General features: G+C 67.8%; 49 protein-coding genes (2 of these 49 running past the window's edge). 23 read left to right on the plus strand and 26 right to left on the minus strand.

Features of this window, described 5'->3' with window-relative positions:
• Together ACPYN9_RS01945 and ACPYN9_RS01950 are read right to left on the minus strand one after the other, a co-directional pair.
• Nucleotides 1-116, minus strand: partial view of a class I SAM-dependent RNA methyltransferase gene (locus ACPYN9_RS01945; RefSeq protein WP_424463439.1) — the beginning only. Its footprint begins 1,162 nt before the window's first position; 116 of the gene's 1,278 nt are visible here — the first part of the coding sequence; the start codon lies at nt 114-116; its stop codon lies off the left edge, out of view.
• A 48-nt stretch (nt 117-164) separates the two neighbouring features.
• Nucleotides 165-818, minus strand: coding sequence for a putative glycolipid-binding domain-containing protein (locus ACPYN9_RS01950; RefSeq protein ID WP_424463441.1), 654 nt, complete (start codon nt 816-818; stop codon nt 165-167).
• A gap of 190 nt (nt 819-1,008) precedes the next feature.
• Between ACPYN9_RS01950 and ACPYN9_RS01955 the strand changes: the two genes are divergently transcribed.
• Nucleotides 1,009-1,659, plus strand: coding sequence for a Maf family protein (locus tag ACPYN9_RS01955; RefSeq protein WP_424463443.1), 651 nt, complete (start codon nt 1,009-1,011; stop codon nt 1,657-1,659).
• A gap of 192 nt (nt 1,660-1,851) precedes the next feature.
• Nucleotides 1,852-3,912 carry a glucose PTS transporter subunit IIA gene (locus tag ACPYN9_RS01960; RefSeq protein WP_424463445.1) on the plus strand — a complete coding sequence of 687 codons (2,061 nt, stop codon included), beginning with the start codon at nt 1,852-1,854 and terminating at the stop codon, nt 3,910-3,912.
• A gap of 37 nt (nt 3,913-3,949) precedes the next feature.
• Here ACPYN9_RS01960 and ACPYN9_RS01965 read toward each other — a convergent pair whose 3' ends face one another.
• Nucleotides 3,950-4,948: a glycosyltransferase family protein gene (locus ACPYN9_RS01965; RefSeq protein ID WP_424463446.1), complete on the minus strand. Its 999-nt coding sequence runs from the start codon at nt 4,946-4,948 to the stop codon at nt 3,950-3,952.
• Between the two features lie 43 nt (nt 4,949-4,991).
• Complete coding sequence (locus ACPYN9_RS01970) at nt 4,992-5,558, minus strand: hypothetical protein (protein WP_424463448.1); 567 nt, start codon at nt 5,556-5,558, stop codon at nt 4,992-4,994.
• A 108-nt stretch (nt 5,559-5,666) separates the two neighbouring features.
• Here ACPYN9_RS01970 and ACPYN9_RS01975 point away from each other — a divergent pair, with 108 nt between their 5' ends.
• Entirely contained in the window at nt 5,667-6,128 is a 462-nt protein-coding gene (locus ACPYN9_RS01975) for a MarR family winged helix-turn-helix transcriptional regulator (RefSeq protein WP_424463450.1), read from the plus strand.
• 19 nt (nt 6,129-6,147) lie between these two features.
• On the opposite strand, the gene ACPYN9_RS01980 is transcribed toward ACPYN9_RS01975, so the two are convergent.
• Nucleotides 6,148-6,702, minus strand: coding sequence for a TetR family transcriptional regulator (locus tag ACPYN9_RS01980; protein WP_424463451.1), 555 nt, complete (start codon nt 6,700-6,702; stop codon nt 6,148-6,150).
• Nucleotides 6,703-6,817: 115 nt separating this feature from the next.
• Between ACPYN9_RS01980 and ACPYN9_RS01985 the strand changes: the two genes are divergently transcribed.
• Complete coding sequence (locus tag ACPYN9_RS01985; RefSeq protein ID WP_424463453.1) at nt 6,818-7,879, plus strand: SDR family NAD(P)-dependent oxidoreductase; 1,062 nt, start codon at nt 6,818-6,820, stop codon at nt 7,877-7,879.
• A 320-nt stretch (nt 7,880-8,199) separates the two neighbouring features.
• Here ACPYN9_RS01985 and ACPYN9_RS01990 read toward each other — a convergent pair whose 3' ends face one another.
• The 3 genes from ACPYN9_RS01990 to ACPYN9_RS02000 form a co-directional block, all read right to left on the minus strand.
• A complete protein-coding gene (locus tag ACPYN9_RS01990; protein WP_424463455.1) occupies nt 8,200-9,945 on the minus strand; it encodes an oleate hydratase in 1,746 nt (581 codons plus the stop codon).
• Between the two features lie 182 nt (nt 9,946-10,127).
• Nucleotides 10,128-12,200 (minus strand): ABC transporter ATP-binding protein, encoded by a 2,073-nt coding sequence (locus tag ACPYN9_RS01995; RefSeq protein WP_424463457.1) that lies wholly within the window; start codon nt 12,198-12,200, stop codon nt 10,128-10,130.
• Nucleotides 12,197-13,930: an ABC transporter ATP-binding protein gene (locus ACPYN9_RS02000; protein ID WP_424463459.1), complete on the minus strand. Its 1,734-nt coding sequence runs from the start codon at nt 13,928-13,930 to the stop codon at nt 12,197-12,199. Before ACPYN9_RS02000 ends, ACPYN9_RS01995 begins: the two co-directional genes overlap by 4 nt.
• Before the next feature lie 363 nt (nt 13,931-14,293).
• Here ACPYN9_RS02000 and ACPYN9_RS02005 point away from each other — a divergent pair, with 363 nt between their 5' ends.
• Both ACPYN9_RS02005 and ACPYN9_RS02010 read left to right on the plus strand, forming a co-directional pair.
• Nucleotides 14,294-16,078, plus strand: a complete 1,785-nt coding sequence (locus ACPYN9_RS02005; RefSeq protein ID WP_424463461.1) for a biotin carboxylase N-terminal domain-containing protein — start codon at nt 14,294-14,296, stop codon at nt 16,076-16,078.
• 123 nt (nt 16,079-16,201) lie between these two features.
• The gene (locus ACPYN9_RS02010; RefSeq protein WP_424463733.1) at nt 16,202-16,966 is read left to right on the plus strand and encodes a sulfite exporter TauE/SafE family protein; all 765 of its coding nucleotides are present in this window, start codon (nt 16,202-16,204) and stop codon (nt 16,964-16,966) included.
• An 87-nt stretch (nt 16,967-17,053) separates the two neighbouring features.
• Here ACPYN9_RS02010 and ACPYN9_RS02015 read toward each other — a convergent pair whose 3' ends face one another.
• Nucleotides 17,054-18,502 carry an NAD(P)H-quinone dehydrogenase gene (locus ACPYN9_RS02015; protein WP_424463462.1) on the minus strand — a complete coding sequence of 483 codons (1,449 nt, stop codon included), beginning with the start codon at nt 18,500-18,502 and terminating at the stop codon, nt 17,054-17,056.
• Between the two features lie 128 nt (nt 18,503-18,630).
• Between ACPYN9_RS02015 and ACPYN9_RS02020 the strand changes: the two genes are divergently transcribed.
• Entirely contained in the window at nt 18,631-19,461 is an 831-nt protein-coding gene (locus ACPYN9_RS02020; RefSeq protein ID WP_424463464.1) for a purine-nucleoside phosphorylase, read from the plus strand.
• Nucleotides 19,461-21,182, plus strand: a complete 1,722-nt coding sequence (locus ACPYN9_RS02025; RefSeq protein WP_424463466.1) for a phospho-sugar mutase — start codon at nt 19,461-19,463, stop codon at nt 21,180-21,182. The genes ACPYN9_RS02020 and ACPYN9_RS02025 overlap by 1 nt, the downstream gene beginning before the upstream one ends.
• Before the next feature lie 228 nt (nt 21,183-21,410).
• Here the strand turns inward: ACPYN9_RS02025 and ACPYN9_RS02030 are convergent, their stop codons facing one another.
• The 12 genes from ACPYN9_RS02030 to ACPYN9_RS02085 all read right to left on the minus strand — a co-directional run bounded on the left by ACPYN9_RS02030 (nt 21,411) and on the right by ACPYN9_RS02085 (nt 35,173).
• A complete protein-coding gene (locus ACPYN9_RS02030; protein ID WP_424463468.1) occupies nt 21,411-21,956 on the minus strand; it encodes a methylated-DNA--[protein]-cysteine S-methyltransferase in 546 nt (181 codons plus the stop codon).
• On the minus strand, nt 21,953-23,599 hold the full coding sequence (locus tag ACPYN9_RS02035; protein ID WP_424463470.1) for a DNA-3-methyladenine glycosylase 2 family protein: 1,647 nt from the start codon (nt 23,597-23,599) through the stop codon (nt 21,953-21,955). Before ACPYN9_RS02035 ends, ACPYN9_RS02030 begins: the two co-directional genes overlap by 4 nt.
• 97 nt (nt 23,600-23,696) lie before the next feature.
• Nucleotides 23,697-24,182 carry a PTS sugar transporter subunit IIA gene (locus tag ACPYN9_RS02040; RefSeq protein ID WP_424463472.1) on the minus strand — a complete coding sequence of 162 codons (486 nt, stop codon included), beginning with the start codon at nt 24,180-24,182 and terminating at the stop codon, nt 23,697-23,699.
• The gene (locus ACPYN9_RS02045) at nt 24,179-25,321 is read right to left on the minus strand and encodes an adenosine deaminase (RefSeq protein ID WP_424463474.1); all 1,143 of its coding nucleotides are present in this window, start codon (nt 25,319-25,321) and stop codon (nt 24,179-24,181) included. The genes ACPYN9_RS02040 and ACPYN9_RS02045 overlap by 4 nt, the downstream gene beginning before the upstream one ends.
• A gap of 139 nt (nt 25,322-25,460) precedes the next feature.
• A complete protein-coding gene (locus ACPYN9_RS02050) occupies nt 25,461-26,783 on the minus strand; it encodes a thymidine phosphorylase (RefSeq protein ID WP_424463475.1) in 1,323 nt (440 codons plus the stop codon).
• Nucleotides 26,780-27,199 (minus strand): cytidine deaminase, encoded by a 420-nt coding sequence (locus tag ACPYN9_RS02055; RefSeq protein WP_424463477.1) that lies wholly within the window; start codon nt 27,197-27,199, stop codon nt 26,780-26,782. The genes ACPYN9_RS02050 and ACPYN9_RS02055 overlap by 4 nt, the downstream gene beginning before the upstream one ends.
• A 2-nt stretch (nt 27,200-27,201) precedes the next feature.
• Nucleotides 27,202-28,512, minus strand: coding sequence for an ABC transporter permease (locus ACPYN9_RS02060; RefSeq protein WP_424463478.1), 1,311 nt, complete (start codon nt 28,510-28,512; stop codon nt 27,202-27,204).
• Entirely contained in the window at nt 28,509-29,822 is a 1,314-nt protein-coding gene (locus tag ACPYN9_RS02065; RefSeq protein WP_424463480.1) for an ABC transporter permease, read from the minus strand. Before ACPYN9_RS02065 ends, ACPYN9_RS02060 begins: the two co-directional genes overlap by 4 nt.
• Nucleotides 29,819-31,318 carry an ABC transporter ATP-binding protein gene (locus tag ACPYN9_RS02070; protein WP_424463482.1) on the minus strand — a complete coding sequence of 500 codons (1,500 nt, stop codon included), beginning with the start codon at nt 31,316-31,318 and terminating at the stop codon, nt 29,819-29,821. Before ACPYN9_RS02070 ends, ACPYN9_RS02065 begins: the two co-directional genes overlap by 4 nt.
• Nucleotides 31,319-31,505: 187 nt before the next feature.
• Nucleotides 31,506-32,591 (minus strand): BMP family lipoprotein, encoded by a 1,086-nt coding sequence (locus tag ACPYN9_RS02075; protein ID WP_424463484.1) that lies wholly within the window; start codon nt 32,589-32,591, stop codon nt 31,506-31,508.
• 279 nt (nt 32,592-32,870) lie between these two features.
• Nucleotides 32,871-33,956, minus strand: coding sequence for a BMP family lipoprotein (locus ACPYN9_RS02080; protein WP_424463485.1), 1,086 nt, complete (start codon nt 33,954-33,956; stop codon nt 32,871-32,873).
• A 104-nt stretch (nt 33,957-34,060) separates the two neighbouring features.
• Nucleotides 34,061-35,173, minus strand: a complete 1,113-nt coding sequence (locus tag ACPYN9_RS02085) for a mannose-1-phosphate guanylyltransferase (protein ID WP_424463486.1) — start codon at nt 35,171-35,173, stop codon at nt 34,061-34,063.
• A gap of 124 nt (nt 35,174-35,297) precedes the next feature.
• Between ACPYN9_RS02085 and ACPYN9_RS02090 the strand changes: the two genes are divergently transcribed.
• From ACPYN9_RS02090 to ACPYN9_RS02125, 8 genes are all read left to right on the plus strand, one after another.
• Nucleotides 35,298-36,443 (plus strand): glycosyltransferase family 4 protein, encoded by a 1,146-nt coding sequence (locus tag ACPYN9_RS02090; protein ID WP_424463488.1) that lies wholly within the window; start codon nt 35,298-35,300, stop codon nt 36,441-36,443.
• Nucleotides 36,444-36,744: 301 nt separating this feature from the next.
• Entirely contained in the window at nt 36,745-37,077 is a 333-nt protein-coding gene (gene sdhC / locus ACPYN9_RS02095; RefSeq protein WP_104252310.1) for a succinate dehydrogenase, cytochrome b556 subunit, read from the plus strand.
• A 12-nt stretch (nt 37,078-37,089) separates the two neighbouring features.
• Nucleotides 37,090-37,533, plus strand: a complete 444-nt coding sequence (locus tag ACPYN9_RS02100; protein ID WP_424463490.1) for a succinate dehydrogenase hydrophobic membrane anchor subunit — start codon at nt 37,090-37,092, stop codon at nt 37,531-37,533.
• Nucleotides 37,534-37,588: 55 nt separating this feature from the next.
• The gene (gene sdhA / locus ACPYN9_RS02105; protein ID WP_424463492.1) at nt 37,589-39,391 is read left to right on the plus strand and encodes a succinate dehydrogenase flavoprotein subunit; all 1,803 of its coding nucleotides are present in this window, start codon (nt 37,589-37,591) and stop codon (nt 39,389-39,391) included.
• 15 nt (nt 39,392-39,406) lie between these two features.
• Entirely contained in the window at nt 39,407-40,168 is a 762-nt protein-coding gene (locus ACPYN9_RS02110) for a succinate dehydrogenase iron-sulfur subunit (RefSeq protein WP_424463493.1), read from the plus strand.
• Between the two features lie 140 nt (nt 40,169-40,308).
• The gene (locus ACPYN9_RS02115) at nt 40,309-41,394 is read left to right on the plus strand and encodes a YihY/virulence factor BrkB family protein (protein ID WP_424463495.1); all 1,086 of its coding nucleotides are present in this window, start codon (nt 40,309-40,311) and stop codon (nt 41,392-41,394) included.
• Between the two features lie 108 nt (nt 41,395-41,502).
• Nucleotides 41,503-43,041: a class I adenylate-forming enzyme family protein gene (locus ACPYN9_RS02120; protein ID WP_424463497.1), complete on the plus strand. Its 1,539-nt coding sequence runs from the start codon at nt 41,503-41,505 to the stop codon at nt 43,039-43,041.
• Nucleotides 43,038-44,282: a beta-ketoacyl-[acyl-carrier-protein] synthase family protein gene (locus ACPYN9_RS02125; protein ID WP_424463499.1), complete on the plus strand. Its 1,245-nt coding sequence runs from the start codon at nt 43,038-43,040 to the stop codon at nt 44,280-44,282. Before ACPYN9_RS02120 ends, ACPYN9_RS02125 begins: the two co-directional genes overlap by 4 nt.
• Nucleotides 44,283-44,426: 144 nt before the next feature.
• Here ACPYN9_RS02125 and ACPYN9_RS02130 read toward each other — a convergent pair whose 3' ends face one another.
• The 4 genes from ACPYN9_RS02130 to ptsP all read right to left on the minus strand — a co-directional run bounded on the left by ACPYN9_RS02130 (nt 44,427) and on the right by ptsP (nt 48,614).
• On the minus strand, nt 44,427-45,242 hold the full coding sequence (locus ACPYN9_RS02130) for a MetQ/NlpA family ABC transporter substrate-binding protein (protein ID WP_424463501.1): 816 nt from the start codon (nt 45,240-45,242) through the stop codon (nt 44,427-44,429).
• 59 nt (nt 45,243-45,301) lie between these two features.
• Nucleotides 45,302-45,982, minus strand: coding sequence for a methionine ABC transporter permease (locus ACPYN9_RS02135; RefSeq protein ID WP_424463735.1), 681 nt, complete (start codon nt 45,980-45,982; stop codon nt 45,302-45,304).
• On the minus strand, nt 45,982-46,722 hold the full coding sequence (locus ACPYN9_RS02140) for a methionine ABC transporter ATP-binding protein (protein ID WP_424463502.1): 741 nt from the start codon (nt 46,720-46,722) through the stop codon (nt 45,982-45,984). The genes ACPYN9_RS02135 and ACPYN9_RS02140 overlap by 1 nt, the downstream gene beginning before the upstream one ends.
• Before the next feature lie 200 nt (nt 46,723-46,922).
• Nucleotides 46,923-48,614 carry a phosphoenolpyruvate--protein phosphotransferase gene (gene ptsP / locus ACPYN9_RS02145; RefSeq protein ID WP_424463504.1) on the minus strand — a complete coding sequence of 564 codons (1,692 nt, stop codon included), beginning with the start codon at nt 48,612-48,614 and terminating at the stop codon, nt 46,923-46,925.
• 61 nt (nt 48,615-48,675) lie between these two features.
• Between ptsP and ACPYN9_RS02150 the strand changes: the two genes are divergently transcribed.
• From ACPYN9_RS02150 to ACPYN9_RS02180, 7 genes are all read left to right on the plus strand, one after another.
• Complete coding sequence (locus tag ACPYN9_RS02150) at nt 48,676-49,857, plus strand: YihY/virulence factor BrkB family protein (protein WP_424463505.1); 1,182 nt, start codon at nt 48,676-48,678, stop codon at nt 49,855-49,857.
• A 72-nt stretch (nt 49,858-49,929) separates the two neighbouring features.
• Nucleotides 49,930-50,778, plus strand: a complete 849-nt coding sequence (locus tag ACPYN9_RS02155; protein ID WP_424463507.1) for an exodeoxyribonuclease III — start codon at nt 49,930-49,932, stop codon at nt 50,776-50,778.
• 76 nt (nt 50,779-50,854) lie between these two features.
• Nucleotides 50,855-51,862 (plus strand): tryptophan--tRNA ligase, encoded by a 1,008-nt coding sequence (gene trpS, locus ACPYN9_RS02160; protein WP_424463509.1) that lies wholly within the window; start codon nt 50,855-50,857, stop codon nt 51,860-51,862.
• A 92-nt stretch (nt 51,863-51,954) separates the two neighbouring features.
• Nucleotides 51,955-52,692, plus strand: coding sequence for a polyprenol monophosphomannose synthase (locus ACPYN9_RS02165; protein WP_424463510.1), 738 nt, complete (start codon nt 51,955-51,957; stop codon nt 52,690-52,692).
• 17 nt (nt 52,693-52,709) lie between these two features.
• Complete coding sequence (ribA, locus tag ACPYN9_RS02170) at nt 52,710-53,342, plus strand: GTP cyclohydrolase II (RefSeq protein ID WP_424463512.1); 633 nt, start codon at nt 52,710-52,712, stop codon at nt 53,340-53,342.
• A 236-nt stretch (nt 53,343-53,578) separates the two neighbouring features.
• Nucleotides 53,579-54,988: an MFS transporter gene (locus ACPYN9_RS02175; RefSeq protein ID WP_424463514.1), complete on the plus strand. Its 1,410-nt coding sequence runs from the start codon at nt 53,579-53,581 to the stop codon at nt 54,986-54,988.
• 199 nt (nt 54,989-55,187) lie between these two features.
• Nucleotides 55,188-57,194: an ABC transporter ATP-binding protein gene (locus tag ACPYN9_RS02180; RefSeq protein ID WP_424463516.1), complete on the plus strand. Its 2,007-nt coding sequence runs from the start codon at nt 55,188-55,190 to the stop codon at nt 57,192-57,194.
• Between the two features lie 164 nt (nt 57,195-57,358).
• Here the strand turns inward: ACPYN9_RS02180 and ACPYN9_RS02185 are convergent, their stop codons facing one another.
• Nucleotides 57,359-57,671 carry the 3' portion of an isochorismatase family protein gene (locus ACPYN9_RS02185; RefSeq protein WP_424463518.1) on the minus strand. Its footprint extends 254 nt past the window's final position, so the window shows 313 of its 567 coding nt (coding positions 255-567); the start codon falls outside the window, past its right edge; it ends in the stop codon at nt 57,359-57,361.

Below are 57,671 nucleotides of genomic sequence, written 5' to 3' on the forward strand. Positions count from 1 at the left end.
CCGTCATGACGAGCCACGAAGATCCCGCCGTGCGCGACGTCGCCGACCTCGAGCTCGATCTCGTCGCCTGGGGTGATCTCGGCCGAGTGGTTCTGGGTCGTGCCGTCCTGGGTCATGCGCTCGAGCCTAGCCGTGCGCATCCGCCACACCCTGCACCGGCAGGGTCAGAGCCGGGCGAAGAGGCCGGGGTAGCTCACGACGAACCCCTGCTCGTCGGTGGTGATCTCGCGCTCGAACGAGCCGTCGACGGTCTGGAAGAGGTAGCGGGTGCGGCTGAGGCGCCGATAGCGCTGGCGGTGGAGGAAGACCGTGAACGTATCGGTGTCGATGTAGGCGACCTGGATCTCGCGGTCTTCGCCGACCTCAAGGCCAAGCCGTCGCATGGGGAGGGTGTTCGTCAGCGGCGTCGCGCGAATGTCGACGTCGAGCGCGCCGCTCAGCTCCGGAGCTGCGCGGTCGCCGACACGCCAGTCGCCTCGACCGTTCGAGGTGAGCGTGAGGCTCTCACCGCTCTCGGGGCGTCGCAGCGACACGAGGCGCGTGCGCAGCACCGGGTCTGTCTCGAGGAGGTACTCGAGGTGCGCCGGCGCGGGAGACGCTGCCGACGCAGCCGGCGACGAGATGCGAGAGTTCGCGGTGAGCGCACCGACGGCGTTCTCGACGACGCTGGCGGCCTCGACGTGACCGGTCGCCTCCGTGACCCAGCTCAACGCGACCGGAGCCGCCGCGGCCTCGACGCCGGGCGCATCCCAGACCACCGACGAGCGTGAGAATCTTGTCTGCTTCGGAGCGCGGTAGCGCGATTCGAGCCGGGTCACCGCGCGCCCTTCCCTTCGGAATCTGGGCGCTTGGCCGAACTGCGGAAGCTGTTGAGCATGCGTCAGATCGTATGCAAGGGTGCTTGGCGCACTCTGGCAGGAGCTGGCGCGTTGGCTGACCGCGAGGTGAGACGCGGTCCCACGCACGGGCCTCGGACACGGCCAGCGGCGGTCCCGGTACCCTCGCCTCATGCGCCTGTACCTCGCCTCGACGTCACCCGCCCGCCTGATGCTGCTCCGCCAGGCGGGTATAGAACCGGTCGTCATTCCGTCGAGCGTCGACGAGGACGCCGCCATCGAGGCGCGGCTCGCAGAGGGGCCGCTCGAGCCGAGCGAGTACGTGCAGCTGCTCGCGCGCGCCAAGGCGCTTGCGGTGGCGGATGCGCCGGACCCGGCGACCGGGGAGCCCCTGGATGGGCTCGTGCTCGGCGGGGACTCCATGTTCGAAATCGGTGGGCGGATGCTCGGGAAGCCGCACGAACCGCACGTCGCCCGCGATCGCTGGGTCGAGCAGCGCGGTGAGACTGGCACGCTGTGGTCGGGGCACTGGCTCGTGGACCGCCGGGGCGGATCGCGCGCTGCCGGTGACGGCACCGGCAGCACCGCGAGCGCGCGCGTCAGCTTCGCCGCGGACCTCGACGACGCGGAGATCGACGCCTACGTCGCTTCCGGCGAGCCCCTGCAGGTGGCCGGCGCCTTCACGATCGACTCGCTCGGAGCCCCCTTCATCGAGCGCATCGAGGGTGATCCGTCGACGGTGGTCGGGCTCTCGCTTCCCGCCCTGCGCCGGCTCGTGCGCGGCATCGGCATCAGCTGGCCGGACCTCTGGAACCGCGGCTGAGGCCGCTCGGAAGCGCGGCTTCCGCCTGTCTGGTCGCCGGAGATCTCGCCTCTTCCCGTGTGCTTGACCCGGCCTCGACGTACTTGGCTACGAATTGAGCACAGACGCCTCGCGCGTCTGGTGGATGGCGGTGGCCGGGCGTAAGGTCGCGCCCAGGCGTCAACGACGACGCCCCGTGAGGGAGGTTCAGCCATGCCCCAGGATCCGTCTGGCACATCGGGGCCAGCAGCAGCCATCGTCAACGAACTCGGCGGCGCCGAGAACATCGAGAACCTCACGCACTGCGCGACCCGGCTTCGGTTCCAGCTGCGCGACGCGTCAGGCATCGACCGCGCTGCCGTCGAAGCCATCCCTGGCGTGATGGGCGTGGTCCCCCAATCGGGCGAGCGCTACCAAGTGGTCATCGGCGGCGGCGTGCAGAACGTCTATAACGACATCCAGGCGCTGCCGTCCATGTCCGGCGGCGGAGCGCCGGCCGCCCCACAGGATGCCGCCGCTCTCAAGGCCGCGGCGCGGGCGAAGGGGCCGCGCGGCAAGTTCGCCTGGCTCGATAACGTCTTCGAGTTCCTCTCCGACTCGTTCCGACCAATCCTCGGCGCCCTGCTGGGCGCATCCTTGTTCATCACCTTCATGGCCCTCATGAGCACGCTCGGCGTCATCCCCAACTGGGCCGACCCGCGAACTGACCTCCCGCCCTCGTGGCGATTCCTGAACCTGTGCTGGCAGGCCGTGTTCGTCTTCCTCCCCCTCTACATCGCCTACAACGCGTCGAAGCGCGTCGGGGCCGACCCCTGGATCGGATTCGCGATCATGGGCGTGGTCATGCTCCCCGGCTTCACGGGGCTTGCCGACGGCATCGACCCGATCGAGGTCTTCGGCTCAGAGGTCTCGGTGGTGCCGATCTTCGGTCTGCCGCTGACCGTGTTCGACTACAGCTCTCAGGTGTTTCCACCGCTGCTCATGGCCGCATTGCTCGGGCCGCTTTACAAAGGGTTGAAGAAGCTCATCCCTGAGGACCTGCACCTCATTTTCGTGCCGTTCCTCAGCATGCTCATCATGATCCCCGCGACGGCGTTCCTCATCGGCCCGATCGGGGTCTACACGGGTGCGGGCCTCGCCAACCTCCTCCGAGCCATCAACGACTTCTCGCCGCTCATCTTCGCGATCGTCATCCCGCTCGCCTACCCGTTCATGGTGCCGCTCGGCCTCCACTGGCCGATCAACGCGATCATGCTCCTCAACATCCAGACCCTTGGCTACGACTACATCCAGGGCCCTATGGGCGCATGGAACTTCGCCTGCTTCGGGGCCACCGCTGGCGTGCTCTACCTGTCCATCCGCGAGAAGGACGCGCAGATGCGGCAGACCTCGACCGGAGCGCTGGCCGCCGGCCTGCTCGGCGGCATCTCCGAGCCGTCGCTGTACGGCATCCACCTGCGCTTCAAGCGCATCTATGGCCGGATGCTCGTCGGCTGTCTGGTCGGAGGGCTCATCATCGGCATCGGCGGCGGCGTGAAGACGAGCGCCTTCGTCTTCACCTCGCTGCTCACAATCCCCGCCTTTGACAACATCCCGCTGTACGCGACCGCGGTCGGGGCGGCGTTTTTTGTGGCCATGTTCCTCGTGATCTTCTCCGGCTACCGAAGCCCCGAGCAGCAGGCGGAGTTCGAGGCGGCGCGCGTGCCGGTGGCCGACCTGGAGACCGCGAAGAAGGGCGAGAGCACCGAGGACGTGATCACCGCGGCCGGTACCCGCGAGCAGGCGTCCGCGCCGCGCACCGTGGAGGTGCTCGCACCGCTTGAGGGCGAAATCGTCCCCCTTGCCGAGGTCCCTGACGCGGTCTTCAGCCAAGGGATTATGGGTCCGGGTGCGGCGATCAAGCCGAGCGGCAACATCGTCTACGCGCCGGGCACCGGCACGATCGCCGTGGCACAGCCGACCGGGCATGCTTTCGGCCTGCAGCTCGACAACGGACTGGAGGTGCTCATTCACGTCGGCATCGACACGGTCGAGCTCGACGGCAAGGGCTTCGACGTGAAGGTCAAGGCAGGCGACCATGTCACACCGGGGACCGTGCTCGTGGAGTTCGACCGTGACCTCGTCGAGGCGGCGGGCTTCTCGCTCATCACGCCGGTCATCGTGCTCAACTCGACCGCCTTTGCGTCGGTCGAGGCGGTTGGCCTTGGCAGCGGCAAGGTCGGTACCCCGATGCTCGAGGCGGTGACCAAGACGACCGCACCAAGCGAGGTCTAAACCGGGGCTGCTCGTCTCGGCGGGTGAAGGATGCGCGTCAGGAGCGCGCGGCCAGCGCTTCCCGCGCCGAGACAAGCAGCGTCATCGCGCGAGCGTCGAAGGAGTGGTACTCGGCGACCTTCCGCGCCGTGGCCTCGCGCTGCTCCATAGTCGGCCATCCGCTGGCCCCGTCTTCCAGTAGTCCCCTCAGCTCGTCGACGGACGAGTACGTGCGCACGGAGTCGCCGAACTCGGCCGGGAGGCCACCAGTGATCCGGTCGGAGACCACCACGGCGCCCGCCGCGACGGCGTCAAACAGCCGGTTCGAGACGAACCCGTGCTGGGCCATGTCGTCCCAGTGGTCGTTGAGCACGATGCGCGCCCCTCGATAGGCGCCGGGGACGGCTGCGTTGTCGAGGTACTCGGACTTGACATGGCGCTTGTCGATGAACTGCTCCCACAGGTCGCCGTAGACCTCGAGATCGGCGCCAGCGGCGATGGAGTCGCGCACGATGGGTCTGAACACGTTGCGGGAGCGCCCGACGAAGAGCACCCCCGATTCGAGGTCGCTGGGCTGCGGCCGCGGCGAGAAGCGAGCGGCGTCGGTCGCCTGCAGCAGGGGCCTGATCTCCCGGTCCGGTCGCGACATGACTGCCGCCCAGGGCACGCTCGCCGCGAGACGCAGGTCGAAAGGCAGCTCGAGCTCCTCTTCGTTCACCCAGTCTGGGTGGCTGATGATCCAGAGGATGTTGATGGCACCCTCCACAATCACGGGGCGGTGGTAGCCGCGAAGGTGCACGGCCACGTCGTCCGGGATGCTCGGGTCTGGCCGCCTGCGCGTCTCCCAGCGGTCGACGTACACGGTCTGCCCGAGGCCCCGAAGGGCGCGAGCGAGGTCCTCCGCGTAGAAGACGTCACCCCAGACATCCCCCTCGGGCGAGTCGGGAGCCGGCACCTTGATGGCCCACGTGAGAGGCCGCTCCTCGGGCGCGCGGCCGAGCATTCGTCGGGCGCGGGAGCGCACGGCACTGGCGAGGTTTTTCGCGCGGGACGTCACCCGGTCAGCCTAGCCCCCGACCTCCCCGCGCACCGGAGCGCGGTCACCCAACCACGACGACACTCGGGCTGCTGACGAGCTCCGAGAGGTCGCGCACGCGGACCTCCGTCATCGGCAGCTCCGCCTCCGCTGCCGCGAGTCGGATACGCGCTTCGAGGTCGGCGTTCTCGACGGCTCGTGCGTCCACACTGGCGACGCCCGCGGGGGTTCGCACGAGGATCAGCTGCGCGCCGGACGGCCAGCGCCTCTGGGAGTACTCGGCCGGGCCGAGCCCGTCGCGGCGCTGGCCCGCCCCTGCGAGCTTCCCGAGCAGCCGGGCGGCGACCTCGTCGACCGCCCCCTCTCCGAGTTCGCCGAGCAGTACGCCGAAGTGCGTCACCTCCCCGAGGTTCAGCTCGATGCTCTGGCGCACCTCCGCAAGCGCCTCGGAGGTCGTTGCCGTGACCTCCACGGGCATGATCGCGTCGGCATAGTCGTCAACGAGCAGGGCGAAGGGCGCGACGTTGCGCCCGACAATGGCGACCGTGTTGCCGCTGCGGAGCAGCGCGTCGGCGAGCTGCCGGTCGGCTCCGTCGTCGCCGCCGGCGATGCACCAGGTCTGGTCGGTCATGATCAACTCCGTTTCATTAACGGCGCCCGCGTTGGCACCACCATCTCGAACTATACTTAGGCTTCCCCTCACTATTAGTTAGAGGCTCGGCAATTCCAGGAGGTCCCCATGTCGGCAGACGAGTCACGCGAGGAGCTGCTCGCGCAGCTCAACGAGGTCAAGACAGAGCTCGCGCGAGGACTCTCCGCGCGACACATGGCACCGTTCCTCGAACTGGACATCACGGCCCAGCAACTCAAGACCGTCTTCCTTGTGACGACGGGAACCGTGACCACCGTGTCCCAGGCGGCCGAACACCTCGGCATCGCCGTGCCGACCGCATCCGCGAGCATCGACAAGCTCGTCGAGCTCGGCCTCCTGACCCGCGCCGAGGGCAAACCCGACCGGCGCATCCGTCACCTCACGCCGACGCGCAAGGCGATCAGGCTGCACGAGCGATTCCTCGGACTCCGCACCGACACCGACGAGTTCGCGGAGCACCTCAGCGACGAAGAGCTCCGGGGTCTCGTGGTCGGCTTCCGCGGTATCCGCCGCGTGCTCCGCCAGCTCAGCAACCCGGCGGCATCCTGACGCGTCGGAATCCTCCCCGCTAGGGGCGCAGTGAGCGCCAGAACAGCTCGAGCGAGCGGCGCACCACAGCCTCACGCTCGACCCTCGGCGTGCGGGGCAGCACGCCGGCGAGCATTGAGAGCAGGAGCAGCACGTCGTCGGCACCGATGTCCTCGCGAACCTGCCGGGCACCACGTTCCCGCTCGAGCACGCTTCCGAGCATCGCGAGCATCCGGCCTCGAACGCTCGCGCCCTGCGCGTCCGCCGTATCGGTCAGCGTGAGCTGAATGAGGCCGACCGACACGAGCATTTGACTCGCGATGAGTTCCAGGAGCTCCGCGAGCCCGGCGTCCGACGATGCCGCGAGCGTCTCCAGGTCAACAATGGCCTCACCGAAGACCGCGAGCGCGAGCGAACCCCGGTCGGGAAAGTGCCGGTAGAGGCTCCCTTGCCCGACACCGGCGCGCTTGGCGACCGAGCTGAGGGGCGCATCCACTCCCGCCTCGGCGAAGACCTCGCGCGCGGCCGCGATCAGCGCGCGGCGATTCTCCGGGCCCGCACTCGGCCCTCGATTGGCTTTCGCTGGAGTCGACACCGGGATAGCATAATCCGGACAGTATTGTCCGGTTCGTTCGATCCGACGCTGTCACCACCCGAGGGGACGTCAGCGAACGACCCCCGAGTGGACCGAGCAGAAAGCTGGCCAGCAGATGACCTCGAGCGCGCACCCCCTCACCGCCGACAACACCGTCGGCGAATGGCTCACCGACCCGACCGGCGGCGTCGTGATCCGCGAGATCCTCGCCCAGGGCGGACAGGACGCGACCTCCCTCGCGCCCGTTGCCGGCGTCCCGCTCTCACAGCTCGTCGAGCTCAGCCAGGGCAAGTTCCCCCAGGAGATGGTGGATGCGATGGTCGCGCGAGTGCGCAGCGGCCAGGTGACGCCGGCCGAGCCTGGCGCCTTCGGTCCCGTCTCCGACCTCGACACCCCGCGGGCTCCGCGGGCCGAGGCATGGGTGGAGGCGGTCACCGGCGGACGCTTCGCCGGCACGACGATCATCGTCACCGGGGCCGGATCCGGCATCGGCAAGGCCACCGCGTCGCGCATCGCCCGCGAAGGCGGACGGGTCATCGCCGTCGACGTCTCCGCCGAACGCCTCGAGACGCTGGTCGCCGAGCACGAGGGCGCCGACATCGTGACGCTCACCGCCGACATCACCGACGACGCGGGAGTCACGCAGATCGTCGAGGCGGCGGGGCAGCGCATCGACGGCCTCGCGAACATCGCAGGCATCATGGACAACATGACCCCCGTCGGCGAGGTGAGTGACGAGATCTGGAACCGCGTCTTCGCCGTCAACGTGACCGGCACGATGAAGCTCATGCGCGCCGTCATCCCGGCGATGCTCGCCGTCGGCAAGGGCGCCATCGTCAACGTCGCCTCCGAGGCGGCACTGCGTGGCTCCGCCGCCGGGGCCGCGTACACCGCGTCCAAGCACGCCGTCGCCGGCCTCACGAAGTCGAGCGCCTTCATGTACGGCCCGAGCGGCCTGCGCATCAACGCCGTCGCGCCTGGCCCCGTCGCGACCAACATCGAGGCGCGCTTCGACTCCGAGCTCGGCGCGAAGCGCGTGCAGCAGGCGATGGCGATCCTGCCGACGCCGACCACCGGAACGGCACTCGCCGCATCCATCACCTTCCTGCTCAGCGACGACGGGGTCAACATCAACGGCGTCATCCTGCCCTCGGACGGCGGCTGGTCGGCCGCCTGACGCCGGACACGGCGCTGCACCCCACGCGTAGGCTCTTCCCCATGAGCAAACCCGTCACGCGCACGCGCAAGTTCTTCTGGATCGGCCTGGTCGTGATCGCGTTGATCTTCATCGGCTCCGGCGTGTACGAGATGCTCGCGTAGCACTCGCCCGCTCGCCGTCCGCGCTCCCTGCGAGCCTTCCGATCGATCTCGGGATGGGATCCTCACTTCGGGATGGGATCTATCCCATCCCGAAGTGAGGAACCCATCCCGAGACTGCTGGGGAGTCCCGAGACTGTTGGGGAGTCGCGGGACTGTCAGGGATTCAGGGATTCGGCGCTAGATCACGTTGTACTGCTCGAGCAGGCGCCCGATGATCGTCTTGTCGACGAACCGCCTCGCGAACCCGGGAATCGGCAGCTTCTTCCCATCACGGAGATACGAGGTCGACTTCATGAGCTCGCGCACGTCGTAGATCGAACCGAACACCTCGGGCACGCCGCGGTCGACGCCGAGCAGCTGATAGACCGCCTCCATCGCGGTGCGCACCGAGTACTCGGTCGTGAAGATGCAGTCGCGAGTCGACTCGGCGAACTGCCCGATGAAGGCGAAGTTCACGACCTTCTCCGGCACGACCTGCGGACGGTCAGTGCCGTTGCGCGGCAGGAAGAACGCCGTGATGAACGGCATCATGCAGGGGCGCGTGATCGCACCGGTCGCAGCGAGCTCGTCGATCTCGTCGACCGGCACCCCGATCTGGTACAGCCACTCGCGCGTGATCTCCTCGCCGGTGCAGTCGCGCATGGGCTTCTTCACGTAGTCGCCTGGCACGTCGGTGAACAGGGCGTAGACCCAGACGACCGTCTGATCGTCCGGCTGCTGTGAGAAGTGGGGCTGACGGTTGACGGCCCAGCTCATGAGCCACGCCGAGTCCTTCGCCGACACGATGCCGCCCGTCACGACCTTGCCCGACCTGGTCGGGCGCTTCGCGATGCGCTCGATGTAGGCCGGGATGCGCGCATCCAGCGTCGTGACCGTCGCGGACTCCCACTGCGACTCCTCGGGCGTCGTGCAGAACTTGTCCGGGTTGCCGAAGGAGGGGTCCTGGGCGGCGATCTTGCGCCACAGGTACCAGCTGCCGCCCTCGCGCACCTCCGGGTTGTACTGCGCCGGGGTGTGGTGATCTCCCCAGTTCGAGTTCTCAACGAGTGACCCGTTGGTGACAAACACGAGGTCGTTCTCGGTGAGGTCGAGCCCGCCCGGCTCGCCGTCGCGGATCCACTCGATCGCCTTGGCCACCTTCTTCTCGGGCGTGATGTCGAACTCGACATTGACGACTCGGGTGCCGTTCTGCACGGTCACGCCCTGCGCGAAGAGCCAGGTGATGAGCGGCAGCACCAGCGACTCGTACTGGTTGTACTTCGTGAACTTGAGCGCGCTGAAATCGGGCAGGCCTGCGATGTGGTGGATGAAGCGCTCGACGTAGAGCTTCATCTCGAGCGCGGAGTGCCACTCCTCGAACGCAAACATGGTGCGCCAGTAGAGCCAGAAGTTCGACTCGAAGAAGTCCTTGCTCATGACCTCGTTGATGCGCTTGTCGTAGAGGCTCTCGGGCAGCGCGAGCACGAGGTCGACAATGTTCTTTGTCGCCTTCGTGTTCAGCGTGAAGTCCATGCCGGTGTTGGCGCTCTCGCCCTGGTTGACCGTGGCGCGCTGCAGCGATCGGTTCGGGTCCTCCTTGTCGAGCCAGTAGAACTCGTCGAGCACGGATGCGCCCTCGATCTCGAGCGAGGGAATCGACCGGTAGAGGTCCCACAGGCACTCGAAGTGGTTCTCCATTTCGCGGCCGCCGCGGATGAGCCAGCCGGTCTCCGCGTCGCCTGCCCCGTCGAGGGCACCGCCGTCGGCATTGGAGGCCTCGAGGATCGTGATGCGGTCCCCGGCCATCTGCCCATCGCGGATGAGGAACGCCGCGGCGGCGAGGGACGCGAGCCCGCCCCCGACCAAGTAGGCCGACTTCTCGTCGACCCCCGCCGGCTTCTTGGGCCGAGCGAACGCCTCGTAGTTGCCTTTGCTGTAGTACATGGCTGCCCTTCGTTGGGGAACGGGTACGAACTGCTTCCCATCCTGGTCGAGTCGCGTTTCGGGCGCGAGGCTCCGCCGCGTCGAATCCCCGGGGCCCCGACGCAAATGGCCGGGTGCCTCCGCCAGAACGCGGATGCACCCGGCCAAGCCGGTTTTTGGTGCGGCATGGTCGCCGCGCCGGGTTACGAGGTGAGCTGACTCTCTTCGACGTCGAGGTCGGTGACCGCCTGCTCGAACTGCGAGTTGTAGAGGCGCGCGTACGCGCCCCCGCGCTTCACGAGCTCGTCGTGCGTGCCCTGCTCGACGATCGAGCCGTGCTCCATGACGAGGATGAGGTCGGCGTCGCGGATCGTCGAGAGACGGTGCGCGATGACGAAGCTCGTGCGGCCCTGGCGGAGCGCCGCCATGGCCTGCTGGAGGAGCAGCTCCGTGCGGGTGTCGACCGAGCTCGTCGCCTCGTCGAGGATAAGCACCTGCGGGTCGGAGACGAACGCTCGGGCGATCGTGATGAGCTGGCGCTCACCGGCCGACACGTTCGAGGCGTCCTCGTCGAGCACCGTGTCGTAGCCCTCTGGCAGCGAGTGCACGAAGCGGTCGACGTAGCAGGCGGTCGCGGCCGCGAGCACTTCCTCGTCGGTCGCGTCCTGGCGGCCGTAGCGGATGTTCTCGCGGATGGACCCCGCGAACAGCCACGGGTCCTGCAGCACCATGCCGGTGCGGCTGCGCACGTCGTCGCGCCTGAGCTCGGCGATGTTCTGCCCGTCGAGCAGGATGCGGCCGCCATCGAGCTCGTAGAACCGCATGATCAGGTTCACGAGCGTCGACTTGCCGGCGCCCGTGGGGCCGACGATCGCGACCGTCTGGCCCGGCTCGACCGAGAAGTTGAGGTTCTCGATGAGCTTCTGGTCTTCCGTGTACGAGAAGGTGACGTCGTCGAAGACGATCTCGCCTCGGCCGTTCACGGGCTTCGGCGCGTCCTTCGCGTCGGGTTCCTGCTCGTCCTCGTCGAGCAGCTCGAAGACCCGCTCCGCCGAGGCCGTTCCCGACTGCAGCACCGCGGCCATGCCGCCGAGCTCGGCGAGCGGCTGCGTGAACTGCTGCGAGTACTGGATGAACGCCTGCACGTCACCGAGACGGAGATTGCCGCTCGCGACCATGAGCCCGCCGAGCACCGCGATGCCGACGTAGGAGAGGTTTCCGATGAACATCATCGCCGGCATCATGACGCCGGCCCAGAACTGCGCCTTGAACGCGGCCTGGAAGAGCTGCTCGTTGTCGACCTGGAACTGCTCGCGGGCGTCCTTCTCGCGACCGAAGACGCGAACGAGGGCGTGGCCCGAGAACGACTCCTCGACGCGCGCGTTGAGGCGCCCGGTCTTCTTCCACTGCTCGGCGAAGTTCTTCTGCGACTTCGGTCCGATAACGCCGAAGATGACGCCCATGAGCGGGAGCGTGACCAGTGCGACGAGCGCGAGCTGCCAGGAGATGGAGAACATCATGACCAGCACGCCAACGACGGTGAGCACGCTCGTGACCACCTGCGAGAGCGACTGTTGCATGGTCTGCGTGATGTTGTCGATGTCGTTGGTGACGCGGCTGAGGAGCTCGCCTCGCTGGACGCGGTCGAAGTAGCTCAGCGGCAGCGAGTTGATCTTGCGCTCGACGTCTTCGCGCAGCTTGTACATCGCCTTCATCATGATGATGTTGATGACGTAGCCCTGGAGCCACATGAGCAGCGCGGAGGCCACGTAGAGCCCGAGCACGGTGAGCAGCACCGCGCCGAGGCGGTCGAAGTTGACCCCCTCGCCCGGTGTGATGTCCATCGCGGCGACCATGTCCGCAAACTGCGTCTGACCCGAGCCGCGCAGCTCCTGCACGACCTGGTCCTTGGACGCCCCCGCCGGGAGCTGGCTCGAGACAACGCCCTCGAAGATGAGGTTCGTGGCCTCGCCGAGTACCTTCGGCGCGATGACCGAGAGCACGACGCCGATCGCGCCGAGCAGCGAGACGCTGATGAGGGCGGCACGATATGGACGCAGGCGCCCGAGCAGCCGGCCGAAGCTCTGGCCGAAGTTCTTCGCCTTGCCAGGCGCGACGCTGTCCCAGTCCCCCGAAGCCTGACGAGCCTGCTCAGCGAGCTCGAGCTCGAGCTGCTCCTCTTCGGTCAGGATCTTCTCGACGGCCACCTTCGGGCCGCGACGACCGCGCCGAGCGCGCTTCGCATCCACGTTCTCGTTCTGTGCTTCCTGGCTCATGACTGTGCCTCCACTGCAAGCTGGGAATCCACGATCTCCTTGTACGTCGTGCAACTCTCGAGGAGCTCGTCGTGCGTGCCGAGGCCGACCATGCGGCCGTCGTCGAGGACGACGATGCGGTCAGCGTCGACGATGGTCGAGATGCGCTGCGCGACGACGATCTTCGTCACGTTCGGCAGCTTCTCCCACAGTGCGCGACGCAGGCGGGCGTCCGTGGTGAGGTCGAGTGCCGAGAACGAGTCGTCAAAGACAAAGACCTTGGGCTCGTGCACGATGGCGCGCGCGATCGCGAGCCGCTGCCGCTGGCCACCGGAGACGTTCGTGCCTCCCTGTGCGATGCGCGACTCGAGCTGCTTGTCTTTCTCTTGCACGAAGGCTGTCGCCTGCGCGATGTCGAGTGCCGCCCAGAGGTCCTCGTCGGTCGCCGCCTCGCGGCCGTAGCGGAGGTTCGAGGCGATCGTACCGGTGAAGAGGAACGGTCGCTGCGGGATCAGCCCGATGCCGTCCCACAGCAGCTCCGCATCCGCCTGGCGCACGTCGACGCCGTTCACCCGCACCGACCCACCCGTTGCGTCGAAGAGGCGCGGGATAAGCGAGACCAGCGTGGTCTTGCCTGCGCCCGTCGAGCCGACAACCGCGACCGTCTCGCCCGACGCAGCACGGAAGCTGATGCCGGTGAGTACGGGCGCCTCAGCGCCCGGGTAGGTGAACTCGACGTCGTCGAACTCGACGACGCCCGGCTCTGGGAACTCGGTGACCGGGTTCGCCGACATGATCAGGGTCGACTCGGTCGCCAGCACCTCGGAGATGCGGTCGGCGCTGACGGCGGCGCGCGGGATCATGATCGTCATGAAGCTCGCCATGAGCACACCCATGAGGATCTGCATGACGTAGGCCATGAAGGCGAAGAGGGTGCCGATCTCGACGCTGCCCTGGTCGACCTGGATGCCACCGAACCAGATGACGCCGACGACCGTGATGTTGAGCACGAGCATCGCGAGCGGGAACAGCGTGACGAAGAGGTCTCCGACCCGCTTGCCGAGAAGGAAGAGGTCGTTGTTGGCGACCTCGAAGCGCTGCTCCTCGATGGGCTCGCGGACGAACGCGCGCACGACCCGCACGCCCGTGAGCTGCTCGCGCAGGATGCGGTTGATGTTGTCGAGCTTGACCTGGAACTGGCGGAAGAGCGGCACCATGCGGCTGATGATGATGCCGACGAGCAGGAGCAGCACCGGGGCCGCGACGCCGATGATCCAGGAGAGGCCGACATCTTGCTGCAGGGCCATGATGATGCCGCCGATCGCGAGCATTGGGGCCGAGACCAGCATCGTCGAACCCATCATCGCGAGCATCTGCACCTGCTGCACGTCGTTGGTGTTGCGGGTGATGAGCGAGCCTGCGCCGAAGCGTGCGACCTCGCGCTCGGAGAAGCTGCTGACGCGGCCGAAGACGTCGGCGCGGATGTCACGACCGAGCGCCATGGCGGCGCGGGCGGCGAACACGGTGGCGATGATCGAGCAGGTGATCTGTCCGAGCGAGATCGCGAGCATGACGGCGCCGGTCGACCAGATGTAGTCGGTGTCGGCGTTTGCGACGCCCTTGTCGATGATGTCGGCGTTGAGTCGCGGAAGGTACAGCGACGCGAGCGCTTGCAGGAACTGGAAGACCAGCACGCCCGCGAGGAGCGGCCAGTACTTCCGTAGATAGCGGGCGAGGAGCTTACCGAGCATCGATTCTCCGGAACGACGAGGCGTCTCGAGCGGCGCATCCGCTAGCGTGGTGGATGCGCGTCGCCGGAGACGCGGAGTGGACGGCAATAAGGGCGGGTCCGAATCGGACCTGGCACGCTGGACCATTACTGATCAGGTGACGGGCTGGGCAAAAAACCGCAGCCCTGTAGCTAAACACGAGGTAACACGCTCCGCAATCACATTCCCACTCCTCGGGAATGTGCTCCGACGCACAGATCACCCACCTGACACCCCATCGGCGTGGTGAGAACCTCCAACCGGGCGCATCTGACAACCTTTTCCGGATAAGTTTGTCGAATCGAGCCAAATCCGGCCGCCCCGACCTCAATAGGCTTAGGAACCATGTCGCGAATCTCGAAGCTCCTCATCGCCAACCGTGGCGAAATCGCAGTACGCATCGCACGAGCCGCTCGAGACGCGGGGATCACCTCCGTCGCCGTGTACGCGGACCAGGACCGCGACGCACCGCACGTTCGCCTCGCTGATGAGGCCTACGCCCTCCGCGGGACCACCAGCGCTGAGACCTACCTCGTCATCGACAAGCTGCTCTCGATCGCCCGCCGATCCGGCGCCGACGCCGTGCACCCCGGGTATGGCTTCCTCGCCGAAAATGCCGACTTCGCGCGGGCCGTCATCGACCAAGGCCTCACCTGGATCGGCCCCTCGCCGGAGGCCATCGAAGCGCTCGGCGACAAGGTCACCGCCCGCCACGTCGCCGAGAAGGTCGGCGCCCCGCTGGCACCCGGCACCCTCAACCCTGTCGAGGGGCCAGACGAGGTGCTGGCGTTCATCGACACCCACGGCCTGCCCGTCGCGATCAAGGCCGCCTTCGGCGGCGGCGGACGTGGACTCAAGGTCGCACGTGTCCGCGACGAAGTCACCGAGCTCTTCGAGTCCGCGACCCGCGAGGCCATCACCGCATTCGGCCGCGGCGAGTGCTTCGTCGAGAAGTACCTCGACAAGCCCCGCCACGTCGAGACGCAGTGCCTCGCTGACGCGCACGGCAACGTCGTCGTCGTCTCCACCCGCGACTGCTCGCTCCAGCGTCGCCACCAGAAGCTCGTCGAGGAGGCGCCAGCCCCCTTCATCACGGCCGAGCAGGAGGCCGAGATGCGGCGCGCATCCAAGGCCATCCTCAAGGAGGTCGGCTACGTGGGCGCCGGCACCTGCGAGTTCCTCCTCGCAGCCGACGGCACCGTCGCCTTCCTCGAGGTCAACACGCGGCTCCAGGTCGAGCACCCCGTCTCCGAAGAGGTCACCGGCATCGACCTGGTGCGCGAGCAGTTCCGCATCGCGCAGGGCGAGGCCCTCGGGTACGACGACCCCACGGTCACCGGTCACTCGTTCGAGTTTCGCATCAACGGCGAAGACCCGGGCCGCGGCTTCTTCCCCGCCCCGGGAACCATCACCACCTTCCGCGTCCCCGGCGGCCCCGGCGTCCGCGTCGATTCCGGCGTGCGCGAAGGCGACGTCGTCTCCGGAGCCTTCGACTCGCTCCTCGCCAAGCTCATCGTCACCGGCGCGACCCGCGAGGAGGCGCTCGAGCGGTCCCGCCGCGCGCTCGAGGACTTCGAGCTGAACGGCATGCCGAGCGTGCTGCCGTTCCACCGCTCCGTCGTGCGCGACCCCGCATTCACGGCAGAGAGCGGCGACTTCGGCGTCTACACGAGCTGGATCGAGAACGAATACAACAACACCATCGAGCCGTGGGGCGGCGAGGCCGGCGAGGTGAACGAGCCCGTTGCACGACGCAACGTGGTCGTCGAGGTCAACGACAAGCGACTCGAGGTGTCGCTGCCGGAGCGGCTCCTCGCCGTCGCCGGTCCGGGTCACGGCGGCGCCGGGCGCACGATGGCGGGCCACGCGCCGAAGCGACGCACGCACACCAACGTCGAGACGCACTCGAGCGGCGACATCACGGCGCCGATGCAGGCGACCGTCGTCAAGTTCGCGGTTGAGGAAGGGCAGAAGGTCGTCAAGGGCGACCTGCTCGTTGTCCTCGAGGCGATGAAGATGGAGCAGCCCATCCAGGCGCCGCGCGACGGCATCGTCGCGGCCATCAGCGCCACCGCGGGTGAGACGGTCTCGAGCGGCACGAAGCTGCTCGAGCTCACCGACGCCGAGTAGCCTCGACAGGTGCTCGACGCTTCCACCCTGGCCCCAACGCTCCTCGCGATCCCGCTCGGCTCGGCCGCGGCCGAGCCGACCTGGCTCGAGGCGTTCACGGGGCTCGAGGGGTTCAACGGGTGGTTGCTCGCGCTCGTCATCCTGGGCGGCTTCGCGGCCGGCTGGGTGGACGCGGTGGTTGGGGGCGGCGGGCTCATCCAGCTGACGATGCTGCTCACGTTGCCCGGCGTCACCCCCGTGCAGGCGCTCGCGACCAACAAGTTCGGCAGCATCGCCGGCACGACGACCAGCTCGATCACGTACTTCCGGCGCGTGAAACCCGATCTGCGCACGGCGCTGCCGATGGCGGCGATCGCGCTGTTCGGCGCTTACGGCGGGGCGATCCTTGCCTCCAGCATCCCCGCGGCCGCCTTCAAGCCGATCATCGCCGTCGCGATCCTCGGCATCGGCATCTTCACCGCCTTCAAGCCGAGCGTCGGCCAGCTCGACAAGCTCAAGTACGAGGGGCGAAAGCACCACGTGGTGGCAGGCCTCGTCGGCTTCGCGATCGGCGTCTACGACGGCGTGCTCGGGCCAGGTACCGGCTCGTTCCTCGTGATCGCCCTCGTCTCACTCCTCGGCTACTCGTTCCTCCAAGCGAGCGCCAAGGCGAAGATCGTGAACTTCGGCACCAACCTCGGCGCGCTCCTCTTCTTCGCGCCGCAGGGCTACGTGCTGTGGGCGCTCGGCGCCATCCTGGCGGTCTCGAACGTCGCCGGCGGCTACCTCGGCGCGCGCACCGCGATCCGCGGCGGCAGCAAGCTGATCCGCTGGGTGTTCCTCATCGTCGTCGGCGTGCTGTTCGTGAAGCTCGCACTCGACATCTGGGGCGAATACGCGGCGGGCTGAGCACAAGCTAGGCCGCGGGCGCATCCCCAGCGGCCTGCGGCACCCGCAGCCGCGAGCATCCGCCGCCGAGGGCGCGAAAGGCGCCGACTAGCTCTTCGTCTGCTCCGCGTACGGCACGTGCATGGCGTGCGCCGCATCCGAGATACTGCTCGCCAGCGACGGGTAGACGGCCCACGCACGCGCGACCTGGTCGACGGTCAGCCGCTGCTCGATCGCGATCGACAGCGGCAGCACGAGCTCGGAGGCGCGAGGGGCCACGATGACGCCGCCGATCACCGTGCCCAGGTCGTTGCCCGCGATGAGCTTCACGAAGCCGTCGCGCACCCCCTGCATCTTCGCCCGAGGGTTCTCGTTCAACGGCAGCTTGTAGACGCGCCCCTCACGGGTGCCGTCCTCAATCGACTTCTGCTGCCAGCCGACCGTCGCGATCTCCGGGTACGTGAAGATGTTCGAAGCAACGTTGCGGAGGTTGATCGGCCGCACCTCGTCGCCGAGCGCGTGGAACACCGCCGTCCGCCCCTGCGTCGATGCGACCGAGGCCAGCGGGAAGAACTCTGTGCAGTCACCCGCCGCGTAGATGTTCGGCACCGAGGTGCGCGCAACGCGGTTGACACGGATGTGCCCGGACGGCGAGACCTCGACCCCGGCCTCCTCGAGCCCGATGCCCGCCGTGTTCGGAATCGACCCGACGGCGATGAGGCAGTGCGACCCGCGCACCTCCCGACCATCGTCGAGCGTCGCGACGACCTCGTCGCCATCGCGCACGACCGTCGCGGCGCGCGACTTCGAGAGCACCGTCATGCCACCCCGCTTGAAGACGTCCTCGATCACGTCGGCCGCGTCGGCATCCTCGTTGGGCAGCACCCGGTCGCGGCTCGACACCAGCGTCACCTTCGAGCCGAGCGCCAAGTACGCCGACGCGAACTCCGCACCCGTCACACCGGACCCGACCACGATGAGGTGGCTCGGCATCTCCTTGAGGTTGTACAGCTGGGTCCAGGTGAGGATGCGCTCCCCGTCCGGCTTGCACGAGTCGAGCGTGCGCGGGCGAGCGCCGACCGAGATGACCGCAGAGTCGAACTCGATGCGGTCGAAGTCCTGACCTCCGGAGCCGGTGCCCACCGTCACCGCGGAGTTGCCGTCGAGTTTCCCCTCGCCCTGGATGACGTTGACACCCGCCGCTTCGAGCGTGCGCTGCATGTCATCCGACTGGTTCTGCGCGAGGCGCAGGAGGCGCTTGTTCAGCTTCGAGAGGTTCACCGCGACCTCCGGCTTCAGCGGCTTGCCGGTTTCGCCCTTCGCGAAGAACTGCACGCCCAGCTCACCCGACTCGCGGATCGCGGTCGCGGCCTCCGCGCTCGCGATGAGGGTCTTCGACGGGACAACGTCCGTCAGGACAGCGGAGCCGCCGACACCGACGCGTTCGATGAGAGTGACTTCCGCGCCGAGGCGGGCGGCTGAGAGCGCGGCTTCGTAGCCACCTGGCCCTCCGCCGACGACGACGATGCGGTGCTTGCGATCAAAAGGCGTGGCCATACCGCCATTGTCCTCCTCCCGCAGGAACCCGCCAAACCGGAAGCGCATCCGCGCCGTTTCCGCGAGCGCCTCGCGTTCATCCGCTCGTGCTCCCCGCGTGCCGCGTCGCGGTCGCTACTCTGGTGAGCATGTCAACGCACGCATCAGAGTCGATCGACGATCCAGCCACCTCACCCTTCGAGTTCGCGCAGGCAGCTGCCGCGGTCATCGCCGAGAAGACGGGGGTTGCGCGTCACGACATCGCGCTGACGCTCGGCAGCGGATGGGGGCAGACCGCAGATTTGCTCGGGGAGACCATCGCGACCATCCCGGCCGACGAGGTGCCCGGATTCGCGAAGTCGGACATCCCGGGCCACTCCGGAACGCTCCGCTCCATCCGCCTCGCGAACGGCAAGCACGCGCTGGTCATCGCCGCGCGCACCCACTACTACGAAGGCAAGGGCGTGCGCCGGGTCGTGCACTCCGTGCGCACCGCCGCAGCGGCGGGCGCCTCGGTCATGATCCTCACCAACGGTGCCGGCGGGGTGCGGCCGGAATGGGGGCCGGGCACGCCCGTCCTCATCTCCGACCACATCAACCTCACGGCCGACTCGCCGCTCGAAGGGGCGACGTTCATCGACCTCACCGACCTCTACTCCGCTCGACTCCGCGAGCTGGCGCTGACCGTGCGCGACCTCGACGAGGGAGTGTACGTGCAGTTCCGCGGGCCGCACTACGAGACCCCCGCGGAAGTCCGCATGGCCCGCACGATCGGCGGCGACATCGTCGGCATGTCCACCGCCCTCGAGGCCATCGCGGCACGCGAGGCCGGCATGGAAGTGCTCGGCATGTCCCTCATCACCAACCCCGCCGCCGGCGTCTCGCCCGACCCGCTGAGCCACGCCGAAGTCCTCGAAGCAGGCAAGGCCGCCGAGGCCGAACTCGCCGAGCTGCTCTCCCAGATCGTGGTGAAGCTCTGATGAGCGGGCTCGCACGTCAGCTGCAGGTCGCCCTGCGCCACAACGCGCTCGCGTGGCTTGCCCAGGACCCTGACGAAGTCACTCGTGCCGAGCTGCAGGAGCTCGTCGACACGGCCGGAGAGGTCTCGCCAGAGCTCACCGCCGTCGAGGAGTCCGACACCAGTGCGCGCGCGAACGCCTGGCGCGAGCTGCACGATCGGTTCTCCGCACGGCTCGCGTTCGGAACTGCAGGACTCCGCGGCAGGCTCGGAGCCGGCCCGAACCGGATGAACCGTGTGCTCGTCGCGCAAGCCGCCCGCGGCTTCGCCGACTTCCTCCGCTCCCGCGAGGAGGCACCGTCCATCGTCATCGGCTACGACGCGCGCAACAACTCCAAGCGCTTCGCCGAAGACACGGCTGAGATCATGCAGGCGGCGGGAGTCGCCGCCACCATCCTGCCGAGGCAGCTCCCAACGCCAGTCCTCGCCTTCGCAGTCCGCCGCCTCGGCGCATCCGCCGGCGTCATGGTCACCGCCTCACACAACCCCAAGTGGGACAACGGCTACAAGGTGTACCTCGGCGGTGCCGATGACGGCTCGCAGATCGTCGCGCCCGTCGACCTCGAGATCGCGGCGGCCATCTCGGCCGTCGCAGCAGGCACCACGGTGCCCGAGATCCCGCGTTCGACCGACTATGCCACCGCCGACGAGACGATCGTCAGCGAGTACGTGTCGGCCACCGCCGGTCTGCTGCGCGGCACCCCCAGCGACGTCCGCTTCGTTTACACGCCCCTCCACGGAGTCGGCTGGGAGACCTTCCGCGCCGTCATCGCCGAGCTCGGCATCGCCGCACCCGTCGTGGTCGAGCAGCAGGTCGAGCCCGACGGCGCGTTCCCAACGCTCGACTTCCCGAACCCGGAAGAGCCGGGCGCACTCGACCTCGCCTACGAGACCGCCGACGCGGCAGGCATCGACCTGGTCATCGCGCACGACCCAGACGCCGACCGACTCGCGGTCGCCGTCAAGGATGCCTCCGGGTGGCGGCGCTTCGGCGGCAACGACATCGGCAAGATCCTGGGCTGGCGTGCCGCCGAGCAGGCGAAGGCCGACGGCGTGCACGGCACCCTCGCCACCTCCGTCGTCTCCGCGCCCGCGCTCGGCCGCATCGCCCACGAGTACGGGCTCGACTACGCCGAGACGCCAACCGGATTCAAGTGGATCTCGCGCGCCCCGAACATCCTCTACGGCTACGAGGAAGCCCTCGGGTACCTCGTGAACCCGGAGACGGTGCACGACAAAGACGGCATCTCCGCATCCATCGCCATCCTCGAGCTGATCATGGGTCTGCACGCCGACGGGCGCACCCTCATCGACCATGACAACGCCTTCGCGGAGCGGTTCGGCACGTTCGTGTCGACGCAGGTGTCAGTGCGCTTCGACGACATCGCCGAGATCCCCCGCGTCATGGCGGCCCTCCGCAGCCACACCCCGACCGAGGTCGGCGGCATCGCGGTGACCGAGACCGGCGACCTGTCAGGCGACGAGGTCCCGATCGACCTGCTCCGCTACCAGCTCGCCGACGGCACCCGGGTCATGGTGCGCCCATCAGGGACCGAACCCAAGATCAAGGTGTACGTCGACGCGTCCAGCGAAGCCGGCTCGCCCGCCGAACGCGCGGCCGACGCCGAAGCGAAGGCCGCTCGTGCTGGCGAAGCCCTGCGAGTGACCCTCACGACCGCGTAGGCGACGACCGCCGCGCGCCTGAGCGTCGAAGGCTGAGCGTCGAAGGGCCTGCTGGCCGGAGTCATCTCCCCCGGCAGGCCTTCGTCATCGGCGCTCCCTGTCGACTCGGGATGGGAAACTCTCTTCCTTGCGGAAAACTTTCCCCAACGAAGTGACGTTTTTATCCCGTAACGGGGACGGTGGGCGATCCGCCGGTCAGCGCTCGGTGCCAGCGGGCGGATGCGCGCGTCAGGACGAGTGGGCGAGCTCACGTTCGAGGAGCGAGCGTTTCACCTCGACGCCCCAGGCGAAACCGCCGAGCGCGCCGTCGGACCGCAGCACCCGGTGGCACGGCACAAACAAGGCGGGGGCGTTGCTGGCGCAGATGCTCGCCGCCGCCCGAACCGCCGTCGGCCGGCCCAGGGCCGCCGCGAACTCCGAGTAGGTGAGCGGATGCCCGGCCGCGATGTCTCGCAGACCGCGCCAGCCCTGCATCCGGAACTCGGCACCGAACTGGGCGACGGGCACGTCGTCGATGGCCTCGAGGCGCCCCGCATAGTAGGCGCGCACCGCGTCCGCGGCTGCGGTGCGCCCGCGGGTGAGGGCGGTTGGCCGTTGCGTGGGCGTGATCCGCGCCACGATCAGCTGCGCGTCGTCGCTCCAACCTGACGCGAGCACCGCCCCATCGAGCTCCCGAGCGATGATCGTGAACGAACCATCAGGAGTGGTGATGGTCTCGACGACGGCGCGGTCGCCGGTGCCGGTCAGTGCGCCGGTGGCGCTCTGGATGGTCATGCTGGCTCCTCCGTGGGGACGGTCGATGTCGGTGTGGCTGGCTTCGGGGCGGCTGCGGCAGGTGTTCTGGGTGGCGCGGCTCCCCAGAGGTGCAGCGAGAGGTAGCTCCGCCATGGTCGGAACGGCTCGGCCGCCTCCACGAGCCCCTTGGGGTCGGCGGCGAGACCGAGTGCTCGCGCGCCGCCGCGCAGGGCGACGTCGCCCGTGAGCAGCACGTCGGGGTTGCCGAGGACTCGCATGCTGACGTATCCGGCGGTCCAGTCGCCGATGCCCTTGAACGCGACGAGCTGGTCGTGTTGCTCCGTGGCGTCGTCGCCGGGCGTGAGTCGAAGCTCGCCGCTGGCGAGAGCCTCGGCGACTCGGGTGATGGTCGCAGCGCGTGACCGGGGCCCGGCGAACGAAGCCTCCCCGAGCTCGGCGATGGCCGATGCACGCGGGAACAGACGGGTCACGCTTTCCACGTCGGGCTGCCGATCGCGCTGCTCGCCAGCGGGCGGGTCATCCGCCCCCTGGCGGCTCACCGCTACCCCGTCGCCGTCGAGTCGGAGCCCGGCTCTCTCGGTGAGCCGACTCAACGCGGTGCGAGCCGCCGAGACGGTGATCTGCTGCCCGATGACGGCCCGAAACAGCATCTCCTCAGCATCCACGGCGCCCGGCAGACGCCGCCCCGGATGCGAGCGCACGCGCGCAGCGATTGCAGGATGCGCCGACAGGGCCGCATCGATGGCCGTCGGGTCGGCGTCGAGGTCGAAGAGGCGGCGAACGCGCGTGACAAGGGCTTGCACATCGCTGAGGTCAGTGACCCTCGCGCGCAGCCGAAGCGACGCCGGGTGCGGGCCGTGCGCATCCACTTCGAACCATGCCGGCCCGCCTGGCAGGCTCAGGCTGCGCTCGTAACGACTCTCGCTCGCGACCTCGACGCCGCTGATGGCTCGCTCGCGGAGCCACGCGAAGATACTCGCCGCGTCGTAGGGCTCCCGGTAGGCGAGGGCGAGCGTCAGCGGGACGGCGCCACCGCCGAGGCCGTGACCGCCGTCTGCGGAGGCGGCTGAGGCCCTGGCCTCGGCGCGTCCGCGAGCCCGTGCTCGAACGAGCGTCGGCGTCAGCTGGAAGACCTCCTGGATCGTGTCGTTGAACTGCCGGACGCTGGCGAAGCCTGCCGCGAACGCGACCTCAGACAGCGGCAGCTCGGTGGCGCCCAGGAGCGTCGCAGCGGTGCGTGCCCGCTGCGCCCTGGCGAGGGCCAAAGGCCCCGCGCCGAGCTCGGCGGTCAGGACTCGCCCGAGGTGACGCGTCGAGTACCCGAGTCGCGCCGCCAAACCAGGCACGCCTTCGCGTTCCACGACCCCATCCGCAATGAGCCGCATCGCGCGACCAGCAACGTCGCCGCGGAGGTTCCAGGCCGGGTCTCCCGGTGCGGCGTCTGGCAGACACCGTTTGCAGGCCCGATAACCCGCCTCGTGCGCAGCGGCACTCGTCGGGTAGAACGTCACGTTCTCGCGCTTCGGCGTGCGCGCAGGGCAACTCGGGCGGCAGTAGATGCCCGTCGAGCCGACGGCGGTGATGAACTGCCCGTCGAACCGTCGATCCTTGGCGAGGATCGCGCGATACCGGTCTTCTCCGGTGAGGCTGGTGCTTGCCATGCGTCGAGTCTGGCAGGTCGGCCCGACCGCCGCTCGCGGAAATCGGACGCGACGGTGCAGGCGCTTCGCGCAGGCCCTTGGTCACGCCTCGGCGGGCTCAGGCGATGTCGAGCCCCGCGGCGACGAGCCTCGGCGTGAGCAGCTCGACGAGCGCTTCGGCCGACTCAGCGGAGATGAGCTCTCCGAGGACAGCGTCGTTGTCGAACGTCTTCGCGAGTGCGGCGATGAGCTGCAAGTGCTCGGATGCGCTGGTCGCCGTCATGCCGACGACAACGCGCACTGGGTCGTAGCGCGCGTGACCGAACCCGACCCCGTCCGGGTAGGTGATGATCGCGAGCCCGTTCTCGATGGTTTCCTCGCCCGGCCGCGCGTGCACGAGCGCGACCCCTGGGCCGACGACGACGTACGGGCCGAAGCGCTCGATGACGCGGACCATGTTGCTCGTGTACCCGCGCTTCGCGAACCCGCGCTCGGCGAGCAGCTCGCCCATCTGCCCGACGGCCTGCCGCCAGTCGAGGGCCTGCTCGGCGAGACGAACGCTGGTCGGGTCGAACTGCAGCCCAGGTGTGGCCTGCGCGTTCATGCTCGCGCCTCGTCGAACCCTTCGCTCACGATCTCGGCCAGCTCCTCGCGGTCTTCGATCGGCAGGAACGCCCCCTCGGCGGCGTTCAGCTGGAAGGTCTCGAGGTCGGCAAGGTCGTAGTCGAAGGCGTCGGCGAGCAGCGTCAACTCGCGCGAGATGCTCGTGGCGCTCATGAGTCGGTTGTCGGTGTTCACGGTGACGGTGAAGCCGAGCTGGTACAGCAGATCGAAGGGGTGGTCTTCGATGTTCTCGCCCCAGGCGGCGATGGCGCCGGTCTGCAGGTTCGACGACGGGCTCAGTTCGAGCGGGATGCGCCGGTCGCGCACCCACTGGGCGAGCCTGCCGAGCGACACGTAGGTGCCGTCCTCGTCCTCGCCCTCGAGGTCGATGTCTTCCGCGATTCGGACACCGTGTCCGAGGCGCAGCGCGTGGGCATCGAAGATGGCGCTCTCGATGGAGTCGAGACCGGCGGCTTCACCGGCGTGCACCGTCGCGGGGAAGCGCTCAGCCATGAGGTAGTCGAACGCCTCCTGCAGGTTCGTCGGCGGGAAGCCGTCCTCGGGCCCCGCGATGTCGAACCCGACAACGCCCTGCTCACGGTGCCTGACGGCGAGCTTCGCGATCTCGAGGCCGTTGCCTGCGTGACGCATGGCGCTCACGAGCTGGCCAACGCGGATGCGCTTGCCGTGCGAACGCACGTCGTCGATGCCCTCGTTGATGCCCGCCTGCACGGCATTGACGGCATCGTCGAGGCTCAGGCCGCGCTTGAGGTGCTGCTCGGGGGCCCAGCGGACCTCGCCGTAGACGACTCCGTCGGCACCGAGGTCGTTGACGAAGTCGCGGGCGACGCGGCGCAGACCGTGCGCCGTCTGCATGACGGCGGTCGTCACATCGAAGGTCTTCAGGTACTCGACGAGCGAGCCAGAGTCGGACTGATCGGCGAACCAGCTGGACAGCTCCGGGCCGTTGGCCGCGGGAAGCTCGAGCCCGATCTCGTCGGCGAGTTCGATGATCGTCTGCGCGCGGAGCCCACCGTCGAGGTGGTCATGCAGCGACACCTTCGGCAGCGCACGGATGTTCGTGCCGTCCCGCAGCGTGAAATCGCCCTCGTCGTATGGCGCGGAGCTCTGCACAGACACGGTGTTCCCCTTCGAATGTGGCCGCGATCCAGAAAGTGCGGCCGTCCAGAGCCATGATTCTATCTGGCGCAGACCACCGGCGCGCACCCGGGCGTGGCGCTGTGGAGAAGGTTTCCCCTCCCCCACAGCCTCACAACGGCTACTGGGCGCCGACGCGACCAGCGATCAGCGGACCGCCGGTCTGCACCTCAGCCCCGGCATCGCCGATCTCGTACGCATCCTCCAGCGCTTCGAGCGCACGCGGGAACCGAGCCGCATCCTCAGCCGAGAGCGTGAAGAGCACGTCGCCCTGCTTCACGGCGTCGCCGGGCTTGGCGACGAGATCGATGCCAGCCGAGTGGATGACCGGGTCCTGCTTGCGTGCACGACCAGCGCCGAGGCGCCACGCCGCGATACCGAAGGGCAGCGCCTCCTGGCGCACGAGCACACCATCCCGTTCCGCGCGCACCTCGTGCGTCTCGCGGGCAACCGGCAGCGCCCCGTCCGGGTCGCCGTCCTGCGCCGAGACCCACCGACGCCAGACGTCCATCGCCGCACCGTTCTTGAGCGCACCTTCGACATCCGCATCCGGCTTGCCCGCGAGGCGGAGCATCTCCCTGGCCAGCTCGACCGTGAGCTCCACGACGTCGGCGGGGCCGCCACCTGCGAGCACCTCGACCGACTCGCGCACCTCGTTGGCGTTGCCGATCGCGAGTCCGAGCGGCACGTTCATGTTCGTCAGCAGCGCCGAGGTGCGAACCCCCGCGTCTTCGCCGAGCGCGACCATGGTCTCGGCGAGCGCTCGCGAGCGCTCGATGTCGCCCATGAACGACCCAGAGCCGAACTTGACGTCGAGCACGAGCGAGTCGGTGCCCTCGGCAATCTTCTTCGACATGATGCTCGACGCGATGAGCGGGATGCACTCGACAGTGCCCGTGATGTCGCGAAGCGCGTAGAGCTTCTTGTCGGCGGGCGCGAGGCCAGCGCCCGCCGCGCAGATGACGCCGCCGATCTCCTGCAGCAGCTGGAACATCTCCTCGTTGGAGAGCTCTGCCCGCCAGCCGGGGATGGCTTCGAGCTTGTCGAGGGTTCCCCCGGTGTGCCCGAGTCCACGACCGGACAGCTGCGGCACGGCGACGCCGAAGGACGCGACGAGCGGCATGAGCGGAAGCGTGATCTTGTCTCCGACACCGCCCGTCGAGTGCTTGTCGACCGTGACCTTACCGAGCCCGTCGAAGTTCATCCGCTCCCCCGACGCGATCATCGCGAGGGTCATGTCGCGGATCTCGCTGCGCTCCATGCCGTTGAGGAAGATCGCCATCGCCATCGCGGCCATCTGCTCGTCACCCACGTAGCCGTTCGCGTAGCGCGAGATGAGCCAGTCGATCTCGGGCGTCGACAGAGCGCGTCCGTCGCGCTTCGATTTGATGAGGTCGACGGCGTCGAACGCCTCGACTGCGGACTGTGCGGGGGTGGAGCTCATGCGATCCTTTCGAGATCTCTGGGGCCGAACGCGTCGGGCAGTACCTGGTCGATGGTGCGGATTCCGGAGACCGTCTCGAGCAGCATGCCGGGTGCGGAGAACTCATACAACAGCTGACGGCAGCGCCCGCAGGGCATGATGACCTCGCCCTGCCCGTTGCAGCAGGTGAACGCGACGAGCTTGCCGCCTCCACTCGCCTGGAGCGCGGACACGAGTCCGCATTCCGCGCAGAGGCCGACGCCGTAGCTGGCGTTCTCGACGTTGCAGCCGACGACGATACGACCGTCGTCGACCAGCGCGGCTGCCCCGACCGAATAGTTCGAGTAGGGCGCGTAGGCCTTTGTCATGATGTCTCGCGCCGCCTGACGGAGGGTCTCCCAGTCTGGTTCAAGCGCTTCAGTGCCGGTTGCGGTCATTGCTAGGCCTTCACGTAGGGTTTGCCCGCCGCCGCTGGCCCGCGGGACTGACCGACGAAGCCGGCCACGGCGAGGATCGTCACGATGTACGGGATCATGGCCATGAACTCAGGGGGGATGTTCGCCCCGACCTGGCTCACGAGGGTCTTGAGGTTCGACGCGAACCCGAAGAGCAGCGCCGCGAGCGTGGCGTAGACCGGGTGCCAGCGCCCGAAGATGAGGGCGGCGAGAGCGATATAGCCCTGACCGCTGGTCATCTCCTGGCTGAACGAGCCGACGCTGCCGAGCGTGAAGAAGCTGCCGCCCGCGCCGGCGATGGCGCCGGAGAGCAGCACGTTCCAGAAGCGCGTCTTGTTGACCTTGATGCCGACCGTGTCTGCGGCCTTCGGGTGCTCGCCGACGGCCCGGAGCCGGAGGCCCCAGCGCGTCTTGAACAGCGCGAAGGTCAGCACAGGCACCGTGATGAACATCAGGTACACGATGAACGTGTTGTCGAAGAGGAGCGGCCCGATGACGGGGATGTCGCTCAGCAGCGGGATCGCGAAGCGCGGGTACTTCTCGTTCTGGGCGATCGTGTTGAGGAAGCCGCTGTCTCGGGTCATGACGCCCGAGTAGAGGAAGTTCGTCAGGCCGATCACGAGCATGTTGATGACGACACCCACGACGACCTGCTCGACGAGGTAGCGGATCGAGAAGACCGCGAGGATGAGCGACACGAGCATGCCCGCGAGGATGGCGCCGAGGAGGCCGAGGAACGGGTTGCCCGTCATGGAGCCGATGAGTGCCGACGTGAACGCGCCGGCGAGGAGCTGTCCCTCGATGGCGATGTTGACGACGCCGACTCGCTCGGAGACGAGACCGGCCATCGAACCGAAGATGAGCGGCGTCGAGATGGCGAGCGTGCCCGTGAGCAGCCACGTCAGCGGTACGTTCGCGTTGGCGCCGATGAACACGATGAGTGCCCACACCCAGAGGATGCCGAACACGACCATCACCCACATGGGCAGTTTGGCGCCGGTTGCGGTGCGCAGGAAGGCGACGACGGCGATGCCGGCGAGGATCACGCCGATCACCAGGTTCGTGACCATCGTCGGCAGAACTAGTGGATCGAACTTGAGGGGTACGCCGTCGGAGTTCAGGTCGATCGTGCTGGAGGCTCCCGCTGGGGCCAGCAGTCCGAAGACGACGAGGACGACGAGGCTGAAGAACGCGTACGCGATGGGCGCCTTCCAGCTGCGCGTCGAACGGACCTCAGCCTTGGTGCTTGCGCCTACCGAGAGCTGCTCCTCGGTGCTTGGCGTCACTGCGGTCATGCCTTCACCTCGTTCTTCTTGCCGTTGCTGCCGTTCCCCTGCTCGGTGGGTCCGCCATCCCGCCCCTCACGCGACGCGCGAATGCGGTCGAGCAAGCGGATGCCCGAGGGCTTCGGCAGGCGGAAGATGGCCCGGATGAGCGGAGGGGCCGCGATGAAGAGCACGATAAGGCCCTGGATGACGGCGACGATGTCGATGGGGATTCCCTCGACGACCTGCATCGGGAACGAGCCAGCCTTGAGCGCCCCGAAGAGCAGCCCGGCGAGGACGATGCCCACAGGGTGCCCGCCACCGAGGAGCGCCACCGTGATGGCGTCGAAGCCGATGCCGGCGTCGACGCCGGGGTCATAGCCCGCCGTGGCACGGCCGAGCACCTGCGTGGCGCCAGCGAGGCCGATGAACGCGCCTGCGATTGCCATCGTGAGGAAGGTGATGAACGGCACGTTGATGCCTGCCGTCCGCGCCGCGCTCGGGTTGAGGCCGACGGCGCGCACCTTGAAGCCGACCGTCGTGCGGTCCATGACCCACCAGTAGACGAAGGCGGCGACGAGCGCGAGGATGAAGCCCCAGTCGGCTGCACCCACGAGGTCGGGCAGCTGCGCCGACTCGACGATCGGCTTGGCCTTCGCGTTGCCGCCGGCGCCCTCGGCCTGGAAGGCCGGGGTCTTGAGCAGGTACGTGATCCCCCACAGCGCGATCCAGTTGAGCATGATCGTCACGATCACCTCGTGCGCACCGGTCTGGGCCTTCAGCCAGCCGGCGATGCCTGCCCAGATCGAGCCGCCGACGATGCCGGCGAACGCGGCGACGAGGACGTGCACGACGAAGGGAAGCTGCAGGCTCGCGCCGATGAAGCCGGTGAAAAGCGCGGCGATCAGGATCTGCCCCTGACCACCGATGTTGAAGAGGCCCGCCCGGAACGCGAACGCGACACCGAGGCCCGCCGTGATCAGCGGGGTCGCCCACATGAGCGTGTTGGTGAGCGGCACGAAGCCGTTACGGGGCGAGTAGATCGCGCCCTCCCACAGCGCACTGAAGGCGCCTCCGATGACGCCGCCCGCCGCGGAGAAGAGGTCCATCGGGCGCGAGAAGAAGTAGCCCATGGTCTCGAGCACATCGTCGCTCGTGAACACCACGAGGAGCGAGCCGATCAGGAGCGCGAGGACGATCGCGAGCAGCGACCGCAGTGGGCCTCCGCCGAGGATGTCCCGCCACAGGCCATGCCACGGCGACTGCTCGCTCGCGGCGGCCGGCAGGTTCGCGCCGGGAGGCGGCGGGGTCTCCGCCGTCACGTTCTGCAGCTGACTCATACTTCGACCCCTGCCATCATCTGCCCGAGCACGTCACGCGACGTCTCGGGTCCAACGATTCCCATGCTCTTGCCCTGGTACATGACCATGATCCGATCTGCCAGCTGGAACACCTCGTCGAGCTCGGTCGAGACGATGATGACCGGAATGCCCGAATCGCGCACCCGGACGATCTGCTCGTGCACGAACTCGATCGAGCCGACATCGAGGCCTCGCGTTGGCTGCGATGCGATGAACATGCGCAGCTCGCGGCCGAGCTCGCGGGCCAGCACAACCTTCTGCTGGTTTCCGCCGGACAGGCGGCCCACGGCCGTCTCGATGGAGGGCGCGCGCACATCGAAGTCCTGGACGTTCTTCTCCGCGAACGCGGTGATCTCGCGCAGGTTGAGCGCGATGCCGTTCGAGAACGGCGCGCGGTCTGCTCGGTCGAGGACGAGGTTCTCGGCGATCGTGAACTCGCCGACGATCCCGTCTTCCGTCCGGTCCTCTGGTACGAAGCCGAGCCCCGCATCCAGCGTCTTCTTGACGGACTGGCCGATGAGCTGGTTGCCGTCGAGCGTGATCGAGCCGAGCGCCTTCTTGTGGAGGCCGAGGATGGCTTCCGTCAGCTCGGTCTGCCCGTTGCCCTGCACTCCGGCGATCACGAGGATCTCGCCCTCGCGGACCTCAAAGCTGAGCTCATCGACCTGCTTGGCTCCGACCTCGTCGAAGACCGTCAGCTCTGAGACGACGAAGGTGGTCTCGCCGAGCTTGGCCGCCTGCTTATCAACGTCGAGGTCGACGGCGCGGCCGACCATCTTCGCGGCGAGCTCCTCATTCGACTCGCTCGGGAGCGCGGTGCCAACGACCTTGCCACGACGGATGACGGTGATGCGGTCCGCGACCTTGCGGACCTCGCGCAGCTTGTGCGAGATGAAGACGATCGACGTGCCAGCCTTGCGCAGCTGATCCATGATGACGATGAGCTCGTCGGTCTCCTGCGGAGTGAGCACAGCAGTGGGCTCATCGAGCACGAGAATCTTGGCGTCACGCGAGAGCGCCTTGATGATCTCGACGCGCTGCTGGGCGCCGACGGGCAGGTGCTCGACGAGCGCATCGGGATCGATGTTGAAGCCGAACTGCGCAGAGAGGTCACGCACCTTCTGGCGTGCGCTGTCGATGTCGAGCACGCCGATGCCGTTCGAGGGCTCATGCCCGAGCATGAGGTTCTCGGCGACGGTGAAGACGGGGATGAGCATGAAGTGCTGGTGGACCATGCCGATGCCGGCGGCCATGGCATCGCCGGGTCCGGAGAAGTGCTGGACGACGTCGTCGAGCAGGATCTCACCCTCATCGGCCTGGTAGAGGCCGTAGAGCACGTTCATCAGAGTTGATTTGCCAGCACCGTTCTCACCGAGGAGCGCGTGGATCTCGCCCTCCTCGACGGTGAGGTTGATGTTGTCGTTGGCCGTGAAGGCACCAAATCGCTTGGTGATGCCTCGAAGCTCGAGTTTCATAGCGGTCCACTTCGCTGTGTGGGAGTGCGGGATGCGGCCTCTTGGGCCGATGCTGCGCGGGCGTGGTCCGGCTGGTCGCCGGAGCCCGCTCGAGATGTATGCGTAGGCATGCTACGGGGCCGCCGCGAGTTGCGCGACGGCCCCGCATCCATGTTGTGTCCAGACGCCAATCTGGACGTGCAGAGGGTTAGACCTTTGGTGAGGAAGGCGACAGGTCCGTGAACTTGCCGTCGATGACTTCCTGCTTGAGCGTCTCGATCTCGTCGAGTGTGCCGTCGGGCAGCTCGGACTCGAACGAGCCGAAGCCGGAGAGTCCGACGCCCTCGTTCTCGAGGACACCGGTGTAGGTCGTTCCACCCTCGAAGGTGCCGTCGAGGCTCTGCGAGATGGCGTCGAGCACCGTGACGTCGAGGCCCTTCATGATCGACACGAGGATGATGTCGGCGTACTGCTCGTCGGCGACGGCGAGGTCGGAGTCGACACCGAGGATGACGGCGTCCTGGCCGCCTTCGCGGATGGCCTCAGCAGCACCCTGGTAGAGGGGTCCGCCGACGGGGAGGATGACATCTGCGCCCTGGCTCAGGAAGCCGGTGGAGATCTCCTTGGCGCGCGAGACGTTCGTGAAGTCGTCCACGAACGAGCCCTGCTGCGAGTCGACGTCCCAGCCGATGACCTTGACGTCCTTGCCCTTGACCTCGTTGTAGTGCTTGACGCCGTTGGCGAAGCCGTCCATGAAGATCGTCACGGTCGGGATGGCCGCGCCGCCATAGGTGGCAACCGTGCCGGTCTTCGAGTAAGCGGCGGATGCGTAGCCCGCGAGGAACGCAGCCTGGGCCGTGTCGTAGTTGAGCTCGAGGACGTTCGGGATGCCGAGGCCCTCGACGTCGACGATCGCGAAGTCGATGTCCGGGTTGGCCTCTGCAGCGGCAGCCGTGGCGTCGGCGAGCTTGAAGCCGACGGGGACGATGATGTTGCAGCCCTGGCTGACCATCGTGTCGAGGTTCTGCGCGTAGTCAGCCGAGGAGGCCGACTCAGACTCGAGCACGTTGATGCCGAGCTCTGCCTCTGCATCGGTGAGGCCGGTGTGTGCGAGCTGGTTGAAGGAGCGGTCGTCGAACCCGCCCTCGTCAGACACCATGCATGCGGTGAAGTCGGATGCGCCCTCGGCTGGCGCTTCGCCAGCGTCGGGAGCAGGGGCGCAACCGGCGAGCACGAGGGCTGCGACGCCCATGGTGCCAAGTGCAGCGAAACGCTGCTTCGAAGAGATAGCCACTCTCGGTCCTCCTGAGTTGGATGTCCGTCGTGCCGCAGAACGCGAAGACGACGAAGCTGGTGATTGCCCGAGCATAGCCGTAGCTCGGCGTCATAATTCGGTCGAGTTCGGAATCGAAACCCGACCGTTGCACAGTTACGAGCGTGTTTCTCGGCGGGTCGCCCAGTGATTCTCACAGGGCCGGAAACTTCCAGCCCCTTCGGTCGGTGCGTCGACGTGTGAGCGCGGACCAGCCCGGTCGATGCAGGCGCAGCTCGCGCCGGCTCAGTTCGCTCCGGCTCAGTTAGCTCCGGTCGGCGACGACGGCGACTCGACGACGATCTCGCCGGAGATGATCTTGGCCTTGAGGTCCTCGACCTCCGCCTTGAGCTCCGCTGGGATCTTCGAGTCCCAGTCGTGGAACGAGGAGAGCCCGACGCCGTCGTTCTCGAGCGTGCCGACATTGTTGCCAGCCTCGAACGTGCCGTCGATGTCCGACCCGATGACCCCGAGGATGGCCGGCTCCATGCGCTTCTCGACGGTGGTGACGAGCAGCGGTCGGTACTCCTCACCGAGGAGCTCATAGCCGTCCGAGTCGACCCAGATGATGCCGACGTCCCCCGCGGCGAGCGCAGCTGCCGCCGCGCCCTCGCCTGCCTGCGCGGCGACGGGCATGATGATGTCGGCGCCCTGCGAGATGAGCCCCTGCGCGGTCGTCTGCGCCGCGTTCGTGTTGGTGAAGTCGTCAGTGAACGAGCCCTGCTGCGTCTTCGGGTCCCAGCCGACGACGCGGACGGAGGCGCCCTTCGCCGTGTTGTACTGCTCGACCCCGGCGGCGAAGCCGTCCATGAACACCGTCACGGGCGGCTGATTGCCACCGCCGAAGGTCCCGACCACACCGGTCTTGCTCACCCCGGCCGCGAGGTAGCCCGCCAGGAAGGCGGCCTGCGCAGTGTCGTGCACGATCGAAGCGACGTTCGGCCCCTCGACGACCTCGTCCACGATCGAGTACGTGATATCGGGGTTGGCCTCGGCCGACGCCCGCGTCGCGTCGGCCAGTTCCCAGCCCACCGTCACGATGTAGTCGCATCCCTCGCCGACCATGGTCGCCAGGTTCGTCTCGTAGTCGGCCTGCGACTGCGAGACCGTCTCCCGCATCTCGACGCCGTACTCCTCCTGCGCGGCTTCGAGCGACTCGAAAACCGCCTGGTTGAAGGAGCGGTCTTGGATGTTGCCGCTGTTCGCCACCATGCACGCGAGGTAGTCGCCACCGGCCGCCGCTTGGCCTGTGGAGTCCGGGGACTCCGGCGGGGCCTGGCAGGCGGTCAGTGCGAGTGTTGCGATGGCGAGGGCGCCGATGGCCCCTGGAGTGCGAGAGCGTGACATGCCGGAAGAGTAGTGGGCACCGACGACGGACCGCTACAGGCGCGCACCGATCGTTGTGAACCGACGATCCGTGCGCGCTTGGAGTGGTTTCGCGTGCAGGCTGACTACAGGACCTCTGGTCGCCTCGAGGCCTTGATCTCGGCGACCAGCTGCTTGACCTTCTGGGCGTTCTTTGCCGTCGTGACCAGCAACGCGTCTGGTGTGTCGACAACGACGATGTCCTTGATGCCAGCGATCGCGACGACTCGGTCGGTGTGGTTCACGATGAGGCCGGAGCCGTCGACGACGACGACGTTGCTCTCGTCGCCGTGCACCGTCACGCCGTTGCCGTTCGTGCTCTTGCGGAGGCGGCTGACGGCGGCGAAGTCGCCCACGTCGTCCCACTGGAAGTAGCCAGGAATGACGGCGAGCTCGCCGCGCGCCGCGGCGGGCTCTGCAACCGTGTAGTCGATGGCGATCTTCTCGAGGTTTGGCCAGATGCGCGCCGTGACCTCCGCCTGCTTGGGGGTCCCCCACGCATCCGCGATCTCGTTGATACCAGCGGCCAGCGTGGGGTTCGACTCCTCGAGCGCTTCCATGAGGCGATCGACGCGCGCGAAGAACATGCCAGCGTTCCAGAGGTACTCGCCAGACGCGAGGTAGCGGCGAGCCGTCGACTCCTTGGGCTTTTCGACGAAGGCGTCGACGCGGCGCGCACTCGGCGCGGCAGGGATGCTCAGCGGCTGCCCTGCGCGGATGTAGCCGAACGCCGTCGACGGCTCGATCGGCTGGATGCCGATCGTCACGATGGCTCCGGCGTCTGCAGCCTCGACCGCCTCGCGCACCGCCGCGGCGAAGCGGTCGGTCGCGCCGATCAGGTGGTCTGCGGCGAAGGATCCGATGATCGCGTCAGGGACGCGACGCTGGAGGATCGCGGCGGCGAGACCGATGGCAGCCGTGGACTCGCGGCCCTCGCTCTCGAGGACGATGTTCTCCTCGGACAGCTCAGGCAGCTGCGCGCGCACCTCCTTGGCGTGCGCCTCGCCCGTCACGACGAGGAGCCGGTTCTCCGCGCACAGGGGCGCGAGCCGGTCCCAGGTCGCCCGGAGCAGGGTCGAGCCGTTGCCGACGACGTCGTGAAGGAATTTCGGGGCCTCCGCCCGCGAGAGGGGCCAAAGCCGTGACCCGACGCCCCCCGCTGGAATCACGCCATAGAACCGATCGATCGCATCTGCCATGCGCAACACCATAGGGGAACACTGTCTCCTGCTGGTTTCGCCGAGTCGCAGCTGCGCAGAACGCGTCGCGAACCTGTCGCCGACAGTTCACCTGAGCGCCACGCCGGAGGCCTAGGTTCGCCCCATGCGCATCGCGGTCGTCACCGAGAGCTTCCTTCCCACTGTCAACGGCGTGACGAACAGCGTGTGCAAGGTGCTCGACCACCTCGCACTGCGAGGGCACGACGCGATCGTCATCACCCCGGCCGCAGGCTCGCCACAGCAGTACCGGGGGTTCCGGGTCGTCGAAGTACCCGCGCTCGACTACCGGCAGTTCCCGGTCGGCCTGCCCTCACCGCGAGTCGACAGGCTCCTCGCTGAGTTCACACCCGACGTCGTGCACGCTGCGAGCCCGCTGTTCCTCGGCTCGCAGGCGATCGCTGCGGCGAAGCGGCGCGGCATCCCGAGCGTCGCCGTCTTTCAGACCGATGTCGCGGGCTACACCAAGCGCAATCGACTCAGCGCCATGGAGGGCTTCGCCTGGTGGTTCATCCGCTGGCTGCACAACAACGCCGACCTCACGCTCGCGCCCTCGAGCGCAGCACTCGGCGACCTGCGGCGGGCGAAGATCACCAACGCGACCCGGTGGGGGCGGGGCGTCGACCTCGAGACGTACCACCCTCGCAACCGGGCAGAGTTGGCCGTGGTGAGCAGCCGCCGACGGCTCGGCGCAGACTCGCGCACGATCGTGGGCTACGTCGGCAGGCTGGCTCCGGAGAAGCAGGTCGAGCGCCTTGCCTCCCTCAAGGGGCTCGACGGCATCCAGCTCGTCGTGGTCGGCGACGGCCCCTCCGAGCCGAGCATCCGAAGGGCGCTGAAGGGCGTGCCGGTGCACTTCGCTGGGCGGCTCGGCGGTCGAGACCTCGCGTTGGCCTACGCGAGCTTCGACGTGTTTGTGCACACGGGCACCGAGGAGACGTTCGGCCAGACCATCCAGGAGGCGCACGCGACCGGTCTGCCCGTCGTCGCGCCATACGCGGGCGGCCCGATCGACCTCATCGACCACGGCATCGACGGGTTCCACTTCGACCCAGATCGCGCCGGCGACCTTGATTTGCGGGCGATGGTCGAGCTGCTCACCGACTCGCCCTCGCTCCGGGCGCGTATGGGAGAGGCCGGCCGACGACGCGTGCTGTCGCGCTCGTGGGCGAGCGTGTGCGACGAGCTGCTCGGCCATTACGCTTCGGTGGTGGCGGATGCGCGACAGCCGACGGCCTCGCCGCTCGCCTGAACGTCCCGGTCCAAGGACGCGGGGCCCGCAGCATCCACCTCAAGGAAGGTAAACCTTCCCAGTTGAGAACCGCGGAAGGCGTAGTCTAGGCGGGTATCAACATGCCCAACGCAGTGTGGTTGGGAGCTGCCGCTCATCTTCACCTCCTCGGCGCAAGAGTCCTGAGCGGAAGAACGCAACGCGACAGAAGGGCAAACCCGTGTCAGCCGTACAGACACCAGCTCCGGCGGGCTCGACAGCCCCGAAGAACACAGCGAAAAAGCCGCGACGCGGCGGCACGCTGTACCGGGGGAACGAGGGCATGTGGTCCTGGGTTCTCCACCGCATCACCGGCGTCTCCATCTTCTTCTTCCTGATCGTGCACGTGCTCGACACCTCGCTCGTGCGGGTCAGCCCAGAGGCCTACAACGCGGCCATCCACACCTACCAGACGCCCATCATGGGCATCGGCGAGGTCGGACTCGTGGCAGCGATCTGCTACCACGCGTTCAACGGCATCCGCATCATCCTCATCGACTTCCTGCCGGGTGGCGCGAAGTACCAGAAGCTCATGTTCTGGATCGTCATCGGCCTCTGCGTCGTCACGATGATCGGCTTCACCCCCCGCCACCTCATCAACGTGTTCAGCCACTAGGAGGGAGCTGCCATGACTATCGAAACCATCGAATACCCGCGTTCAGCAGCTGCCGCCAAGAAGAGCACCAACTGGGAGCGCATCGGCTGGGCCTTCATGCGCGTCTCCGGCGTGCTCCTCGTCATTCTCATCTTCGGCCACCTCTTCACGAACCTCATGGTCGGCCAGGGCGTCGCAGCCATCGACTTCGCGTTCGTTGCCGGCAAGATGGCCGACCCGTTCTGGGTCGTCTGGGACACGCTCATGCTTGTCCTCGCCTTCATCCACGGCGGCAACGGCATGCGCACGATCATCAACGACTACGTGTCCAAGGCCTCGACGCGACGCGCCCTGCAGGTCACGCTCTTCACCGTCACCACGGTGCTGATCGTCCTCGGCCTCCTCGTGATCTACACGTTCGACCCGTGCCCCGCCAACGGCGCAGCCGAGAACCTGCCGAGCTTCTGCCCGGCCTAGCCGAAGCGTTCGGCCGCACGACCTCACCCACCTGAGAAAGAAGAACCGCAGACATATGGCAGAGAAGCTCGCTCCGACGCGGACCGTCGACGGCGTCCACTACCACCAGCACGAGATCGTCATCGTCGGCGCTGGCGGCGCCGGGATGCGCGCGGCCATCGAGGCCGCCCAGGGCGCGGACACCGCTGTGGTCACGAAGCTCTACCCGACGCGTTCGCACACCGGAGCGGCCCAGGGCGGCATGGCAGCGGCACTCGCGAACGTCGAGGACGACAACTGGGAGTGGCACACCTACGACACCGTCAAGGGCGGCGACTACATCGTCGACCAGGACTCAGCTGAGATCCTCGCCAAGGAAGCCATCGAGGCTGTCATCGACCTCGAGAACATGGGCCTCCCCTTCAACCGCACGCCCGAGGGCAAGATCGACCAGCGTCGCTTCGGCGGACACACGCGCGACCACGGCAAGGCGCCCGTCCGCCGTGCCTGCTACGCCGCGGACCGCACAGGTCACATGATCCTCCAGACGCTGTACCAGAACTGCGTCAAGCACAACGTCAAGTTCTTCAACGAGTTCTACGCGCTCGACATCGTCATGACCGAGGTCGACGGCAAGGAGCGTCCCGCCGCGATCGTCGCACTCGAGCTGAAGACCGGCGAGCTGCACGTCTTCCAGGGCAAGGCCTTCATCTTCGCCACCGGCGGCTTCGGCAAGGTCTTCAAGACCACGTCGAACGCGCACACGCTCACCGGTGACGGCATGGGCATCGTCTGGCGTCGCGGTCTTCCCCTCGAAGACATGGAGTTCTACCAGTTCCATCCCACCGGCCTCGCAGGCCTCGGCATTCTCCTCACCGAGGGTGCCCGCGGTGAGGGCGCAATCCTCCGCAACGCCTCCGGCGAGCGCTTCATGGAGCGCTACGCGCCGACCATCAAGGACCTCGCACCCCGCGACATCGTCGCCCGCTCGATGGTGCAGGAAGTCCTCGACGGCCGCGGCGCAGGCCCGCACAAGGACTACGTCTACCTCGACTGCACCCACCTCGGTGCCGAGGTCCTCGAGACCAAGCTGCCAGACATCACGGAGTTCGCTCGCACCTACCTCGGTGTCGACCCCGTCACCGAGCCCGTGCCCGTCTACCCGACAGCGCACTACGCGATGGGCGGCATCCCCACGAACAACGCCGGCGAGGTGCTCTCCGACAACGAGACCGTCATCCCCGGGCTCTACGCGGCCGGCGAATGCGCCTGCGTCTCCGTGCACGGATCGAACCGCCTCGGCACCAACTCGCTCCTCGACATCAACGTCTTCGGCAAGCGCAGCGGCCGCAACGCCGTCGAGTACGTCAAGACCGCAGAGTTCGCACCCCTGCCAGACGACGCAGCCTCCTTCGTCAAGGGCATGGTCGACGACCTCCAGGCATCCACCGGAACCGAGTCAGTTGCCGGCCTGCGCCGCGAGCTGCAGGAGACGATGGACAAGAACGCCCAGGTCTTCCGCACGTCGGAGACGCTGACCGAGGCGACCAAGGTCATCCACTCGCTGCGCGAGCGCTACACGCAGATCGCGGTGTTCGACAAGGGCAAGCGGTACAACACGGAGCTCCTCGAGGGCATCGAGCTCGGCTTCCTGCTCGACCTCGCCGAGGTGCTCGTGTACTGCGCGCTCAACCGCGAGGAGAGCCGCGGCGGCCACATGCGCGACGACTTCCCGAAGCGCGACGACGTCAACTGGATGCACCACACCATGGCGTACCTCACCGGCGACCGGAAGTCACCCGACCCCGCCGACCACATCCGTCTCGACAAGAAGCCCGTGCGCGTGACGCGCTACGAGCCGACCGAGCGCAAGTACTAGGAAGGGCTTCACAGAATGACTGCAGCAACGACTGAAGCACCCGAGGCGCCCATCGAGGCTCCCAAGCCGTTCACGGTGACGCTCAATGTGCGCCGGTACAGCCCAGAGACCGACACGGAGCCGTACTGGCAGGCGTTCGACGTCGAGATGTACCCAACCGACCGCATCCTCGACGCTCTGCACCGCATCAAGTGGGACCAGGACGGCTCGCTCGCGTTCCGCCGCTCCTGCGCCCACGGCATCTGCGGTTCCGACGCGATGCGCATCAACGGCCGCAACCGCCTCGCCTGCAAGACGCTGGTCAAGGACCTCGACATCTCGAAGCCCATCTACGTCGAGGCCATCAAGGGACTCCCCCTCGAGAAGGACCTCATCGTCGACATGGAGCCGTTCTTCGAGGCGTACCGCGAAGTCCAGCCGTTCCTCAAGGCGCAGGCCGAGCCCGAGAAGGGCAAGGAGCGCCTCCAGACGATCGCAGACCGCGAGCGCTTCGACGACACCACCAAGTGCATCCTCTGCGCTGCGTGCACCACGTCGTGCCCCGTGTTCTGGACCGACGGGCAGTACTTCGGGCCTGCCGCGATCGTGAACGCGCACCGCTTCATCTTCGACTCCCGCGACGAGGACGCGAAGGTGCGTCTCGACATCCTCAACGACCGCGAGGGCGTGTGGCGCTGCCGCACCACCTTCAACTGCACCGAGGCGTGCCCCCGTGGCATCCAGGTCACGAAGGCGATCGCCGAAGTGAAGCAGGCCATGCTCAAGGGCCGCGTCTAGCGCGAGCGACTGCGAGAAAGAGGGAGCAACCGAATTCGGTTGCTCCCTCTTCGCATTCCAGGCCCGGGGTGCGAGCCCGACGTGACGGCCGCGCGCGTGCCCTCCCCCGCCAGCCCGCTCACCGCGCCTAGCCTGCGTCTATGACCACCCCCGGTTCAGCCCATGAGACCAGTGTCGTGAAGGCACAGACCGCACCGGATGCGCGAGACCCTCGGAAACCGGAGGGACTGAAGCCGGTGCTCGGCCCGGCCTGGCGCTACATCCTCATGCGCGCCATCCGCGAGTTCCTGCGCGACAAGAGCACGGTGCTGGCAGCAGCCCTCACCTTCTACATGCTCCTGGGCACGTTCCCCGCACTGCTCGCGCTGATGTCGGTCATCGGGCTCTTCGGGCTCACGGAAGAGGCCGTGGCGTTCATCGACGAGATGTCCGCCTACCTGACCGATCCGACCTTCGCAGAGACACTGCGCAGCACCGTGGAGCAGCTCGGCGAGTCCAGCGGTGCGGGAACGGCGTTCCTCGTTGGTCTGCTCGGCGCACTGTGGTCAGCCTCTGGCTACGTCAACTGCTTCTCGCACGCCATGAACACGGTGTACGAGATCGACGAGGGGCGCCCCTTCTGGAAGCTGCGCCCGATCATGATGCTGTGGACGATCGTGTTGCTCGTGCTGATGCTCCTGATCTTCGCGATCCTCGCACTGTCGGGACCAGTTGCCGCGGCAGTCGGCGGCATCATCGGGCTCGGCGATGCGTCGCTCGCGGTCTGGAGCTTCGCCAGATGGCCGATCGTGTTGGCCGTCGTCATCGTGATGATCGCCGTCCTGTTCTACGGCACCCCCAACGTGCGGCTGCCGAAGTTCAAGTGGATGACGCTCGGCGCCTTCATCGCTCTGTTCGTGACCGTGATCGCCAGCGGCGGGTTCTTCTTCTACGTGGCCAACTTCAGCAGCTACGAGCGGCTGTACGGCAGCGTCGCGGGTGTCATCATCGGCCTCCTCTGGCTGTGGATCGTGAACCTCGCGCTGCTGTTCGGTGCACAGTGCGACGCCGAGATCGAGCGCGTCCGCGAGCTGCGCGGGGGCATCGAAGCTGAGCAGAGCATCCAGTTGCCGCCCCGCGACACGAAGGCGAGCGCGAAGCGCCTCGAGCAGATCGAGAAGGACGTCGAGAAGGGGCGCGAGCTGAGGAACGGCGCTCCTGAAGGACACATCGACCACTCCGAGTGACGCCACGGGCGTAGCGGCGCGGTAGCGCATCGATCTGGCCGCCACGTCAACATGACTGCGAGGCAGCTGCACGCAGGCGCGCGGCGGGCAACGACCTAGACTCGAGGGGTGCCCATTACTCGCACGCTCATCGACACCGCCGCCCGGTGGCCCGACCGCACCGCGCTTGCCGGTGACGGCGAGTGTCGCAGCTATCGCGAGCTGATCCGTGAGTGCGCGGCCGTGCGAGCGGGAGTCGAGTCGCTCCTCGAGTCTCCGCAGCCCAAGGCGACCGGCGCCTCCGCGACGGAGACGGGCGGCGTGCCGATCATCGCGGTCTCGCTGTCCCGGGCGTTCGACGGGGCTCGCCTCCTCACCGGCGTCATCAGCTTCCGCGGGGTCGCAGCCGTGCTCGATCCGCTCTGGCCCCTGGAGCACCGTCTGGAGATCCTCCGTCGAGTTGAGCCCGCGCTCGTCATCACCGACGACCGCGAGTTCGAAGCGCAACTGGCGGCAGACTCCTGGGGTGGCGTGGTGGTGTCGCTCGAGCAGTTCGACGCAGTCGCGAGCGCCGCGCTTGCCGAAGCGGGCGACGGCGCCAGCGGACCGGAGCTGCGCCCGCGCGACGAGCCCTTCCTGCTGCTCTTCACCTCCGGCACCACCGATCTTCCGAAGGGCTTCCTGCGCACTCGCGGCAGCTGGGACCACAACGTCGAGATCAGCCGACGATACCTGGGTGTCGCCGACGGACGGTCGACGATCGCGCCCGGCCCCCTCTCGTACAGCCTCACCCTCTACGCCCTCGTCGAGGTGCTCGCGACGGGCGGGTCGCTGTACCTGCAGAGCGGCTTCGACGCGCGGGCTGCGGCGCGCACCATCGCGAGCGAACGCATCGAGCGGCTCGTCGGGGTGCCGGCGATGCTCCTCGCGATCGTGCAGGCCTCGCACCGAGAGCAGCTTCGGCTCGACTCGCTCGTCGAGGTCGTCACGGGCGGTGCCAACCAGCCGGAGCACATCCGCCGCAGCTTCGAGGAAGCCGTGCCGACCGCGCACCTGCGCAGCTACTACGGGGCTTCGGAGATCGGCTTCATCGGCTACAGCGATGAGGGCGACGGCACGAGTTTGACTCCGTTTGGCGGCGTCGAGGTGAGTGTGCGCGACGAGTCGGGGGCTGAGGTGCCCGAGGGAGCGACGGGCACGCTCCACATCCGCGTCGGCTCGGCGGTCGAGCGCTACCTCGCGGCGACCAGCGCCGATCGCATCACCGATTCCGAGGGTTGGGCGAGCGTCAACGACCTCGCGGCCTTCTCGGGTGGCCGGCTGCAGCTGCTTGGCCGGGCAGGCGACGTTGCCGTCTCCGGCGGACACAAGGTCTCGCTTCCACAGGTCGAGCGCACGCTCGCGTCGCTGCCAGGGTGCGAGCAGAGCTGCGCGGTCGCGGTGCCCGACAGCAAGCTCGGCGCGATCATCGCGGTCGTCGTCGAGGGTGAGACAAACGCGCTGCCGGACAAGGGCGAGATGCTCGGCCACCTGCGCGCGCGGCTCGCTCCGCAGTTCGTGCCGCACCGGCTCTACCGTGCCGCGTCGCTGCCCAGAACTGCCGGCGGCAAGATCCGTCGCGCGGCGGTCCTCGACCTCGTCACCACAGGCGCGGCGGAGCGCTTGTGACGCGCGCAGTCGTCACCGCCGTTGGTGCCGTCACCCCGAACGGACTGGACGTCGCGAGCACCTGGTCGTCGCTCCTCCGCGGCGAGAGCGGCATCCGCCTCATCAAGACTGTGGACGTCGCGGACCTCGCTGTTCGAGTCGCCGGCGAAGTCCGCGGCTTCGAGGCGTCGGCGTCACTCCCGAGACGAGACATCTCGCGGCTCGATCGACACGCGCACTTCGCCGTCGCGGCCGCCGACGAGGCGCTGCGCTCGACGGGCATCACCGCCGGATCCCTGCCCTTCGATGCGACGAGATTCGCCGTCACCATCGCGACGGGTTCAGGCCCGGTCTCACTCACCCAGGATGCCGCGCGCATCCTCGACGCCTCCGGCCCCCGCAGGGTCCCGCCCGGGGTCGTCGTCTACGGCGGTCCGGATGCGGCAGCCGCGTACCTCAGCGAGCGCTACGGCGCACGCGGTGCCAGCGCGGGCCTGTCTGCGACGTGCGCGAGCGGCACCGTCGCGCTCGGCGAGGCGATGCGCACGATCCGGCACGGCTACGCGGACGCCGTGCTCGTCGTCGCCGCAGACGACTGCCTCAACCGCGTCAACCTCGGCGTCAACGCGAGCCTCGGTGCCCTCGCACTCGGGCACGACGACGCGCCTACGACCGCCAGCAGGCCCTTCGACCGAGGACGGCACGGCTTTGTGATGTCGGCCGGAGCCGCGGCGCTGCTCGTCGAATCGGAGGTGAGCGCGCTCGCACGCGGGGCCGACATCCTGGGCGAGATTGCAGGCTACGGCGTGACCTCAGATGCCTACCACCCGACGTCCCCGAGGCCCGACGGGAGCGGCGCGCTCGCCGCGATGCGCGCATCCCTCCACGACGCACGCCTCGACCCAAACGAGCTCGACCACGTCAACGCGCACGGCACGAGCACGCCGCTGAACGACGCGATGGAGGCGGCCGCACTCCGGGCACTGCTCGGGTCACGGCTCGGCGACGTGCCGGTGACCGCGAACAAGTCAGCCACGGGGCACCTGCTCGGCGCCGCCGGTGCGCTCGAGGCCGTCATCTCGCTGCTCACCATGCGCGACGCGGTGATACCGCCAACACTCAACCTCGACGACCCCGAGTTCCCGGAGCTCGACGTCGTGGCCGGCGAGGCCCGGCCCGCGCGCATCCGCACCGTGCTCTCGAACTCCTTTGGCTTCGGCGGGCACAACGCCTCGCTGCTGCTCCGCGCGTATGCGGCCTGATCTCCCCCGCCGAGCCCTCCCCCGCCGAGCCCAGGCCCCGCGGATCCGCGCACCAAGCCGATCGTTGCCCGGCGTTTCGCCCTCTGAGCGCTCGCTCAGAGGGCGACGCGCCGGGCAGCGATGAACAGGCGCAGGCCGTTTGGCCTAGAACGCGGGCGGCACGTCCAGCGATTCGAGCGTCTCGCGCACCTTGTCGCTCGTGAACGCCTCCTCCAGCGCCGCGATCTCAGGCGTGCCGAGCTTGTCCTCGCGGGTCACGAGCGTGACCGCGAACTGCGGGTCCTGCTCGACGGCGAGGCCGTTCTCGACCGGCGTCAGCCCGAGCTGCCGCGCGAACGACGGCAGGTTGAAGACCGCGTCAGCCTCCTCGTAGGCGGTGTTGAGCTGCAGCAGGTCGACCTGCGTGATCGTCAGATCGCGCGGGTTCTCCGTGATGTCGGCGACCTTCGCCGTGAACCGCTCCGCCCCGCCGGCCAGGGTGATGAGGCCCTCGTCGGCGAGCATCTGCAGGGCTCGACCTGCGTTGGCGCTGTCGTTGGGGATGACGACGCTGCCACCCTGGGGGAGCTCATCGAGCGACGACAGGTTCTTGGAATAGAACGCCACAACCGTCGAGTAGATCGGCGTGACGCCCGCGAGCGACGCGTCGTTCTTGGCGTTGAACTCTTCCATGAAGGGCACGAACTGCACGAAGTTCGCATCAATCTCGCCGTTCTCGACGAGCACGTTTGGCTGCACGTAGTCCGAGACGGGCACGAGCTCGATCTCGTAGCCGTCGCCGATGGCTTCAGCCGCCGCCTGCACGACATCCGTCATCGGGGTCACGGTGGCTGCCACCTTGATCGTGACCACGTCGCCACCGCCGCCCGCCGCGCCGGCCGACGGGGCGCATCCGGCCGTGAGGAAGGCGAGGGACCCGACGGCCAGTGCCGCCCCGATCGTGCGCAGTCGAAGTGTCATAGCTGGTGGTTCCTTTTCGCGTCGTGCATGGGGGTGGATGAGGGTGCGCTGGATGCGGCTCAGCGACGGTCGATCGCGACCGAGAGGCGGTGACCGCCGGTCTGCAGGAGCTGCACACAGACGATGACAATCACGATGGTCGTGTACATGAGGGGGTAGTCGTACTCCTGGTAGCCGTAGCGGAGGGCGAAGTCGCCGAGGCCCCCGCCGCCGACGACGCCGAGCACGGTCGAGTACGAGAGCAGGCTGATCGCTGCGGACGTGAGCGCATAGACGAGGCCGCTGCGCGCCTCCACGAAGAGGAACCGGGTCACGGTCTGCCTCGTGTCTGCACCCATCGACCGCGCCGCGTGCAGCACACCGGACGGCACCTCGAGCAGGATCTGCTCGACGAGCCGCGCATAGATCGCGACGCCGACGAAGCACAGCGGGAAGGTCGCGGCCTGGGTGCCGAACGTGGTGCCGAAGACGAGGCGGGTGAGCGGGATGAGGAAGACCACGAAGAGCAGAAACGGGAACGACCGCACGATGGTGACGTAGAGGTTCGCGATTCGCCACAGCGTGCGATGCTCGCGCACCCCTCCGGGCCGCGTCAGGAAGATGAGCACGCCCAGCGGAAGCCCGAGGAGGACGGCGGCGGCGAGCGAGAACACGAGCATGTAGCCGGTCTCACCAAGCGCGCGCCAAATCGCGTCGGCGTTGGCCGTCAGCGAGGAGACGATGCTGTCGATGAGCTCCATCACGACCCGAGCACCCGCTTGGCGTGGTCGACGTACGAGCCGCGGTCGTCGCGCGCGCTGTGCTCGACGGCGACGATGTCCTGAAGCCGTCCCTTGTCGAGGATCGCGGCGCGGTCGCAGATCGCCTTGACCGCAGCGAGCTCGTGCGTCACGAGCGCGATGGTCGTACCGAAGTCGTCGCGTGTGGATGCGAGGAGGCGGAGGATGTCGCTGGTGGTCCGTTCGTCGAGCGCAGACGTCGGTTCGTCGCAGAGCAGCAGGGGTGGCCTGGTCACGAGTGCGCGCGCGATGGCGACTCGCTGTTTCTGGCCACCAGAGAGCTGTGCCGGATAGTCGTCGCCTCGATCGGAGAGTCCCACGTAGTCGAGGAGCTCGCCCACGAAGGCCGGGTCTCGGCGCCGCTGGAGGCGAAGCGGCAGCTCGATGTTCTGTCGGGCCGTGCGGTTCGCCAGCAGGTTGAAGCTCTGGAAGACCATGCCGATCCGGCGCCGTAGCGCGCGACGCTCGCGTTCGCGCATCCTCGCCGGGTCGGTGCCCTCGATGAGCACCCGCCCCTGGGTTGGCTGCTCGTCGGCATCGAGCAGGCGAAGCAGGGTCGACTTCCCCGCGCCAGACTCCCCCACGATGCCGATGATCTCGCCTCGACGGAGCTCGAGATCGATGCCGTCGAGCGCTGGCGTACCCGCCCCGTACCGCACCGTGACGCGTTCGAGCACCGCCACGGGGTCTGGGTCAGGCATGCACACTCCATCGTTTCTGGATTCCGTACAACTATACGCCTCTGCCTCCGACCTCAGCAGGGATGACTTCACACGACGACCCGGGGAGCGACCCACGCACCCGGAGCATGCAGAAGCGGGGTGCATCCGGAACGCTCCGGATGCACCCCGCTCGGGATCTGCCTGGCCGACGGCGAACCGCGCGGCCTCGACTCGAGTGGCTAGGACTCGACGACAGGCACGGCAGTCGTGATGACACCGCGGGTGGCGAGCGCGTCGACAACTCGACCCTTCGCCTCGTCTGCCGACTTCGCGAAGATGGCGAGGTTGGCGATCTCCTTGGCCTGCTCGAGCGTCACACGCTTCAGCGCCGCGCGCACCTCGACGAACGCGGGAGGCGCCATCGACAGCGATCGGACTCCGAGGCCAACGAGCACGATGGCGAGGTTTGGGTCGGCCGCAGCCTCGCCGCACACACCGACGTTCTTCTGGTGGTGCTCGCCAGCCTCGCCGATGCGCTCGATGAGGCGCAGCACCGCGGGGTGCCACGGGTCCTGGAACGACGCGACGCTGCCGAGGAGGCGGTCGGCGGCCAGGGTGTACTGCGTCAGGTCGTTGGTGCCGACCGAGACGAAGTCGCTCGACTCCAGCACCTGCTCCGCCAGCAGCGCGGCCGAGGGCACCTCGATCATGCTTCCGGCCGTCATGAGGCCGTACTCACGGGCGAGCGACGTGAAGTGCTCGCTCTCGTGCGCGTCGGAGACCATCGGGGCCATGACCCAGACCTTTGCCTCGGTCGCGGCCTGCGCGTTCGCGAGCGCCTGGAGCTGGTCGCGGAGGATCTGCTCCTTCTTCATGAGCACGCGGATGCCGCGGAGCCCGAGCGCGGGGTTGGGCTCGTCGGCCTCGGTGAGGAACGCGAGGGGCTTGTCGGCACCGGCGTCGAGCACACGCACGACAACCTTCTTGCCGGGGAAGTGCGCGAGCGCCGCGGTGTAGTCGGCGGTCTGCTTCTCGACGCTCGGAGCCGTGTCGCTGTCGAGGAAGAGGAACTCGGTGCGGAAGAGTCCGACACCCTCGGCGCCGAGCGCGGCCGCGCGCTCCGCATCGGCCGGCTTGCCGATGTTGGCGAGGATCTGGACCGGCGTGCCGTCGGCGAGCTCGCCCGGCTCGACGGGTGCGGCCTTCATCGCAGCGACGCGATCGATCTCGGCCTGCGCCTCGGCGATGCGTTCCGGCGTCGGCTCGGTGATGACCTGACCCTTAGCGGCGTCAACGACGATCGTCATGCCGTCGAGCAGGCTGTCGGCCTCCTTGACGGCGACCACAGCGGGCAGACCCTTCTCTGCAGCGAGGATGCCCGTGTGCGCCTTCGGGCTGCCGTCGCGCGTGACGAGCGCGAGGACCTTCGAGAGGTCGAGCTTCGCGGTGTCAGCGGGAGCGAGGTCGTGGGCGACGAGGATGAACGGGGTGTCGCTCGAGGGCACCTCCGGCGCGGGCACGCCGCGGAGTAGGGCGATGACGCGCTGCGAGACGTCACCGAGGTCGGTTGCGCGCTCTGCGAGGTAACCACCGAGGCTCTTGAGCATCTCGGCGAAGGAGGAGAACGACTCAAAGACGGCACGCTCAGCGGTCTTGCCAGACTCGGTGGCCGCCTTGATGCTGTCTGCCAGCGACGGGTCTGCCGCCATCATGGCCTGGGATTCCAGGACGTTCTTGGCCGCACCGTCGACGGTCGCCGCACGAGCCGCGAGCGCCTCGCCGGTTTCACGGAGTGCGGTGATGGCCCGCTCGTACTCGGTCGCGGCGTCGCCGGTGGCGCGCTCGTCGGCCGGTTCGGGGAGCGGATCAGGCATGCGCAGGACTTCACCGAAAGCGACGCCGGTCCCGACGCCAAACCCCGTGTATTTCATAGCAACTCCTTCGTGCTGGTAACTCAGACAGCGTATCGGCACAGCAACGTAGGCTTCGACCGTGACCGAGCAAGACTCAGCAAAGAGTTCGCGCAGTTCTACGTTCGCGCCGCCGTTTCCGAAGTTCCCCCCGGAGGCGCCGTTCGGCGAGCGCATGGCAGCGCTCATCGCCTGGGCACAAGCTACCCGCCCAGCCCGAGTCTTCGCTCATTTCGGAGCGAGAAGCGCCTCGGTCCTCGCGGGCGGCATGGCGTATTCAGCTATCTTCTCGATTTTCGCGGGAATCTGGCTGTTGTTCTCGGTCGCGGGCATCTTCCTCACCACGAACACGGAACTGCGCGACGGTCTGATCGGGGTGCTCAACTCCTCTCTGCCCGGGCTCATCGGTGAGGACGGGGCGATCGATCCGAGCGTGCTCGAGAACACCGGCGCATTCGGGTGGGCCAGCGCCATCGCGCTGATCGGTACCCTCGGGACCGCGCTCGGCTGGCTCGGCCAGGCCCGCACGGGCATCCGCACGATCTTCGATGTCCCTGTCGCCACCAAGCGCAACTTCGTCGTCCAGAAGCTCATCGACCTGGGCTTCCTGCTCGCCTTCGCAGTCGCCCTCGCGATCTCGGCGGCCCTCACCGTGCTGTCGTCAACGTTCCTCTCCTCGCTACTCGGCGCCGTTGGCATCGACGAGTCGAGCTCAGTCGCGCTCGTCGCCATCCGCATCGTGACGGTGCTCATCCTTCTCGGCTTCGACACGGTCGTTCTCGCCGGAATCCTGCGCATCCTCGCCGGGCTGCGCATCCCGACCCGTTCCCTGTTCTTCGCCGCCTTCCTCGGCGCCATCGTCATCGGCATCCTGAAGCAGATCTCGACCGCACTCATCGGCGGGGCGACGAGCAATCCGCTGGTCGCATCCTTCGCCGTGCTGCTCGGTCTCATGATCTTCCTGAACCTCCTCTGCACCGTGCTTCTGCTGACGGCCGCGTGGGTCAAGGTGACGATGGATGACATCGGGGCGTCGCCGCGGCTGCTCACCGCAAAGGAGGCCAGGGAGGAGTCGAGCGACACGATCCTCAGAGCCGAGCGGGAGCGGATCGCAACCGAGGTCCTCGAATCGAGGGAGCGCCTGAACGCCGCACCGCGGTTCTTCCGGTGGCGGGCGATGGCGGAGTACCGCACGCTGCAGCGCGAGCAACGCCGCATCGAGGCGGAGGCCCAGCGGCGCCGGTTCCAGGGCGGGCGCGTCTGATCTCCCGGCCCTCCGACGGGCGCGACGGCCACGACGGCTCGCGCGTCGGTGGTCGCGTCTAGACTCGAACGCATGCCTCAGACCATTCGCATCGCGTCAGTGAACGTCAACGGAGTCCGTGCCGCGTACAAGAAGGGCATGGGCGAATGGCTCGCCGAACGCGAGGTCGACATCCTCGCACTGCAGGAAGTGCGAGCGCCGAGCGAGGAGCTGCGCAAGCTCATCGACGAGGCCGACTGGAACCTGCACGACCACGTCGCCACCGCGAAGGGCCGGGCCGGAGTCGCCATCGCGTCTCGCCTCCCCATCCGCGAGGTGCGCACCGAACTTGGCCCAGAAGAGTTCGACTCCGCCGGTCGCTGGATCGAGGCCGACTTCGACATCGACGGCACCCCGCTCACGGTCGTGAGCTGCTACGTGCACTCTGGCGAGGCCGACACCCCAAAGCAGGAGGAGAAGTGGAAGTTCCTCGACGCCATGAGCGCGAGACTTCCAGAGCTGCAGGCGCACAGCGCGCACTCCCTCGTCGTCGGTGACCTGAACGTCGGGCACACGACGCTCGACATCAAGAACTGGAAGGGCAACGTCAAGCGAGCCGGCTTCCTGCCGCGCGAGCGCGCCTACTTCGACCGCATCTTCGGTGACGCGGGTGCGTCCGTCGAGGGCGCAGACGGTTCGACGGGCACGGGCCTCGGGTATGTCGACGTCGGTCGGAAGCTGTCCGGCGACATCGAGGGCCCATACACCTGGTGGTCTCAGCGCGGGCAGGCCTTCGACAACAACACCGGCTGGCGCATCGACTACCAGGTCGCCACTCCCGACCTGGCGAACCGCGCCGCCAACTACGCCGTCGACCGGGCCGCAAGTTACGACACGCGGTGGTCGGATCACGCACCCGTCGTCGTCGACTACACGTTCTGACACCCCGCTCCGCCGCGCATCCGCTCGCGGCGCATCCGCCACGAACGACCGAACGCAAGACCCAGAGGATCAACTGATGACCAAGCCCGTGCTCTTCTCCGGCATGCAGCCCTCCGCCGACTCGCTGCACCTCGGCAACTTCGTGGGCGCGCTCAGCAACTGGGTGCCCATGCAAGAGGACTTCACGGCCATCTACTGTGTCGTCGATCAGCACGCCATCACGGTGCCGTTCGAGCCCGCGTCGCTGCGCGAGCGCACGCGCGTGACGGCAGCGCAATACATTGCAGCCGGCATCGACCCGGAGCGGTCGATCCTGTTCGTGCAGTCGGCGGTGCCCGCGCACGCACAGCTGCAGTGGGTGCTCTCGACCATCACCGGCTTCGGCGAGGCCAGCCGCATGACCCAGTTCAAGGACAAGTCGCAGCGCTACGGGGCAGACACCACCACCGTCGGTCTCTTCACCTATCCGGTGCTCATGGCAGCCGACATCCTGCTCTACCAGGCGGCTTCCGTTCCGGTCGGCGAAGACCAGCGCCAGCACATCGAGCTGACCCGCAATCTCGCCGAACGCTTCAACTCGCGCTTCGGCGACACCTTCGTCGTGCCTGAGCCGCACATCATGAAGGAGACCGCCAAGGTCTACGACCTGCAAAACCCGACGGCGAAGATGTCGAAGTCTGCTGAGTCGGACGCGGGCCTCCTGCGCCTCCTCGACGACGAGTTGGTCACGCGCAAGAAGATCATGCGCGCGGTCACCGACGCCGACGGCGAGATCAGATTCGACCGCGAGAACAAGCCGGGCGTCTCGAACCTGCTCACCATCGCCTCCGTCCTCTCCGGCACGACCATCGACGAGGTCACCGCGCAGTACGCGGGCGGTGGATACGGCGACCTGAAGAAGGGGCTCGCAGAAGTGGTCGAGGCGACGTTCGCCCCCATCCGTGCGCGGACCAACGAACTCCTCAGCGACCCCGCAGAGCTCGATCGTATTCTCGCCCGTGGCGCCGAGCGGGCCAACGAACGCGCCCTGGCCACCCTCCGCGAGGTCTACGAGCGCGTCGGATTCCCCGAGCCGATTCGCTGATCAGCCCCGCAGTTCGCGTGCGCCTTTCGACCCCGATGCACAGGCCGGAAGAACACGACTTCTCTGCGGTCTCCCCGCGCTAGGATGACGCAATGCCCGAAACGCTCGTCATCATTCCCACCTACAACGAACGCGAGAACGTCCGCTCCATCGTGGACCGCGTCCTTGGTGCGGACTCGCGCATTCATGTACTGGTCGTCGACGACAACAGCCCAGACGGCACCGGCGACATGGCCGACGAGATGGCCGCTGCCGACGAACGCGTCTCGGTACTGCACCGCGCAGGCAAGCTGGGCCTCGGCACCGCCTACCTCGAGGGCTTCGCAATCGCCGCGGAGCGCGGGTACAAGTACGTCTTCGAGTTCGACGCCGACGGCTCGCACCCGCCCGAGAAGCTCCCCGAGATGATCGATGCGCTCGACGCGGGCGCGGGCCTCGTTATCGGCACGCGATGGATGCCGGGCGGGCGCACCGAGAACTGGCCGCTGCAGCGGCAGATCCTCTCCCGAGGCGCCTCCATCTACGCTCGCGTGCTGCTGCAGAGCAAGATCCGCGACATCACTGCCGGCTACCGCGGCTACCGCGTCGACCTCCTTCAGGGCTTCGACCTCACGCGCATCAAGAGCGCCGGCTACTGCTTCCAGATCGAGATGGCCTGGCTGTTCGAGCGCTCGGGCATCCGCGTCAGCGAAGTGCCCATCACATTCGTGGAGCGTCAGGAAGGTGCATCCAAGATGTCGAGCGACATCATCGTCGAGGCTGTCTGGCGAGTCTTCGCCTGGGGCCTCGGCTACCGACTCGGCGCACTCTCGCGCCTGACCGGTCGTTGAGCAAAGGCGCATCCCCCATGAGCGACTCACCGTCATCCATCACCTTCGAGGCTGAGACCTCGATTCCGACGAAGCACGGAGTGCTCCGCTTCCGCGCGTACAGCGACGACGCCGACGGGCAGCTGCACCTCGCCATCATCTCGGGCGAGCCCGACAACGGCGCCATTGTCCGAGTGCACTCCGAATGTCTCACCGGCGAGGCCTTCGGGTCGCTGAAGTGCGAGTGCGGTCCGCAGCTCGACGCGTCGCTCGAGGCCATCGGCCGCGACGGAGGCATCGTGCTGTACCTGCGCGGCCACGAGGGCCGAGGCATCGGACTCCTCAACAAGCTGCGCGCCTACGCCCTGCAGGAGCAGGGACTCGACACGGTGGATGCGAACTTGGCGCTCGGTCTGCCAGCCGACAGCCGCGCCTACACGGCGGCAGCGCAGATGCTGGATGACCTGCAGATCTCGCGCATCCGCCTGCTCACCAACAACCCGGCGAAGGCCGAGGCGCTCGAGGCGCACGGCATCGTCGTCGAGGAACGGGTGCCCCTCGAAGTCGGCCGTGAAGACGCGAATCTCGCGTACCTGACGACCAAGGTCCAGCGCATGGGACACATCATGAGCGAGCTCCCGCAGCTGCCGAGCGACGACGCCGCGAGCTGAGCGACGCTTCGAGCACGTACACCACGCGGAGGGGATTGGGTAGCGGGTCAGCGAGAGCGGCGAATGCCGTGTAGCCTCGACTCGGCCGGAAGCCACAAGCATCCTGTCGAGCACGCGTCACGCGGCCTCTCATCAGAGCGGTCAGACGCGTTCCACCCACCGCTGCTCTGAGCGAGGAACCGCGCAACCCGCCCCCGAACCCTGACTCACCAGCGAGCCAGCTACATCGGAGCAACGTGTCATCCCCTAGCAAGACCACGCCAGGTGCAGCCGTCGAAGAGTTCGAGGTCAAGAACTCGCGCGGCAAGGTTCTCACCGCGAGCCTCGTCGGCACCTCGATCGAGTTCTACGACTTCTACATCTACGCGACCGCGGCGAGCCTCGTCTTCCCGGCCCTCTTCTTCCCGAACGACAACGAGACGACCGCCCTCCTCGCCTCGTTCGCCGTCTTCGGCGTCGCCTTCATCGCGCGCCCCATCGGCTCGATCCTCTTCGGCCACTTCGGCGACCGCATCGGCCGCAAGGGCACACTCGTCGCGACCCTCCTCACGATGGGTATCGCCACCTTCGCGATCGGGCTCCTCCCCACGGCCCTCACGCCCGGCTGGGAGATCCTCGCGCCCACGCTGCTCGTCATCATGCGCTTCTGCCAGGGCCTCGGCCTCGGCGGCGAATGGAGCGGCGCCGCCCTCCTCGCCACCGAGAACGCCCCGGCCAACAAGCGCGCCATCTACGGCACGTTCCCGCAGCTCGGCGCCCCCATCGGGTTCATCCTCGGCAACCTGTTGTTCGTGCTGCTCTCGCACTTCATGAGCGACGAGACCTTCTTCGCGTGGGGCTGGCGTGTGCCGTTCCTGCTCAGCGCGATCCTCGTGATCGTCGGCCTCTGGGTGCGCATCAGCCTCATGGAGACGCCCGCGTTCGAGAAGGTCGTCGAATCCGGCGAAGTGTCGAAGGTTCCGCTCTTCGCCGCGTTCAAGTCCAGCTGGCGCCAGATCATCCTCGGCACGTTCATCATGCTCGCCACCTACGTGCTCTTCTACATGATGACCGCGTTCACCCTGTCGTTCGGCACCAAGGCGACGACGGAGCAGGCGGAGGCCAAGGCTCTCGCTGCAGGTGAGGCCTTCGACCCCAGCACCTGGGTGCCTGGCCTCGGCTACCAGCGCGAGACCTTCCTCATCATGCTCATCGTCTCGGTCGTCTTCTTCGGCATCTTCACGCTGGTCTCCGGTCCGCTCGCCGAGAAGTACGGTCGCCGCAAGATGCTGCTGTGGACCACCGGCGCGATCTTCGTCTTCGGGTTCGCGATGACGCCGCTCCTCGCGGGCGGCTTCATCGGCACGCAGGGCATGCTCGTCATCGGCATGACGCTCATGGGGCTCACCTTCGGCCCGATGAGCGCCGTCCTCCCAGAGCTGTTCCCCGCGAACGTGCGCTACACGGGAAGCGCTATCGCGTACAACCTCTCCAGCGTCTTCGGCGCCGGCTTCGCGCCGACCGTCTTCATCGCGCTCTGGGCGTTCGGCGAGGGAAGCCCGTTCTGGGTCGGCGTGTACCTCGCCGGTGCGGCCGTGCTGACCTTCGTGGCACTCCTCATCTCCAAGGAGACCCGCGACATTGCGTACGTGACCAACACGAAGTAGCTCACGCACCTCGCCAACGGGGCCGTGCATCCACTGCGGATGCGCGGCCCCGTCTGCGTCGCAGCCCTCTCCACAGCGCGAGGTGCTCCAAGTCGGGCCGGGTACCCTTGGCGGATGCGTGCACTCGGATGCGCGCTATCGGCGTGCGCGCACCTCGGCGCGCTTCGGGCGAAAGGCCAGGAGTTTGGGCGACAAGCCAGTGAGTTCAGGATCGGTCGGCGGCGCGGAGACCGCGCCGAAGAAGCGCAGGGGATTCCCGGGGCGGCCCGATCGCTCGACGACAGGCGCGCCGCGGGCGACGTTCAAGCAGCTCCTCCCCCACCTGCTCGTCAACAAGCCTCTACTGGCTGGCATCATCGCGATCAGTGTCTTCAGCTCGGCGCTGAGCCTCGCGCAGCCGCTGCTCGTGAACGTGCTCATCGGACAGGTCGAGGTCGGGACCATCGCCGCCTGGGTGGTCTGGGTGCTCGTCGGCGCCGTCGTGCTCGGGGCGATCGCGAACGGCGTGCAGCACTTCCTGCTGCAGCGCACGGGCGAGTCCATCGTGCTCAACACGCGCCGCAGGCTCGTCGCGAAACTCCTGCGACTGCCCGTCGCCGAGTTCGATGCGAGGCGCACCGGGGATCTGGTGTCGCGAGTCGGCAGCGACACCACCATGCTTCGTGCCGTGCTGACGCAGGGGCTCGTCGAAGCCATCGGCGGCGCCCTGACCTTCATCGGCGCCGTCATCGCCATGATCCTGCTCGACGGCGTGCTGTTCCTCATCACCTTCACCGTGGTGGTGCTCGCCCTCCTGCTCGTCGTCGGCATGTCCATGCGCATCCGCGAGGCGAGCGCGGCCGCCCAACAGAAGGTCGGCGACCTGACCGCATCCGTCGAACGCGCCATCTCGTCGGTTCGCACCGTCCGAGCCTTCGGCGCCACCGAGCGCGAGGAGCGCCTGGTCGATGCCGATGCCGTCGGGGCCTATCAGCGAGGCCTCGACGTGGCCCGCATCTCCGCATTCATCGTTCCCGTCGCAGGCTTCGCGATGCAGGGCGCGCTCATCGCCGTGCTCGGCGTCGGCGGGCTGCGCGTCGCCGCGGGAGACCTGAGCATCGCCAACCTCATCGCCTTCATCATGTTCCTCTTCATGATGATCATGCCGCTCGGCCTCTTCTTTGGCGCGCTCACGGCGGTCAACACGGCCCTCGGCGCGCTGGGTCGCATTGAGGAGATCATCGCCATCCCGGAAGAGGGCGCCGATGACCGTTCCGCGGCGCCGCTCGTCGAGCTCGTCGGCCCAGCACACGAGCACGCAGCACCGGATGCGCCCGCCGTGGCGTTCGAGAACGTCTCGTTCCACTACCCGGAAGACGTCGTCCGCGCCCGCGCCGCCCGCGAGCGCGCCGCCGCCAGACTCGAGACGATCCGACGCGAATCGTCGCGAGGGGGCATGGCCGCCGCTATGACGGGCGCCGCCTCCGACCCCGACGCGCGACTCTTCGCCGAGGACGGAGCTGAGACGCGGATCGATGCGCCGCTCGTCCTCGACGGCGTCAGCTTCGAGCTGCGCCGCGGCGAGCGCCTCGCCCTTGTCGGCCCCTCCGGGTCCGGCAAGTCGACCGCTCTTGCCCTCCTCGAGCGCTTCTACGATCCGACCGGCGGGAGCATCCGGCTCGGTGGCGTCGACCTGCGCTCCATCGACCGCGCGCAGCTGCGCGCCCAGTTCGGGTACGTGCAGCAGGATGCGCCAGTGCTCGCCGGCAGCCTTCGCGAGAATCTGCTGCTCGGCCGGCCGGACGCCGACGACATCGCCTGCGAGCAGGTGCTCCGCGAGGTGAACCTCGGCGATGTGCTCGATCGCAGCGACGACCGCCTCGACACCCAGGTCGGGGAATCAGGCGTCATGCTCTCCGGCGGCGAGCGCCAGCGGCTCGCCATCGCGCGTGCCCTGCTGTCGGCCCCGCCCATCCTGCTCCTCGACGAGTCCACATCCGCCCTCGACGGCGCCAACGAGCGACTCATGCGGGATGCCCTCGACAAGGTGTCCGAGGGTCGCAGCGTCATCGTCATCGCCCACCGGCTCTCCACGGTTGTCGACAGCGACGAGATCGTTGTCCTCGAGCACGGGCAGGTGCTCGGCCGTGGCAAGCACGGTGAACTCGTCGACACGGTCCCCCTCTACCGCGAGCTCGCACAGCACCAGCTGCTGCTTCCCCGCTGACCGGGTGCCGACACCGGCCGTCGACCGTCTCGCCCGCGAGGAGCGCCACTTCTCGAGATGGGTTCCTCATCTCGGGATGGGTAGCAAGCCATCCCGAGGTGAGGAACCCATCCCGAGACGAGGGCGCGCGGCGTGCGCGCGCAGAGTCGTGGATACGGGGCGGACTACTCGACGGTGATGCCGGCGGAACGGAGTTCCTCGAGCGCTGTGGCGCGAGTCTCGGCGGAGACGGCGGAAGTGAGGCCGTCAATGACGCGGACCTTGAATCCGGCCCGGTGGGCGTCGAGGGCGGATGCGCGCACGCAGTGGTCGGTGGCGATGCCGACGACGTCGACCTCGTCGACGCCGCGCTGGCGGAGTGCGTCGGCGAGCGTCTCGCCGTCAGCGGTCTGGCCTTCGAACGCCGAGTATGAGGGGGCACCTTGCCCCTTGAAGATGTGCAGGTCGATGAGCTTGGTGTCGAGGGCGGGGTGGTAG

It is taken from the genome of Pseudoclavibacter helvolus, from assembly GCF_049707175.1.
In the GTDB taxonomy this organism is placed as follows: domain Bacteria; phylum Actinomycetota; class Actinomycetes; order Actinomycetales; family Microbacteriaceae; genus Pseudoclavibacter; species Pseudoclavibacter helvolus_A.

Excerpts from the sequence above, each read along its gene's own strand:
- ACPYN9_RS01955 (WP_424463443.1), top strand. The coding sequence starts at position 1,009 with ATGCGCCTGTACCTCGCCTCGACGTCACCCGCCCGCCTGATGCTGCTC.
- ACPYN9_RS01960 (WP_424463445.1), top strand. The coding sequence starts at position 1,852 with ATGCCCCAGGATCCGTCTGGCACATCGGGGCCAGCAGCAGCCATCGTC.
- ACPYN9_RS01970 (WP_424463448.1), bottom strand. The coding sequence starts at position 5,558 with ATGACCGACCAGACCTGGTGCATCGCCGGCGGCGACGACGGAGCCGAC.
- ACPYN9_RS01975 (WP_424463450.1), top strand. The coding sequence starts at position 5,667 with ATGTCGGCAGACGAGTCACGCGAGGAGCTGCTCGCGCAGCTCAACGAG.
- ACPYN9_RS01985 (WP_424463453.1), top strand. The coding sequence starts at position 6,818 with ATGACCTCGAGCGCGCACCCCCTCACCGCCGACAACACCGTCGGCGAA.
- ACPYN9_RS01990 (WP_424463455.1), bottom strand. The coding sequence starts at position 9,945 with ATGTACTACAGCAAAGGCAACTACGAGGCGTTCGCTCGGCCCAAGAAG.
- ACPYN9_RS01995 (WP_424463457.1), bottom strand. The coding sequence starts at position 12,200 with ATGAGCCAGGAAGCACAGAACGAGAACGTGGATGCGAAGCGCGCTCGG.
- ACPYN9_RS02000 (WP_424463459.1), bottom strand. The coding sequence starts at position 13,930 with ATGCTCGGTAAGCTCCTCGCCCGCTATCTACGGAAGTACTGGCCGCTC.
- ACPYN9_RS02005 (WP_424463461.1), top strand. The coding sequence starts at position 14,294 with ATGTCGCGAATCTCGAAGCTCCTCATCGCCAACCGTGGCGAAATCGCA.
- ACPYN9_RS02015 (WP_424463462.1), bottom strand. The coding sequence starts at position 18,502 with ATGGCCACGCCTTTTGATCGCAAGCACCGCATCGTCGTCGTCGGCGGA.
- ACPYN9_RS02020 (WP_424463464.1), top strand. The coding sequence starts at position 18,631 with ATGTCAACGCACGCATCAGAGTCGATCGACGATCCAGCCACCTCACCC.
- ACPYN9_RS02025 (WP_424463466.1), top strand. The coding sequence starts at position 19,461 with ATGAGCGGGCTCGCACGTCAGCTGCAGGTCGCCCTGCGCCACAACGCG.
- ACPYN9_RS02030 (WP_424463468.1), bottom strand. The coding sequence starts at position 21,956 with ATGACCATCCAGAGCGCCACCGGCGCACTGACCGGCACCGGCGACCGC.
- ACPYN9_RS02035 (WP_424463470.1), bottom strand. The coding sequence starts at position 23,599 with ATGGCAAGCACCAGCCTCACCGGAGAAGACCGGTATCGCGCGATCCTC.
- ACPYN9_RS02040 (WP_424463472.1), bottom strand. The coding sequence starts at position 24,182 with ATGAACGCGCAGGCCACACCTGGGCTGCAGTTCGACCCGACCAGCGTT.
- ACPYN9_RS02050 (WP_424463475.1), bottom strand. The coding sequence starts at position 26,783 with ATGAGCTCCACCCCCGCACAGTCCGCAGTCGAGGCGTTCGACGCCGTC.
- ACPYN9_RS02055 (WP_424463477.1), bottom strand. The coding sequence starts at position 27,199 with ATGACCGCAACCGGCACTGAAGCGCTTGAACCAGACTGGGAGACCCTC.
- ACPYN9_RS02060 (WP_424463478.1), bottom strand. The coding sequence starts at position 28,512 with ATGACCGCAGTGACGCCAAGCACCGAGGAGCAGCTCTCGGTAGGCGCA.
- ACPYN9_RS02065 (WP_424463480.1), bottom strand. The coding sequence starts at position 29,822 with ATGAGTCAGCTGCAGAACGTGACGGCGGAGACCCCGCCGCCTCCCGGC.
- ACPYN9_RS02070 (WP_424463482.1), bottom strand. The coding sequence starts at position 31,318 with ATGAAACTCGAGCTTCGAGGCATCACCAAGCGATTTGGTGCCTTCACG.
- ACPYN9_RS02080 (WP_424463485.1), bottom strand. The coding sequence starts at position 33,956 with ATGTCACGCTCTCGCACTCCAGGGGCCATCGGCGCCCTCGCCATCGCA.
- ACPYN9_RS02085 (WP_424463486.1), bottom strand. The coding sequence starts at position 35,173 with ATGGCAGATGCGATCGATCGGTTCTATGGCGTGATTCCAGCGGGGGGC.
- ACPYN9_RS02090 (WP_424463488.1), top strand. The coding sequence starts at position 35,298 with ATGCGCATCGCGGTCGTCACCGAGAGCTTCCTTCCCACTGTCAACGGC.
- sdhC (WP_104252310.1), top strand. The coding sequence starts at position 36,745 with ATGTGGTCCTGGGTTCTCCACCGCATCACCGGCGTCTCCATCTTCTTC.
- ACPYN9_RS02100 (WP_424463490.1), top strand. The coding sequence starts at position 37,090 with ATGACTATCGAAACCATCGAATACCCGCGTTCAGCAGCTGCCGCCAAG.
- sdhA (WP_424463492.1), top strand. The coding sequence starts at position 37,589 with ATGGCAGAGAAGCTCGCTCCGACGCGGACCGTCGACGGCGTCCACTAC.
- ACPYN9_RS02110 (WP_424463493.1), top strand. The coding sequence starts at position 39,407 with ATGACTGCAGCAACGACTGAAGCACCCGAGGCGCCCATCGAGGCTCCC.
- ACPYN9_RS02115 (WP_424463495.1), top strand. The coding sequence starts at position 40,309 with ATGACCACCCCCGGTTCAGCCCATGAGACCAGTGTCGTGAAGGCACAG.
- ACPYN9_RS02130 (WP_424463501.1), bottom strand. The coding sequence starts at position 45,242 with ATGACACTTCGACTGCGCACGATCGGGGCGGCACTGGCCGTCGGGTCC.
- ACPYN9_RS02135 (WP_424463735.1), bottom strand. The coding sequence starts at position 45,982 with ATGGAGCTCATCGACAGCATCGTCTCCTCGCTGACGGCCAACGCCGAC.
- ACPYN9_RS02140 (WP_424463502.1), bottom strand. The coding sequence starts at position 46,722 with ATGCCTGACCCAGACCCCGTGGCGGTGCTCGAACGCGTCACGGTGCGG.
- ptsP (WP_424463504.1), bottom strand. The coding sequence starts at position 48,614 with ATGAAATACACGGGGTTTGGCGTCGGGACCGGCGTCGCTTTCGGTGAA.
- ACPYN9_RS02155 (WP_424463507.1), top strand. The coding sequence starts at position 49,930 with ATGCCTCAGACCATTCGCATCGCGTCAGTGAACGTCAACGGAGTCCGT.
- trpS (WP_424463509.1), top strand. The coding sequence starts at position 50,855 with ATGACCAAGCCCGTGCTCTTCTCCGGCATGCAGCCCTCCGCCGACTCG.
- ACPYN9_RS02165 (WP_424463510.1), top strand. The coding sequence starts at position 51,955 with ATGCCCGAAACGCTCGTCATCATTCCCACCTACAACGAACGCGAGAAC.
- ribA (WP_424463512.1), top strand. The coding sequence starts at position 52,710 with ATGAGCGACTCACCGTCATCCATCACCTTCGAGGCTGAGACCTCGATT.